Source organism: Pseudomonas lini (genome assembly GCF_030812475.1).
Lineage (GTDB): Bacteria > Pseudomonadota > Gammaproteobacteria > Pseudomonadales > Pseudomonadaceae > Aquipseudomonas > Aquipseudomonas lini_A.
In genome coordinates, this window is the sequence record NZ_JAUSSR010000010.1 from 285,625 (window position 1) to 328,145 (window position 42,521).

Here is a 42,521-nt window from a genome sequence, read left to right on the forward strand (position 1 = left end):
ATAGCCTAGTCAAGCGGCGGAGCCAAACCAGTGGTGCATAGGTGACAATAATTGTCAGAAAGTGCGGATTGTGGGGGTAGGAAAGGGCGCTGCGAGGCTCTTATTTACCCGAGAACAGGGGATGACGTGATTGGCATGGGCTGTGCTGTGGCTAATTCAATCATGAGATTTCGACTCATGCATGGAGCTTGTCTATGAATACTCAAAAAGGTTTTACGCTGATCGAACTGCTGATCGTGGTGGCGATCATCGGGATTCTGGCGACGTTTGCGATTCCGGCTTACTCGAAGTATCAGGCGCGGGCGAAGGTGACGGCGGGCCTGGCGGAGATTTCGGCGCTAAAAGTGAATTATGAGGACAAGGTTAATTCGGGTGTAGCTGCGCCAGCAGTTGCTGACATCACTAGTAAGGCCACCACAACGCATTGCGCAATTTCGGTAGGTACAAGTAGCATTATTTGCGCGCTCCAAGGTGCCCCGGCCCAAGTAAGCACTGCGACTATTACGCTCACTCGTGACGCAGCTTCCGGCTGGTCTTGCAAAACCAGCGCCGACGCAGAATTTGCGCCATCGGGTTGCCCTCATGGCTAGTGGCATCTGATTTTGATGGCTAAGCAAGCCCCGCCTCTCACGAAAGCGGGGTTTTTTTTGCTTCTTGATAATCTGTTCGATGCACTGAATGCGTAAAGACAAAAGCTTCGTAAATTCATGGCCTTAGGCCCACACCCAAAACCCGCAACTTGCATGTAGATAATTTCGAAGTCATGCAATTTGCATGATTCCGGAAATAAGCCGATTTGTTAACTTGCTGTTTTATAAAGGTTTATTGGGTTCCACAAACTTGGCACAGCGTTCGCAATATACCCAGTAACCCTGCTGACAAGACACGCAGCAGACTTTATGAAAAAACAGGAGTTACTCGTATGAAGAAGTTCGCTATCGCTGCCGCTACTGCTACCGCGCTGACCCTGACCCTGGCCAATGCTGCATTTGCCCAGACTCAAGCCACTCAGGCTCCAATGATGCTGGCCGCCGGTGAAGTCACCGAAGCGAAAGAGGATGTTTCCGATACCTGGATCACCACCAAAGTCAAAGCAGACCTGGTCACCGAAAAAGGCATCCCTGGTACTGACATCAAGGTTGAAACCAACAAAGGTGTTGTTTCCCTGTCGTCTACCGTTGCAGTGACTGATTCCCAGAAAGACGTCGCAGTGGCTATCGCCAAGAAAATCAAAGGCGTCAAAGCGGTCTCCGCTGACGGCCTGAAAGCCGAGTAAGGCACGACTTCTCGCCTGAACCGGGAGAAGACGCGGTAGACGAGCCGAGTCATACGTCTGCCGCAACTTGAGAGTTCATGCGAAAGGCCACAAGGATGTGGCCGTTACAGGCCTCGGACATTCGTGTTCGGGGCCTGTTCTATTATGGGTGTCCCAAAACAACTGCAGGAGCAAGCTTGCTCGCGATAGCGGTGTAACAGCCAACGCAAATGTTGAATGTTATGGCCTCATCGCGAGCAAGCTTGCTCCTACAGCGATTTATGTCGTGCCTAGTTACCGCGCTTGCTGGTGATCTGCTTCAACCGATTACCTTCAAACCGCAAGTATTGGTACATCCCGCCGTTTGGCCCGTAGGTCCATTCCTCGACCTGGAACTCTTCCCGTCGGTCGGGACTGCGTTTGTAGCCCAACACATCGCGGCTGACCGGTTCGCCGCATTTGTGCAGCACCTCGCCGGACCTGTCCCCGACGCTGATCAATTGACTGCCGCAGCGCAGGGTATCTGCGGCCGAGGCGTGGCTCGCAGCCAACACCAGGGTCAGGCCTGTCAGCCATGTCCTGAGCATCATTCGGCATCCAGATGCAGTGGCGTAATCACCCGACCGTCACTTTCCGCCTGACCCAGGCTGGCGTCGACGAAGTACACGCGCTCGTCGGCCAACTGCGCCTTGTCGACCAGATAGTCCTTGATGCTGCTGGCGCGATCCTGACCCAGCTGGCGCAACAACACGTCGCTCGAACTCCAGAATTTGATCACGCCCTCACGCATTTTCGCGGTGCGTTCTTCCTTGCCAAGGTCCTTCCATTCGGCGGGGGGCTGAGTCTTCAGGCGGGTGCGATAAATGCCCTCCAGCAGCGGTCCCTTCTCGCTGTCCGGTACTTCCACCAGCGAGGCTTGAGCCGGCACCTTGTCACCACGGCGTTGCAGCATTTTGTAGTAGTTGTACTTGTATTCCCGTTCCAGGCGCTGCTCGGCGATCAGCGGGCCATCACTGCTTTGCGCGGCAGTCCCTTCGATCTCCAGGCGCAGGGCCGGACGTTCCTTGAGCGCCTGGGACAGTTTGATCAACGAACCCTCGGCCTCCTTGCTCAGGTCGCTGGAACCCGGCGCGAACGAGACCGTGCCCAGATCTTGCGAACCGCCGCCACTGACCAGGCCACCAATCATTTTGAATGGCGCGGCCGCAGCCTTGACGATCAGGTTGCGCAGGGTCTGCCAGACAATGGGCATCACGCTGAACTGTGGATTGTTCAGGTCACCGGTCACGGGCAGTTCGATGGATATCTTGCCGTCGACGTCCTTGAGCAACGCGATGGCGAGTTTGAGTGGCAGGCTCACCGCATCCGGACTGTCAACTTTTTCACCCAGTTGCAGCTGTTCGACCACCACCTTGTTTTCGGCCTTGAGCTGGCCTTTGGTGATCAGGTAATGCAGGTCGAGATTGAGCCGGCCCTTGCGGATGCGGTAGCCGGCGAATTTGCCGGAGTAGGGCGTCAGGGTCGTCAGTTCGACCCGTTTGAAACTGGTGGCGATGTCGAGGCTGGCCATCGGGTCGAACGGGTTGACCGAACCCTTGATGGTCACCGGTGCATAGCGATCGACCTTGCCTTTGATGTCGACAGTGGCCGGTTTTGCCTGGCGACTGTCGATGGTGCCGATCTGTCCGTTGAGCTGTTGCACGGCAGTGGCAAAGTTCGGCGTCAGGCTGAAGTCGGCGAAGTTGGCCGAGCCGTCATTGATGGCGATACCGCCAATGTGGATGCCCAGTGGTTTGTCCTTGACGGCGGGTTTGGCGGCGGCGGTCCCGGGACTGGTTTCAGGCGGTTGCGGGATCAGCAGGTCATCGACGTTAGTGGTGCGGTCGTCGTTGATCATGAAGCGCGCATAGGGCTGGAACAGGTTGACCTTGTCGATCGACAGCCTGTCGCCGTGCTGATAGCTCAGGCCTTCGAGCACCAGTTGCTGCCACTTGAGGAAGTCGCGGGTTTTAAGGGTGTCGAGGGTGTGCAACTGATCGACCTGAGCGCGGCCAGTGACGCTGAACGCCAGCGGTTCGGTGCTTTTCAGGTCGACTGCCAGGTCGCTGCCAAGCATGCCGCTGCGCAGTTCGAGGCGAATGAACGGGTTGATATAGGACTGCGCGACCCGCAGGTCGATGTCCTTGGTGTGCACGTTCAGTCTGGCGCTGACCGGGGCCAGGTTGACCTCGCCGTCCGCCATGAGCTTGCCTTGCTTGCCCACGCCCGTATCGAGCTTGAGGTTGAAGGGCGAGCCATTGAGGCTGTCGAAATTCTGCAGGTCCAGGTTCAGCGGGCCGACGTCCAGGGCCACGGGCGGCTGCGCCTTGCGGTCAGCCAGATGCACCTGGTAATCGCGCAGCTGTACATCTTTGAGCAGTACCTGCCAGGGTTTGCTCGCTGGCGCCGGTTCGGGTTTCGGTGAATCGGCGGCCGCCGGAGTGCTGGCCGGCTCGGCGTTGGCCTTTTTGGTCGCCTTGGACGGTTGGCTGGCGAACAGTTTCTGCCAATCCAGTTGCCCATCGGCTTCAAGGGCAGCCCAGGTTTCCAGTTTCTGGCTGCGGATCTTGCCGACCACTACTTGTTGCCTGGCCAGGTCCACGGTGGTTTCGCTGATGTCCAGGCGCGCCAGTTTCGCCAGCGGTCGACCGTCCGGCGCCTTGATGGCGAAGGGCGCGACGCTGACTGCGACATTACTTAGCAGCAGGTCGGTTTGCTTGGACAAGTTGAGCTTATAGTCGGTGCTGAGGTTGAGGACGCCCTCTTCGAGCACCAGTGGCACAGCGTCGCGCACATAGGGCCAGAAGGATTTCATCTTGCCGTCGGTGATCTTCAGCTTACCTTCGGAGGCAAACGGGATCAGGCTGAAGTTGCCGGTCCAGTCGAGCTGTCCACCTGCCGGGCCAACGGCCACCAAGGTCATGTCGGCACTGTCTTCTGGCAGGGTGCTGAGGTTCTTCAGTTCGAAATCGAGCTGGTCGTAGAGGAATTCGATGGGTTCGCTGGGGCGTGCATCCTGGAAGTGCACGTAGCCACCGGCCAGTTTGATGCGCTCGACCCGCAGGGGGAAAGGTTTGGCGTCCGGGTCGGCCGGAGTCGACTCGCTGGCGGGCAGTCTGAACAATCCCAGCAGGTTGAGCTTGCCGTCCTTGCCGAAGAGGATTTCGGTCTTGGGTTTGTCCAGCTCGATATCAGACAGGTGCAGCGCCTTGGTCCAGAGGCTGTCGATCTGCAGATTGGCGTACAGGCGCTCGAAGCCGACCTGTTCCTTGCCCGGTTCGCCAACGATAAGGCCCCAGAGGGTGACTTCAAGGCTGAACGGGTTGAGCTCGATTCGCTGGATCGTGGCGGGCGTCGTGGCGTAGTTGGCCAACTGCTGGTTGGCCACCCGCAACGCGATACCCGGCAAAATCAGAAAGCCCAGCAGGCTGTAGAGGGCCAGCGCAGTCAACAGGGCGCCAATGGCGCGAATCAATCCTTTGGGCATGTGCGGCTTCATTTGTCTGAATCGGAGTGCCTTGGAGTATGGCACGCGAATCTGGTTCCGAAGTCACTGCGCTTTGAGGATTTGTTTTACGTTATTGCTGGATCTCAGAGCTGCAGGATCAGCGTTTTCAGCGGCGGCTGTTGATCCATGGACGGGAAATCTCCGCCCGGCTTCATCACTGTCCACTCACGCACCGGACGCCCGGCTTTCTCTGCACAGCGCAAAACCTGTTCGCGCCAGTCGTCCATGCCGACTTTTGCCAGGTTGTTGCAGCAGATCAGCACACCATCGTCGGCGGTGGCCAGCAACGCCGGTTTCAGCAGGCTCTGGTAGTCGCGCAACAGGTCGACCGTGCCGAAAGCGCTCTTGGCCCAGGCCGGCGGGTCCAGGAGCACCAGATCGTACTGGCGCGGTTCCAGACGTGGATAGCTCGGCAGTTTGTGCCCGCGGCGCTGGCTGACGGGCAGGCCGGCCAACTGGCGGATAGCAGGGAAATAATCGGACTGGATGAACTGCATGCCTGGCAGCTGCGGATTGAGCAGGCCGTTCTCGCGACCGACCGCCAGGTTGCCTTCGGCGAAGTCCAGGTTGCACACCTCACGGGCGCCACCGGCCGCGGCGCTCAAGCCGACGCCGCAGGTATAGGCGAACAGGTTCAGCACCGTTTTGTCCTGGCTGTGCGCCTTGACCCAGCCGCGGGTGTTGCGCAGGTCGAGGAACAGCAGTGGGTCCTGGCCTGCATGGCGCCCGCGAACCCTGTAGTTCAGGCCCCATTCATGGCCGATCAGGTCTTGCAGTGCGGCTTCATCGGCGCGATAGATCCTGTCTTCGCGGTCGATGCGCGAGTTCCCCCCGGAGCGGTCGTTGTACACCAGCAGGGTGTCGAGGCCGAGGTGTTGATTGACGGTGTCGTGCAGTTGCAGCAGGGCGTCGCGCTCCAGGGACTGGTGAAAACTTTGCACCAGCAGTTGCGGGCCGTAGCGGTCGATTGTCAGGCCGCCGGCACCTTCCTGGCTGCCATGGAACAGCCGATAGCAATCGGTGCCTTGCTGGTGCAGCTCGGCGAGGAGGTCCTGGCGACGATCGAGGGCGGCGCGCAGCGCCTGATTCAAGGAAGACATGCTGTGCGCCTTGCAGGGGGAATTTGGCGCGGGAGTTTACCAGCTATAGGGGGAGAAAAATCTGTAGGAGCGAGCTTGCTCCGGGCGGCGTTCCGACGATCGACGTCAACGATAACGCGTGTTGTCTGGATAAGCGCGGCGCGCTCGAGTCCATCGCGAGCAAGCTCGCTCCTACAACCCCATCCGTCGCCTGGCCCGTTGCACCGACCCATTGCGCACCGCCCAGCGCAACATCGGCGCACTGCGATTGACACTGGCGCGGATCAGCTTGCGTTGCAGCGGGCCCTGGTTCACGCCCAGCATGTCGCTGGCCCAGTCCGGCAGCAGGTCAATCCCGGCCTGCATCATCAGTCCGCCGAAAGGCTTGGCCAGGCGGCTGGGGGCAGGGGCGTTCAACAGCAGGCGCAATACTTCCCGACTGCGCTCGTCGCACAGCAGCTGTGGGCGCATATTCTCCAAGTAATCGGCAATGTCCTGTCTTGACCGGGGTACATCACGCGCACCCAGACGCTCTGCGACCAAGGCGATTTCGGCGTAATAGCGATCCTGATCGGCCAAGGACAGCTTGGGATTGCGGTAACGCAGGTGCGCGGCGAGGAAATTGCTGACCTCGGCCACGTGGACCCAAGTCAGCAGTCCGGGGTCGCTGGCAGCATAAGGCCGGCCATCAGGGGCGGTGCCGGTCACCTGCAGATGGATGGTGCGCACTTTCTCGATCAGCCAGTCGGCATCTTTTCGCGAGCCGAACGTGGTGCCGGAAATGAACTGCCCGGTGCGCCGCAAGCGGCCGAGCATGTCCTGGCGAAAATTCGAATGGTCCCAGACGCCGGCCAGGGCCAGTGGGTGCAGGGCTTGCAGCATCAAGGCACTGATGCCGCCGATCAGCATGCTGCTGAAATCGCCATGCACTTGCCAGCTCACCGAATCGGGTCCGAACAGGCCGGGATCGCCCTTGGGTTTTCCAGGTCGAGCTTGCCCAGGGACAGACCGGTCAGGCTCATGATCTGGGTTTCGATGCGGCTGCGGATGAATTCCATGGCGACTCGGTGGTGAAAAAAAGGGGGGCATGACCTTGGCTCGATGCCCCCCCCCTGTAGGAGCAAGCTCGCTCCTACAGGGGGGGGCGCGCGGTATGGCCTCGCACACGGCGATTAGGCGTGGGAGTGATCCCATGGGGCGGAGGGGCCGCGCACACCTTACTGGTTCAGGCGTTTATCGACCAGCTCCTGGACCACACTGGGATCAGCCAGGGTCGAAGTGTCGCCCAACGTATCCAGCTCGTTGCAGGCAATCTTGCGCAGAATCCGCCGCATGATCTTGCCTGAACGGGTTTTCGGCAAGGCCGGGGCCCACTGGATCAAGTCCGGCTTGGCGAAACTGCCGATTTCCTCGCCGACATGCGCCAGCAGTGCTTTCTTCAGTTCGTCGTTGGCCTCGGTGCCGTCCATGGGGGTGACGAAGGCATAGATGCCCTGGCCCTTGACGTCGTGGGGATAACCGACCACCGCCGCTTCGGCGATGCTGTCGTGCAATACCAGGGCGCTTTCCACTTCGGCGGTGCCGATGCGGTGCCCGGATACATTGATCACGTCATCGATACGCCCGGTGATCCAGTAGTCGCCGTCTTCATCGCGCCGCGCGCCATCGCCGGTGAAGTAATAACCGGGGTAAGGCTTGAAGTAAGTGTCGACCATCCGTTGCGGGTCCCCGTAGACACTGCGAATCTGCGCCGGCCAGCTGGACTTGATCGCCAGCACGCCGCTGCCGGCGCCCTTGATCTCCTTGCCCACTTCATCCAGCAGCACGGGCTGCACGCCGAACATCGGTTGCGTGGCGCAGCCGGGTTTGATGCGCTGGGCGCTGACCAGGGGGCTGAGCATGATGCCGCCGGTTTCGGTCTGCCACCAGGTGTCGACGATCGGGCAACGCTGCTCGCCGACGGCATTGAAATACCATTCCCAGGCTTCCGGGTTGATCGGCTCTCCGACACTGCCGAGTAGTCTTAGGCTCGCGCGGGACGTTTGCTTCAAGGGCTCGAGGCCTTCGCGCATCAGCGAGCGCAGGGCGGTCGGTGCGGTGTAGAAGATGTTCACGTGGTGCTTGTCGATGACCTGCCAGAAGCGCGAGCTGCTTGGATAACTGGGCACGCCTTCGAAGATCAGCGTGGTGGCGCCGTTGGCCAGCGGACCGTAGACGATGTAGCTGTGGCCGGTGACCCAGCCGACGTCGGCGGTGCACCAGAACACCTCGTCGTCGCGGTAGTCGAGCACGTACTTGAAGGTCATCGCCGCCTGCAGCAGATAGCCACCCGTGGTGTGCAGCACGCCTTTGGGTTTACCTGTACTGCCGGAGGTGTAGAGGATGAACAGCGGGTCTTCGGCGTCCATCGGCTCAGGCGGGCAATCGTCGCTGACGTCGCGCAGTGCCTGGTGATACCAGAGATCGCGACCTTCGACCCAGTCGACCTCGCCCTGGGTGCGCTCGACCACAATGACCGTGCTGACGTTCGGGCAGCTCTGCAGCGCCTTGTCGACCTTCTGCTTGAGCGGCAGCACTTTGCCGCCGCGCACGCCTTCATCGGCGGTGATCACGGTGCGGCAGTCGGCGTCGAGAATCCGGTCGCGCACGGAGTCCGGGGAAAAACCGCCAAACACCACCGAATGCACGGCACCGATCCGCGTGCAGGCGAGCATGGCATAGGCCGCTTCGGGAATCATCGGCATGTAGATGCACACTCGATCGCCTTTCTTCACGCCACGGCTTTTGAGCACGTTGGCCAGGCGACAGACGTGGTGGTGCAGTTGTTTGTAGGTGATCTGTGTGGATTCCGCGGGCTCGTCACCTTCCCAGATGATGGCGACCTGATCGCCACGCTTTTCCAGGTGGCGGTCGATGCAGTTGTAACTGACGTTCAGCTTCCCGCCGGAGAACCAGCTCGCCTCACCGGTTTTCAGGTTATAGCGCTGGACGGTATCCCATGGGGTACTCCAGTCGAGAAATCGTGTGGCTTGTTCAGCCCAGAAGGTGCTGGGGTGTTCGATGGATTGACGGTAGAGGCGCTGGTAGTCGTCTTGACTCAGGTTTGCAGCCCGGCGGACGGCATCGGCTTGGGGGAACGTGCTGATATCGAACATGACGGTTCCTTATTCTTGTTTTGCGACAAGAGGGGAGCTACACGACCCTCGTAGGAGCTGGCTTGCCAGCGAAAGCGGGGTGTCAGTCAACACAAATGTCGAATGACACACCGCTTTCGCTGGCAAGCCAGCTCCTACAAGGTTAGCTTGCCGGCGAAGGTGGTGTGTCATTCAACACATGTGTCGAGTGATATACCGCTTTCGCTGGCAAGCCAGCTCCTACAAGGAATGGCGTCAAATCAGCCGCGGTGACGCCCGCGGAAATAGTCGATCAGGCCTTGGGTGGAAGCATCGTCAGCCGGGGTTTCTTCGCTGCCGACCAGGCGGTTGTACACGCCTTTGCCCAGCTCCTTGCCCAGCTCCACGCCCCACTGGTCGAAGGCATTGATGCCCCAGACCACGCTTTGCACGAAGACTTTGTGTTCGTACATCGCCACCAGCGCGCCGAGTCGACGCGGGCTGATCCGCTCGACCACCAGGGTGTTGCTCGGACGGTTGCCGGGAATCACCTTGTGCGGTGCTATTTTCTGCACGTCTTCTTCGCTCATGCCCTTGTCGCGCAATTCGGCCTCCGCCTCGGTGCGGTTCTTGCCGAGCATCAATGCCTGGCTTTGCGACAGGCAGTTGGCGTACAGCCACTGGTGGTGGTCGGACACCGGATTGAAGCTGACGATCGGCACGATGAAGTCGGCCGGGATCAGTTGGGTGCCCTGGTGCAGCAACTGGTGATAGGCGTGCTGACCGTTGCAACCCACGCCACCCCAGATCACCGGACCGGTGTCGGTGGACACGGGCGTGCCGTCCTGACGCACGCTCTTGCCGTTGGATTCCATGTCCAGCTGTTGCAGGTGCTTGGTGATGTTGCGCAGGTAGTGGTCGTACGGCAGGATCGCATGGCTCTGCGCGCCCCAGAAGTTGCCGTACCAGACGCCGAGCAACGCCAGCAGCACCGGCATGTTCTGTTCGAATGGCGCGCTCTGGAAGTGCTGGTCCATGGTGTAGGCACCGGACAGCAGCTCCTTGAAGTTCGACATGCCGATGGCCAGGGCAATCGGCAGGCCGATGGCCGACCACAGCGAGTAACGCCCGCCTACCCAGTCCCACATCGGGAAGATGTTTTCTTCACGGATACCGAACGCCACGGCCGCCGCGTTGTTGCTGGAGACGGCGATGAAGTGACGATACAGCTCGGCTTCGGAGCCCCCTTGAGCCAGGTACCAGGCACGCGCGGCCTGGGCATTCTTCAGGGTTTCGAGGGTGTTGAAGGATTTCGACGAGACGATGAACAGCGTGGTTTCGGCACGCAACTTCGTGGTCAGTTCGTGAAACTCGGTGCCGTCGATGTTCGCCAGGTAATGGCAGCGCACGCCTTTCTGCGCGTAGGACAGCAGCGCTTCGGAGACCAGCTCCGGGCCGAGAAAGGAGCCACCGATGCCGATGTTCACCACGTCAGTGATCGGCTTCTCGGTGTAACCGCGCCACAGGCCATCGTGAATACGGCCCACGAGGTCGGTGATCTGGTTCAGTACCTTGTGCACTTCCGGCATCACGTTGACGCCGTTGACCGACAGCTTGTCGCCCACCGGGCGGCGCAGGGCGGTGTGCAAGGCCGGACGACCTTCCGAGGAGTTGACGATTTCGCCATCGAACAGCGCTTTGATCGCGCCCTGGAGGTCGACTTCGTTAGCCAGGCCCACCAGCAGGTCGCGGGTCTCGGCGTTGATCAGGTTCTTCGAGTAGTCGAGAAACAGACCACAGCTGCTGAGGGTGAATTGAGTAAAACGCTGCGGATCGGCATTAAAGGCTTCGCGCATGCTGAAATCCTGCATGGCTTGGCGGTGATCTTTCAACGCTTGCCAGGCGGGCAGAGCGGTCACATCGTGAGGAGTGCGGTAGTACGCCATCGCTGCGGGTTTCCTTTTTACTTGAACGGCCTTTTGAACACTAAAAATCACGGAACGCTGTGGGTGGGCGGTCCGGTCAACTGCGTCGACACGATTTCATGGCGCAGGGCGAATACAGTAACTCCCCGCGAGGGGATCTGTCTTGACTTTGTCTGACCCGTTTCCGGTACTTTTTTGACAGCGAACGGAGGAATAGTCCGACAGACGGAGCGGAGGCAGGACTTAGTTCGATCAATCGGACCGGGCCGGCAAACTGATCGAAGGTATCGAAGGCAGGAATACGGTTTTGAAACTGCCGCAGACCTTTGTAGGAGCTGGCTTGCCAGCGAAAGCGATGTGTCAGTTTATACATGTGTCGACTGACACACTGCCTTCGCTGGCAAGCCAGCTCCTACAAGGAGCGCGCGGTGTGTCAGTTTATACATGTGTCGACTGACACACTGCCTTCGCTGGCAAGCCAGCTCCTACAGGGGGGCGGTGTTGGCGGAGCCCCCCACAGGTAATGGCGGTGCTCAGGCGGTCGCGTCGAGGTTCAGGTGCAGGTTGTCGATCAACCGCGTCGTCCCGAGGAACGCCGCCACCAGAATCACCAGGTCCCGATCCTGCGCAGTCGCCGGACGCAGGGTCTGCCCATGGCGAATTTCCAGGTAGTCGGGGCGCAGGCCAGCCGCTTCAAGCTGCTGGATCTGCGCCGAGATCAATGCAGGGAAATCGCGGTCGCCTTGTTTGATGGCTTCGGCAATCGACGACAGCGTGCGATACACAATCGGCGCCACGGCCCGCTGCTCTTCGCTGAGGAAGCCATTGCGCGATGACAGCGCCAGCCCGTCAGCCGCACGCACGGTCGGTTCGCCAATGATCTGGATCGGCATGTTCAGGTCATGGACCAGGGATTTGATCACTGCCAGTTGCTGGAAGTCTTTCTGACCGAAGATCGCCAGGTCCGGCTGGACCATGTTGAACAATTTGCTGACGACCGTCGCCACCCCTTCGAAATGCCCGGGACGGCTGGCGCCGCACAAGCCTTCGGACAGTTGCGGAACACTGACCCGGGTCTGGCCGGCGGTGCCCTCTGGGTACATTTCTTCGACAGATGGCGCGAACAGCAAATGGCAACCGGCCTGGAGCAATTTTTCCTGGTCGGCGGCGAGGGTGCGCGGGTATTTGTCGAGGTCTTCGCCAGCGCCGAATTGCAGCGGATTGACAAAAATGCTCGCAACGACGAAATCCACCCGTTGGGTGGCCTTGGTAATCAGCGCGACATGGCCGCTGTGCAGGTTGCCCATGGTCGGCACGAAGCCGATGCGCTTGCCTTCGCCGCGGGCACGGGCCACGGCGGCTCGCAGTTCGCGTACGGTTTTGACGGTGTTCATGCAGAGAATCCGTGTTCGATAGCTGGGAAAGAGGCCGCTTTGACTTCAGTGACGTAAGCGCTCAAGGCCGCGTGAATGCTGGTTTGGCCAGTCATGAAGTTCTTCACGAACTTTGGCACGCGCCCGGTGATGGACAGGCCCAGCATGTCGTGCAGAACCAGCACCTGGCCATCGGTGCCGCTGCCGGCGCCGATGCCGATCACCGGGATCTTCACCGCCTGGGTGATTTCTTCGGCCAGTTCACTCGGCACGCATTCGAGCAGCAGCATTGCCGCGCCGGCCTGTTCGAGGGAGATTGCATCGGCGCGCATCTGCCGCGCCTGATTTTCGTTGCGCCCCTGGACTTTGTAACCGCCAAGGATGTTCACCGACTGCGGCGTCAACCCCATGTGCGCGCATACCGGAATGCCGCGCTCGGCCAGCAGGCGGATAGAGTCCGCGAGCCACAAGGCACCTTCGACCTTGACCATGTGCGCCCCGGCCTGCATCAACAGCGCGCTGTTGGTCATGGTCTGGTCGGTGGTGGCGTAGGCCATGAAGGGCAGGTCGGCAAGAATCAACGCGTCGGCGTTGCCGCGTTTGACGGCTGCCACGTGATAAGCCATCTCGGCTGTGGTGACCGGCAGGGTGCTGTCGTGGCCCTGCAAAACCATGCCGAGGGAGTCGCCCACCAGCAGCACTTCGACACCCGCTTCATTGCAAGCGTGAGCGAAAGTGGCGTCATAGCAGGTCAGCATGGTGATTTTTTCACCTTTTTGCTTGAGACCTTGCAGCGTGGTCAGGGTGATGGCTGGCATGAAAAGTTCCTCATTCAGGCGCTGTGGAAACTACTGCGAGTAACGCGCGTGATTCTTCGTTAAATACAGGCGCACGGTCTGTTGTCGTGCTTTGAAAGCCTGGATTGCGCCCTTTAACGCCGTATTGGCGGCAGCGGGACGCCTATAGTCGTGAGGAGAACTCGGGAAGTCAATTGGGTGTGTTACCGGGTTGTTACTTGTGGGGTGTTACCGGGGGGACTGATGCGTTTCAGCAAGCGCAGGTCTTATATTCGACACAAGCCCCCTGTGGGAGCGAGCCTGCTCGCGAATGCGGTGTGTCAGCCAACATGTGTGCTGAATGACACACCGCATTCGCGAGCAGGCTCGCTCCCACAGGGGATTTTTGTCAATTCGGGGGGAGGCGTTCCAGGCCGACGAACGGGCAGGCGGCAAGCAATCCCGTGAGGCTGCGGCCATCGGCCAGGCGCAAGTCCGCTGGCGCCAGTTCGGCCAGGGGATACAGGACGAAAGCCCGTTCCTGCAAATGGTAATGAGGCACCTTGAGCCGAGGTTCGTCGATCAGCCGATCACCGAACAGCACAATATCGAGATCCAGCGTTCGCGGCCCCCAACGCTCGAGACGCTCGCGGCCCTGACCGTTCTCGATCGCCTGCAGCGCATCCAGCAGCTCCAGCGGTGGCAGTGTGCTGTCGAGGGCGGCGACGGCGTTGGTATAGCGCGGTTGCCCGGGCAGCAGCGAATCGCTTTGGTAAAACGCGGAAACCCCGACCAGTTCGCTCTGCGCCAACTGCGCCAGCGCATCGATCGCGCTGCGCAATTGTTCGGCGGGGTCGGCCAGGTTGCTGCCCATGCCGATGTAGATGCGTTCCATGGCTTATTCGCCCGTGGCGCTCGGTGCGCCGGCTGCGCGTTTGCGCTTGGCGCCACCGCTGCGGCGACGTTTGCGTGGCGCACCGGTGCCGTCATCCTTGCCACTGAGGTCGCGGATCATGTCCCGACGTTCGCTGTCGTTTGCGTCCTGATAATCGGTCCACCATTCGCCCAGGCCGTCGGTCTGCTCGCCGGCACTTTCGCGCAGTAGCAGGAAGTCATAACCGGCGCGGAAGCGTGGATTGTCCAGCAACAGGTCGGCCCGTTTGCCACTGCGGCGTGGCAGGCGCTCCTGCATGTCCCAGATCTCGCGGATCGGCATGGTGAAGCGTTTCGGAATCGCGATCCGCTGGCACTGTTCGGCAATCAGCTCGTGGGCCGCTTCCTGCATGGCCGGGATAGGCGGCATGCCACGCTCCTGCAAACGCAGGACCCGAGCCGGCAGGGCCGGCCAGAGCAGGGCAGCGAAGAGGAACGCCGGGGTGACCGGTTTGTTCTGCTTGATCCGCAGGTCAGTGTTGATCAAGGCATCACTGATCAGCGTGTGGGTGTACGTGGGGTTGTATTCCAGCGCTTCGGCGCTGGCCGGGAACAGTGGATCGAACAACTGCAGGTCGACCAGCATTTCGAAGGTGTCCGCGGCATGCCCGGAGAGGAACAGCTTGAGCACTTCCTCGAACAGACGGGCAGACGGGATTTCGCGCAGCATCGGTGCCAGTTCGCGAATGGGTGCGGCGCTGTGTTTTTCGATGCCGAAATTCAACTTCGCGGCAAAACGAACGGCCCGTAACATCCGCACCGGGTCTTCCTGGTAGCGTTGCTTCGGATCGCCGATCAGGCGGATCAAATGATTGCGAATGTCGTGAACGCCATTGGCGTAATCGAGAATGCGTTCGCTGACCGGATCGTAATACAGGGCGTTGATGGTGAAGTCGCGGCGCTGCGCGTCCTCTTCCAGCGTGCCGTAGACGTTATCGCGCAGGATGCGTCCGCTCTCGTTGCGAGAAGACTGGTTGCTGTCTTCTTCTTCATCGTTTTGCGGATGATTGGCACGGAAGGTCGCGACTTCGATGATTTCGCGACCAAAGTGGATGTGTACCAGTTTGAACCGACGCCCGATGATCCGCGCGTTGCGGAATTCGGCCCGGACCTGTTCCGGTGTGGCACTGGTGGCGACGTCGAAGTCTTTCGGCGTGATGCCCAGTAGCATGTCGCGCACACAACCACCGACCAGGTAAGCCTGGTAACCGGCGTTCTGCAGGCGTTCGACGATATTCACCGCATAACGGCTGAACTGCGCCTTTTGCAGCGAATGTTGGCCGCTGTTGAGCACTTCAGGCGTGCTGCGAATGTGTTGCGTATGACGCTTGGGAGAACGGAATGACTGGAACAGCTTCTTCAGCATGGGATGCACTGTTTGAAGGAATGTTCGGCCAAAACGAAGAATGACCGCATGATGGGCGGGGATTCTAGCATTTAGTCGGGGGATGGTGTAGGACACTGTAGGAGCAGCCGGTCGACGCTCGATTGCTCGCGAAGGTCGTGAACGATAACGCGTTAAATCAGATGTCCAGCGGCGCCCTTAAGGTTTTCGCGAGCAAGCTCGCTCCTACGGGGAGCGGGGATGGGGGGCGAATCGCGGAAACTACAAGGGGAGCCTAAGCTCCCCAAGAAAGTAGTTGCATGCTCTATTTTTATTTTTGATTCGGGCTTCTTGTTTTTGTTGAGTGCCCTCGCCATGAAGATTTTCCTTCATGACCCTCCCAATCGGGAGCCAAGAGCAAACGGATTGCTTTGGTCGCTGTGTTGCAGTGATCTTGCGATCCAACCAGTTCAGGCACTGCCTAGGGACAGTTTTTATTATTCTCGGCCTGGTCGTGGGGCATGCCCCAAATACAACGCCTCTCCAAAAGAATCAGTTAGCTGCGCCTCTCGCCGTCTTGTTTTTATTTTGCGTGAGTCGATTCGTCTTATTTTTATTGTCTTGTGCATTGCTTGTTATTGTTCTTGTACCAAACATATAGCAGGGTGCGTGCCAACTTTTGTGACCCCCAGCAAAACAAGGGGTTACGTGGTGCGGGGAGGTTTTTCGAGGTCCAAAAAAACCGGGGCTTCGTTACCGTAAGCCCCGGTTTCTGTTACGTGAGAAAGCTGAGGTAACAGTTTCTTCACGATTCTCGAGTGTTACCCGCACATCAGACAGCTGTGGTTCAGGTCTCGCTGGTCACCCCTGTCTTGCGCCGCGGAATGCCCAGGCGCTGGCGGCGTTCCCACAGGCATTTGCGACTGACTCCGAGCTTGCGGGCCAGCTCGGTCTCGGTCATGTGGTCCTGATGTTCGAGAACGAAGTGCTGGAAGTAATCTTCCAGCGACAGGTCTTCGGTCGGCTCGTGGCTGTTGTTTCCGGCGCCGTTACCCTGTTGTGGCGGCAGGCCGATGAAGTCGTCTTCTTCCAGATCGCTCAGCTCGATGTCGATACCCAGCAGCTCGGCGGAAATTTCCGGGCTCTCGCACAGGATGACCGCGCGCTCGACGGCATTTTCCAGCTCGCGAACGTTACCCGGCCAGGAGTAGTGACGAATTGCCTGCTCGGCGTCCGCGGCGAACCTCAGGTCGGTGCGATTGACGCGCGCGCTCTGCCGCACCAGGAAGGCATTGGCAATTTCGTTGACGTCCGCACCGCGTTCGCGCAGGGCCGGGAGTTTCAACGCGATCACGTGGAGGCGGTAGTACAAGTCTTCCCGGAACTGGCCGATCTTCGCCAGGCTCTTCAGGTCCCGGTGAGTCGCGGCGATCAGGCGGACATCGACCTTCTGCGACTGCACCGAGCCAACCCGGCGAATTTCGCCTTCCTGCAGTACGCGCAGCAGGCGGGCCTGGGCTTCCAGTGGCAGTTCACCGATTTCGTCAAGGAACAGGGTGCCACCATCGGCCGCTTCTACCAGGCCGGCACGCCCGGCGCTGGCACCGGTGAAGGCGCCTTTTTCGTGGCCGAACAGCTCGGACTCGATCAGGCTTTCCGGAATGGCCGCGCAGTTCACCGAAATCATCGGTGCCTTGGCGCGCCTGGACAGATTGTGCAGGGCGCGCGCCACCAGTTCTTTACCTGTACCGGATTCGCCCTGGATCAGGACATTGGAGTCCGTCGGTGCGACTTTGCGGATCTTGCTGTACAGGTCCTGCATCGGCGGGCACGAGCCGATGATGCCGATTTCACCGTTGCTGTTGTCGATACCCGGTTTTGCCGCGCCATTGGTGGCTTTGCCGGCGACAGGTTCACTGCTGGTTTGCGCCGATTGCCGGTCACGCAGGATGCGCGCAACGGCCTGGAGCATTTCGTCGTGATCGAAAGGCTTGGCGATGTAATCCACCGCGCCCATCTTCATCGAGTCGACGGCCGAACGCAGGCTGGCGTAGCTGGTCATGATCAGCACCGGCGTGCCTTGGCCAAGCTTGATCAGCTCGGTGCCCGGTGCGCCCGGCAGGCGCAGGTCGCTGACGATCAGATCGAACGTGGGAATGGTGAAGCGTTCTTGTGCTTCCTGCACTGAACCGGCTTCGCTGACCTGGTACTGGTTGCGTTCCAGCAGGCGGCGCAAGGCGGAGCGGATAATTGTTTCGTCTTCGACGATCAAAATGTGCGGCATTGATTCGATACTCTCGACGGTCTCAGTTCACAGCGGACGTCGCTTCGACATGACGCGGCAATGTCACCCGGATACGGGTGCCGCGCTGGCTTTGTACATCAGCCGGGCTGTCGATGGTGATTTGTCCATAATGCTCTTCAACGATGGAATAGACCAGTGCAAGGCCCAGACCGGTGCCTTCGCCAGGATCCTTGGTGGTGAAGAAAGGTTCGAACAGTCGGTCCATGATGCTCGAGGGAATACCGCTGCCTTCGTCTTCGACGATCAAATCGACCGTGTGTTCGCCGGCTTCGCTCTTGACCCGCACGGCGCTGCCGGGAGGGGAGGCGTCACGGGCGTTCGAGAGCAGGTTGATCAGTACTTGCGCCAGGCGCTGAGGGTCGCCTTCGACCCAGTGGTCGGGGTCGCACAGGTTGTAGAACTGCACTTCGAAATTGCGTCGGTTCAGGGCCAGCAGGCCGATGGCATCCTGGGCCACCTCGGCCAGACAGACGGGCTCGTCGCTGTGCTGATGACTGCCGGCGTGGGCGAAGCTCATCAGGGACTGAACGATACGTGACACGCGTTTGGTCTGTTCGAGGATCTGCCCGCTGATTTCCTTCAGTTCGCTGTCTTCTTCGCGCTCTTCGCGCAGGTTCTGCGCCAGACAGGCGATGCCGGTGATCGGGTTGCCGATTTCATGGGCCACGCCGGCGGCCAGGCGGCCGATGCTGGCCAGTCGCTCGGAGTGCACCAGTTTGTCTTCGAGCATCTGGGTCTCGGTCAGGTCTTCCACCAGCAACACCAGGCCACTGTTACCCGGCGCCAGGGGTTCGTCGATCGCCGCTTTGTGCAGATTCAGCCAGCGGGTCTGGCCATCGAGGGCCAGGTGCTGCTTGTGCAAGTGCTCGTCGGGCAGATCGATGAAGCCTTGCAGCAGCGCTTTCCAGGGGTCGGCGATGGTGCTCAGGCGCGAGCCGACCACACGTTGGGCGGCAATCCCGGTCAATTCCTCCATGGCTTTGTTCCACATGAGGATTTCCTGATCCTTGGCCAGGGAACAGACGCCCATGGGCAATTCCTGCAAGGTCTGGCGATGATAGCGGCGCAGCGCATCGAGTTCGGCGGCAAGGCCGGTGAGGCGCGAATGGTAATCCTCGAGCCGGCTTTCGATGAAGTGGATGTCTTCCGTGACGTAGTTTTCGCCGCCGGCCTTATAGGGCAGGAAGGTTTCGACCATGTCCTGGGCCACGCTCGGCCCCATCAGGCCGGACAGGTTGGCTTCGATGCGGTCACGCAAACGGCGCAGGGCATAAGGCCGGCGCTCGTCGAATGGCAGATAAAGGTCGCGCAAGGCCTGCTCGACTTCTTTCTGTGCAGCCTTGGCGCCCAAGGGTTTGGCCAGCTGCGTGGCGAACTCCTGGGGCGAGGCGGCGTGCAGTTCCCGGCGTTGCGGTCGACGCACGTTGTCCACGGCGCACGCTTCGGCGGCGCTGGCCTCTTCGGCGCTGGCATTGGTGAACAGCGAAATCAGGGTGAACATCAGCACGTTGGCCGCCAGCGAGGCGATGGCCGCCATATGCCAACTGGTGTCGTCCAGCACGTAGATCATGTTCAGCAGCGGAATATAGAAACCCTGCAGATTGCCGACCAGTGGCAGCAGCATGGTGACCAGCCATACCAGTATCCCGGCAAGCAGGCCGGCGATGAAGCCGCGGCGGTTGGCGGTCGGCCAGTACAGGACCGACAGCACGCCCGGAAGGAATTGCAGGGTGGCGACGAAGGCGACGATGCCCAGGTTGGCCAGGTCCTGTTCGGCGCCCAGCATCAGGTAGAAACCGTAGCCGGCCATGATGATCGCGACGATCAGCGCCCGACGGGTCCACTTCAGCCAGCGGTAGATATTGCCTTCGGCCGGCGGCTGGTAGAGCGGCAGCACCAGATGGTTCAGCGCCATCCCGGACAGCGCCAGGGTGGTGACGATGATCAGCCCGCTGGCCGCCGACAAGCCACCGATGTACGCCAGCAGCGCCAGGGCTTTGCTGTTGGCGGCGATACCGATGCCCAGGGTGAAGTATTCCGGGTTGGTGGTGGCGCCGAGTTTCAAGCCGGCCCAGAGAATCAACGGCACGGCCAGGCTCATCAGCAGCAGGAAAAGCGGCAGGCCCCAGCTGGCGCTCACCAGGGAGCGCGGGTTGAGGTTTTCGGTAAAGGTCATGTGATACATGTGCGGCATCACGATCGCCGAAGCGAAGAACACCAGTAGCAGCGTACGCCATGGCCCTTCCTGTAGCGGCGTATGCAGGGCGGCGAGGGCGGTCTGGTTTTGCAGCAGCCAAAGTTCAAGCTGTTGCGGGCCGTCGAACACGCCATACAGCGCATACAGGCCGACACCGCCAATGGCGATCAGCTTGATCACCGATTCGAAGGCAATCGCGAATACCAGACCTTCATGCTTCTCGCGGGTGGCGATATGGCGCGAACCGAAGAAAATCGTGAACAGGGTAATCAGCGCGCAGAAGCTCAAGGCCACGCGATGCTGGACCGGTTCGCGGGTGAGGATGCCGATGGAGTCGGCCACCGCCTGGATCTGCAAGGCCAGCAACGGCAGCACGCCGATCAGCATGAAGATGGTCGTCAGCGCCCCGGCCCAGGTGCTGCGGAAGCGGAACGCAAATAAATCGGCCAAGGAAGACAGCTGATAGGTGCGGGTGATCTTCAGGATTGGATACAGCAACACCGGCGCCAGCAAAAACGCCCCGGAGACCCCGAGGTAACTGGACAGGAAACCATAGCCGTACTGGTAGGCCAGGCCCACCGTGCCGTAAAACGCCCAGGCACTGGCGTAGACGCCCAGCGATAGGGTGTAGGTCAGCGGATGGCGAATGATCGCCCGGGGGATCATGCCCCGTTCGCTGACCCAGGCGACGCCGAACAGCACCGCCAGGTAGGCGGCGCTGATCAGGATCATCTGGGTCAGGCTAAAGCTCATCGGCATCTTTTTGGCTCTGCAGGATGAAGGTCACGACGATCAGGATCAGCCAGAGCAGATAGGGTCGATACCAGGCGCCAGTAGCGTCGATCCACCAATCCATGATGGCCGGGGAGAACAGGTAAATCCCCACTACCAGGAGCAGGACCAAGCGATAGATGTACATCCCGGCCTCTCTTCTTTATGCGCGTGCCCGAAAACGTGCGGCGATGGTAACGGATGGGCGCGCCACTGCAAGCGTGATCACTGTAGTTGCGCTTCGGGCAGGTTGAGTGTGCGCGGGATCTTCAGGGCATCCCAGTGGATGATGCCCCAATCCAGCACTTCCCGTGGTGTGGCGTAAGCCAGTTCGGCGCCCGGGTTTTGTCCGAGCGCGCGCAACGCACGCAGCAGCAGGGGCGTCGCCTGATCTTCGGTCAACGGCGGCGAACGATAGGACTTGCCGAGCTTGTTGCCATCGGGTTGGGTAATCAGCGGGATATGCAGGTAGCGCGGTTGTGGCAGGCAAAGCAGTTCTTGCAGATAGAGCTGGCGCGGGGTGGAGTCCAGCAGGTCGGCGCCCCGGACAATATCGGTGATGCCTTGCCAGGCATCGTCCAGTACCACCGCCAGTTGATAGGCGTAGAGCCCGTCGCGGCGGCGGATCACGAAATCGCCGACTTCCCGGCCCAGGTGCTGGCGGAATTCGCCCTGGACCCGGTCGATGAAGTGATATTCCAGCTCGGGAACACGCAGGCGAATTGCGGCATCTTCGGTGCCGTGACCGGCGTTGCGGCACAGGCCTGGATAGATCCCGTGGTAGCGCTCCAGTTGCTTGCGCGAACAGGTGCAGGCGTAGGCCAGGCCATGATTGAACAGGCGATTGAGCACTTCGGCGTAGGCAGCGTGCCGATCGCTCTGTCGGACCATCTCGCCGTCCCACTCGAAACCGTAGCTTTCCAGTGCCTTGAGGATGGCCGCCTGGGCGCCGGGTTCTTCCCGAGGTGGATCGAGATCTTCCATGCGCATCAGCCAGCGACCACCCACCGAGCGCGCGTCGAGGTACGAAGCCAGCGCGGCGACCAGCGAGCCGAAATGCAGATGGCCGCTGGGCGTGGGGGCGAAGCGTCCGATGTAGGTGGGGGCGATCATAAGGGCGATGCTACTTTTTCAGGCTTGCACCAGGCCCCTGTGGGAGCGAGCCTGCTCGCGAAAGCGGTGTGTCAGTCAACATTGATATTGAAGCTGAGTTCCCCTTCGCGAGCAGGCTCGCTCCCACAGGTGCGCTGTCGGGGGCGAATTGCGGAAACAAAAACGGAGCGTTCGCACGCTCCGTTTTTCATCAAGTCGAGATTACTTGCCGACTTGCTTTTCCTTGATTTCCGCCAGGGTCTTGCAATCGACACACATGTCGGCAGTAGGACGGGCTTCCAGTCGCTTGACGCCGATTTCGACGCCACAGGACTCGCACCAGCCATACTCTTCGTCTTCGATCAATTGCAGGGTCTTGTCGATTTTCTTGATCAGCTTGCGCTCGCGATCACGGGCGCGCAATTCGAGGCTGAATTCTTCTTCCTGGCTGGCACGGTCTGCCGGATCCGGAAAGTTGGCCGCTTCGTCTTTCATGTGATCAACCGTACGGTCGACTTCCTGCATCAAGTCCTGTTTCCACTTGTTCAGGATCTTGGTGAAGTGAGCGCGCATGGGCTTGCCCATGTATTCCTCGCCCTTCACTTCTTTGTAGGGTTCGAAACCGCTGATCGACTGATTTTGCTGCTTTGCTTGGGTGGGCATGAAATGGACCGCCTCTACTCTTGTAATCCATTGCGCAGGATTGCTCCATCACCGACACCTGCCGGCCCTGCGGCTGCAAGCGGGCGAACTTACCAGATCAAATCGGGCCGCGCTACTCCCGGATGTCGAGGTAGTGGCCCTCAGTGCTTGCAAATGTATGCCAAGCCTTGACTGGTGGTGCTGGAGGCCTGATCAAATATTGATTTTAGCCAAACCTGGGACACACGCTTGAGTCGTTTGAGACCAGAGTCATATGGCTCTGACCGCTTTAGGTTCTCGCTCGTTCCTGCGCTTGGGTAGAATCGGTTTTTTTCCCTGTTGAAGGAAGGCCAATGGCTCAGTCCTACAGTGCCCGCAGTCGCGCGATCGAACCTTTCCACGTCATGGCGCTGCTGGCGCGGGCCAATGAATTGCAAGCCGCCGGCCACGACGTGATCCACCTGGAAATCGGCGAGCCGGACTTCACCACCGCCGAGCCGATCATCCAGGCCGGCCAGGCGGCACTGACGGCGGGCAAGACCCGTTACACCGCTGCGCGCGGTATCCCGGAGTTGCGCGAGGCCATTTCGGGCTTCTATCAGCAGCGTTACGGGTTGAATATCGATCCGCAACGCATCCTGATCACGCCCGGCGGCTCTGGCGCGCTGTTGCTGGCCAGCGCCTTGCTGGTGGATCCGGGCAAGCACTGGCTGCTGGCGGACCCGGGATACCCGTGCAACCGGCATTTCCTGCGGCTGGTAGAAGGCGCGGCGCAGCTGGTTCCTGTCGGCCCGGACGTGCGATATCAGCTGACGCCGGACCTGGTGACCCGTCATTGGGATCACGACAGCGTCGGCGCGCTGGTGGCTTCACCGGCCAACCCGACCGGGACCATCCTGACGCGTGACGAGTTGGCGGGCCTGTCTACCGCCATCAAGGTGCGCCACGGTCATCTGGTGGTGGACGAGATCTACCACGGCCTGACCTATGGCACCGACGCGGCCAGCGTGCTGGAAGTGGATGACGACGCCTTTGTCCTGAATAGTTTTTCAAAGTATTTCGGCATGACCGGCTGGCGACTCGGCTGGCTGGTCGCACCCGAAGCCGCGGTCGGTGAGCTGGAGAAACTGGCCCAGAACCTCTACATCAGCGCCCCGAGCATGGCCCAGCACGCCGCACTGGCCTGCTTCGAACCGGCCACCATCAGCATCCTGGAAGAGCGTCGCGCCGAATTTGGCCGGCGCCGGGATTTCCTGCTGCCGGCCTTGCGGGAGCTGGGCTTCGGCATCGCCGTGGAGCCCGAAGGGGCTTTTTACTTGTACGCCGATATCAGCAAGTTCGGCGGTGATGCCTTCGCGTTCTGCCGGCATTTCCTCGAAACCGAGCATGTGGCGATCACCCCGGGACTGGACTTCGGCCGATATCAGGCCGGGCATCACGTGCGGTTTGCCTACACCCAGAGTCTGGTGCGCTTGCAGGAAGCGGTCGAGCGGATTGCTCGCGGTTTGCGGAGCTGGCAAGGCTGATGCGATTTTATCCTCCACTCGAAGAAGGTCGCCTGATCCGTCGTTACAAGCGTTTCCTCGCGGATATCGAGACCGTTGGCGGCGAGTTCCTGACCATTCACTGCCCGAACACCGGTTCCATGCTCAATTGCCAGGTCGAAGGCGGGCAGGTCTGGTTCAGTCGTTCCAATGATCCGAAACGCAAACTACCCGGCACCTGGGAGGTCGGCGAAACCCCGCAGGGGCGACTGTTTTGCGTGAACACTGGCCGTGCCAACGGCTTGATCGAGGAGGCATTGCGGGCCGGCGTCATCACCGAGCTGAACGGCTTTACCGGGCTGAAGCGTGAAGTGGCCTATGGCCAGGAAAGCAGTCGCATCGATTTCCGCCTCGACTACCCAAGTGGGCCGGCCTATGTGGAAGTCAAAAGTGTGACCCTGGGTTACGACGGCTCGTTGGTAGCAGCGTTTCCTGATGCGGTGACGCAGCGCGGGGCGAAGCATTTGCGGGAGCTGGCCCATCTGGCGCGGGACGGGATTCGCGCGGTGCAGTTGTACTGCGTGAACCTCACCGGAATCGATGCGGTGCGTCCTGCCGAAGAAATCGATTCAGCCTACGCCGCCGCACTGCGTGAGGCAGTGGCCTGTGGGGTCGAGGTACTGGCCTACGGCGTTCGGTTGACCCACGAAGAGATGGTGGTTGATCGACGGCTGGAGGTGTTGCTCAACGGTTAAACACCGACCCAGAGCCCTTGCTCGTCCTCGTGGCAGTCGACGCTGACCAGGGATTGCCCGGCGCACGGGCCGGCGACGCATTCGCCGTCTTCAATCAGGAACAGTGCGCCGTGGGTGGCGCACTGGATCAGGCTGTTGCTGGGGTCGAGAAACTGGTTGGGGGTCCATTCCAGTCCGACGCCACGGTGCGGACAGCGATTGATATAGACGTAAGCCCGACCGCCCCGGCGCACGGCAAAGAGTTTCTGGCCATCGATGTCGAAACCGCGGCTGCTGTCATCGGCCAGCTCGACGCCGGTACAAAGAAACTTCATGTCTATCCTCAAGTGCCGCGTCTTATAACCGGATATGTCCGAGCTTGACGTTCAAATGCAAACAATTATCAAATGGCCGCTTCACCCATTGGGCATGCTGCTGCCGGATGCCGAGGATACTTGGCCCGTCATCTCGATGCCGGGAAAACTTTCAAGGAAGCTGTCTATGCGCCTGAGTACCCACGTTGCTGCGCTCTGTGTCGGACTTCTCGCCAGTTGTTACGCCGCAGCGGCCGAATTGCCACAACGCTGGGTCAGTGCCGGAGGCGCGCTGTCGGAGTGGGTCAGTGCGCTGGGCGGCGAGTCGAAACTGGTGGGTGTCGATACCACGAGCCAGCACCCGCAATCCCTGAAGGCCCTGCCCAGCATCGGTTATCAGCGGCAATTGTCGGCGGAAGGTATTTTAAGTTTGCGCCCGCAAATTCTGATCGGCACCGAAGAAATGGGGCCGCCGCCGGTGCTTTCGCAGGTCCGCAGTGCCGGCGTGCAGGTCGAACTGTTCTCCGCCCAACCGGATCTGCCGACTTTGCAGGCTAATCTGCAGCGCTTGGGCAAGTTGCTTGGCGCGCAAGACCGGGCGGCGCAATTGCTTCTAGCGTATCAGCAGCAACTCGAGCAGCAAAAGGTCCGGGTCACCCGGGCGCAGTTGAAGGAAAAGTCGCCGGGCGTCCTCATGCTGCTCGGCCATGCCGGTGGCAAGCCGCTGATCGCCGGCAAGGACACCGCCGCCGACTGGTTGCTGCAAAGGGCCGGTGGGCACAATCTGGCAACACATTCCGGTTACAAACCCTTTTCTGTCGAATCGCTGGTCAGCCTGGATCCTGACGTGCTGGTGTTTGCCGATCGTGCGCTCACTGGCGACGCCGCGCGGGCAGCGCTGTTCAAGGAAAATCCGATCCTGTCCTCGACCCGCGCGGCCAAGGACGAGCGAGTCATCGAGCTCGATCCCACCTTGCTGGTGGGTGGCCTCGGGCCGCGGTTGCCCGATGCGTTGAAATCACTGTCTGACGGCTTCTTCCCCGGTTCTGCCGGTCAATGACGGTCCTGGTTAAACCGCGTGCTTTGTTCATTGGCCTGAGCCTGCTGTGTTTGCTGGCGGTCTGGTTGTCGTTGGCGCTGGGCCCCGTCAGCTTGCCGCTGTTCGATACCTTGCGCGCGGCGTTGCGGCTGATCGGCTTGCCCATTGCGGCCGACGGGCTGGAGCAGGCCGAGCTGATCCTCGGACAGATTCGCCTGCCGCGCACACTGCTGGGTCTGGCAGTGGGGGGCGTTTTGGCACTGTCCGGCGTGGCGATGCAGGGACTGTTTCGCAACCCGCTGGCTGATCCGGGGTTGGTCGGGGTTTCCAGCGGAGCGGCGCTGGGCGCGGCGATCGCGATTGTCGGCGGTTCGCTATTTGGCGGCCTGCCGCAAGCCTTCGGGCCTTATCTGTTATCGCTGTGCGCATTCATAGGCGGGCTCGGCGTCACGGCGCTGGTGTATCGGCTGGGTCGGCGCAACGGGCAGACCCATGTCGCGACCATGCTGTTGGCGGGTATTGCATTGACGGCGCTGGCCGGTTCCGCGGTGGGGCTGTTTACCTACCTGGCCGACGACGCGACCTTGCGGACGCTGACATTCTGGAACCTGGGCAGTCTCAACGGCGCCAGCTATGCGCGACTCTGGCCCCTATTGTTGATCACGGTGGTCGTGGCGCTCTGGCTGCCACGCCGGGCCAAAGCGCTAAATGCGTTGCTGCTGGGCGAGTCGGAGGCCGGGCACCTGGGTATCGATGTCGAAAGGCTCAAGCGTGAGCTGGTGTTCTGTACGGCGCTGGGTGTCGGCGCGGCGGTCGCAGCGGCAGGAATGATCGGCTTTGTCGGGCTGGTGGTGCCGCACCTGGTGCGACTGCTGGCGGGTCCTGACCATCGCGTGCTGTTGCCGGCCTCGGTACTGGCCGGTGGCAGCCTCCTGCTGTTTGCCGATCTGGTCGCACGATTGGCGCTGGCGCCGGCCGAGTTGCCCATCGGGATTGTCACGGCTTTCATCGGTGCGCCGTTCTTTCTGTATTTACTTCTCCGGGGGCGCGCCTGATGTTGCGAACGCAAAATCTGCAGATCAGCCGGGGCTGCAAGATCGTATTGACCAGCATCACGCTGGAGGTCAAGCCGGGGGAAGTCCTCGGCGTGCTGGGGCCGAACGGTGCCGGGAAAAGCACCTTGCTGGGCGCCTTGTGCGGCGAGTTGCAGGCTGATCAGGGCAATGTCTGGCTCGATGAACGCGAGTTGAGCCACTGGACCGGTGCGCTACGAGCCCAGCGCCTGGCCGTGTTGCCGCAGGTATCGACCCTGGACTTCGCCTTTCGCGTCGAAGAAGTGGTCGGCATGGGCCGCTTGCCCCATCAGAGCGGCCGAATCCGCGATGATGAAATCGTCGCCGCCGCGTTGCAGGCCGCCGATGCCGGTCATCTGACTGGCCGCAGCTACCTGGCCTTGTCCGGCGGCGAACGCCAGCGGGTACATCTGGCGCGGGTGTTGGCACAACTCTGGCCAGGTGAGGCGGGGCAGACCCTGTTGCTCGATGAGCCGACCTCGATGCTTGACCCGCTGCATCAGCACACCACCCTGCAAGCGGTGCGCGCGTTCGCCGATCGCGGCGCGGCGGTGTTGGTGATCCTGCATGATCTGAACCTGGCGGCGCGCTATTGTGATCGCCTGCTCCTGCTCGAAGGCGGGCGCCCGGTGGCGCTCGATACGCCGGAGCAGGTGTTGCGTCCGGAACCGCTCAAGGCGGTCTTCGGCCTGGAAGTGCTGGTGCAACAGCATCCGGAGCGTGGGCATCCGCTGATCATCGCCCGCTGAGTGTCTGATAGGGATGAGTCCATGCGTGTAATGTTGATTCTGGCAGTCCTGGTGCTGAGTGCGTGCCAGCACGTTTCGGCACCGCCCCCGGTCGTCGGTGAGATCCGCGACTTGCGCAGCGGCCGGAGCCTGACGCCGCAGGAACTGGTTGCGCAATTGGCCAGGTCTTCGCGGCTGATCGTCGGCGAGCAGCATGACAATCGCGATCACCATGCACTGCAGTTGTGGTTGTTGCAGTCGCTGGGTGAGCGTCGTCAGCAAGGCAGCCTGCTGCTGGAAATGCTCACGCCCGATCAGCAGCCGCGCGTCGACGAGGTTCGCCACCCTTCGACACCTCCGGCGGATTTGCCCGGTGCGTTGGCCTGGCAGGAGGGTTGGGATTGGGATTTGTACGGGCCGATCGTGCGTTTCGCCCTGAGCCAACCCTATCCGCTGCTGTCTGCGAACCTGACCACAGCGCAAGTCCGGGCCATCTATACCACCCCTCCCACCTTGAGCGGCTCACGCTCCACCGCGTCTTCGGTCAAGGACGAACTGCTGCAGCAAGTCAGCGATTCCCACTGCGGACTGCTGCCCAAGGCACAGATGCCGGCGATGCTTGCGGTTCAGCAGCAGCGTGATCGGCGCATGGCCGAGCGCCTGCTCGTCGCACCTGAGCCTTCAATGCTGTTTGCCGGCGCGTTCCATGCACGCAAGGACGTTGGCGTGCCAATTCACCTGCTGGATCTGGGGGCACCCGAGGCGCCAACGGTGCTGATGCTGGCCGAACAGGGCAGTGAGGTCACGGCGGATATGGCTGATTACGTCTGGTACACGCCTGTCATGCCGACGCCGGATTATTGTGAGCAGATGCGTAAGCAGTTTGGTAAGTAGCCTCAGCTGAACAGCCACAACAGCGCATGGGCCGGGGTAAACCTGCGTAATCGCAGGTGCACCCCGGCCCATGTAGGAGCTGGCTTGTCGGATCGCCGCACCGCAGCGAAGGCGGCCTCGAGCCGTGCACCGCCCATGTAGACGCCTTCGCCGGCAAGCCGGCTCCTACAGGATTTGGCGTTTCCCACAGTCCAGCGGCATGCAGTCAATTTGACCGGCAGGCAATGGGCATACAAACCTTTCGCCCAAAAAAAGACCCGGCAAGAGCCGGGTCAAATAACCGTGATTAGCCTGATGAGGAGATATCTGAGAGTCCGAACCAAGGGCTTTTCAAATATCGACCAGTCTCGCGACCAGTTGTGATAATCATAGCGATTCTCATTACCATGTCAACAGCTGATTTTTCGTTTACTTGAAATCGGTCATCAGCCCGGTGTAAAGCCCCATAATCATGGGGCCGGAGCATTCAGCTTTTGTGGCGCGACGAAATCGCTTCCAGCTGTTTGTTCAGGGCTTCCTTGCGTTCGGCAGGAATGTCGTTCCAGTGCACGTCCATCAAGGCGCCTTCGATCGCATACAACAACACCTTGGACGCCCGGAACCCGCGGGTGCGCACGGCCCGGTAAGCGTCCACCGCTCCCAGGCGACGCAAGTCCGACGCGCTGTGGATGCCCACGGCATGCAGCCACTGCGCTGACGTCTTGCCAAGATTCTTCAGGTGCTGCAGTTCATCATTCATCAAGCCTCCTTGCGACGGCCGAACGGTGCGTGGGCGAGCCTCTCAGCAGTGTAGCCATCAGTAGGAAAAGCGTGATTGTTTGCTTGGTTTCGGTGTAAATGCTTCTAAGAGGTGGGCGCCTGGGCCCTGAAGGAATATCTGCGAATGCAAAAGATGAGGTCGACGCAAAACCCTGTGGGAGCGGGCTTGCTCGCGAAAGCGGTTTAAGATTCAACATTCATGTCGACTGACACAACGTATTCGCGAGCAAGCCCGCTCCCACAATGGATTGCGTTGGGTCGGAGAGGTGATGCGGTGTTAGCGGGTGCGGTAACGCAGGCGCGTCCCGAAATTCATCGACATCAGTATTTCATCCGCACTCAGTTCTGGCGGGAAGTAGGCGCCGGAGATCTGCGCGTGGGCCAGGCTTGCGCCTTCCAGGATCGAGTGGCTGAAGTCGATGCCTCGCAAGTCGGCGGAGCGGAAGTAGGCATTGCTGAAGTCGATGCCGTCCGCATTCAGTTCACGCAGGTCAAGCCCGCGGAAATCGCCGCCGACCATATCGATCGGACCGTCCGCAGGGCGTTCATTGTTGAAACCTGTGATGTCGTCTTTGTGCAGCAAGGCGTAAAGCGGCGTGTCGAGAAGTCTGGGCTGGCTCATGTCACATCACCTCTTGGTTTTATGACGCCAGTGTAGTGCCACTGTTTGACGACCGTGAAGCCGCTGAGGGCTTCACGGTTGAAACGCAATCTTACAATCCGGGCAGCCGCTGGCGGATTTGCGCGACGACGGTGTCGAGGGTGCCGCTTTCATTGGTCTGCACACGCTTGCTGCAGAGAATCTCTGCTGGCGTCAATGGCTCGCGACTGGCTTGCTGCGCTTCGATAACGGCCAGGTTGGCGTCGGACGGGTCCTTCTTGTCTGCCTGACGCAGCGCCAGCCAGCTCTCGATCACCGCTTGCGGTGCATTGCAATCCAGGATCAGGAAGGGCGCACCGGTACCCTCGGCAATCTTCGCTGCGCCGTCGCGCAGTTCGCGCTTGAGGTAAGTGGCATCGACCACCACCGGGAAGCCGGCATGCAGGATCACCGCGGCAATTTCATGCAGTCGGTTGTAGGTCGCGACGCTGGCGTCAGCACTATAGATGCCCGCCTGCGGGTCGTTGGCGACCGTTTGTTCGCCGAACAGACGTTTGCGTTCTACGTCCGAGCGCAAGCGGATGGCGCCCAGGGCTTCGACCAGGCGCATGGCTACCTGGCTCTTGCCGACCGCCGACACTCCGTGGGTAATCGCCATGAAGCGCGAAGGGATGGTGCTGTAGCTTTCCGCCAGGTTCGCATAGTTGCGGTATTGGCGCAGGGTGGTGGCGCGAAGCACCGGGTCGGCGTCGGCCGGCATGCTGAACAGGCTGACCTTGGCGCGTACCAGTGCGCGATAGGCTTTATAGAAGTTCAGCAGCTCAAGGCCCTGGTAATCGCCGGTCAGCTCCAGGTATTGGCTGATAAAACGACGTGCCAGGCTTTTCAGGCCGCGGTCTTCGAGGTCCATCGCCAGGAAACCGGTGTCGGCATAGACGTCGGTGAAGCGAAACGGTTCGTTGAACTCGATGCAGTCGAAGATCACGACCTTGCCGTCGATTTCCGTGGCGTTGCCCAGGTGAATGTCACCGTGGCATTCGCGGATGAAGCCGTCCGCCTTGCGCTGGGCGAACAGTGGCTTGAGGCGGTCGAAGCTGCTTTCGGCCCAGGCTTGCAGGGCATCGAGTTGCAGCAGGTCGGCCTTGTCGCTGAGGAACGGACGGATCTGGTCGAAGTTCTGGCGCACCGGTGCCATGACGCTGTCCGGGGTGCCGGCTTCGTGTTCGGCAGGCACTTTCGGCGCGTTGAGGTGGAATTGCGCGATCTGTGCGGCCATCTCGTCGATGTGGGTGGTAGTCAGCTCGCCGTTGGCCTGCAGCGTGCTGAGCAAGCCACTCTGTGGAAATTGACGCATTTTCAGGGCGTAATCGACGACCGGGCCATCGCCACCGAGCTGTGGCGCTTCGGCGCTGCCGGTGATGGGCAACACTTCGAGATACAAATCCTGGGTCAGGCGCTGGTTCAGGCGCAGCTCTTCACCGCAGAAACGCTCGCGAGCATCGAGGCTGGTGAAGTCGAGGAAGCCGAAGTTGACCGGCTTCTTCAGCTTATAAGCAAAGGGGCCTGTGAGAATGACCCAGGAGATATGGGTTTCGATGACCTGGAACCCATCCACGGGATGCGGGTAGAGGGCGGGGTTTTGCAGGGCAGCGATCAGGGACTGGCTCACAGGCATTCCTTCAAAGTCTGGGGAAAATTCACGGCCGCCATTATGGCCGCAAGTCCGCCGGACGCAAACCTCGGAGGGCTTCTATCGAGTATCGATAAAGTGCGTATAATCCGCCGCCATGACTCGTACTCGATCCTCCCGCACCCCCAAAAAACCACCTTCCAGAGGCCTGAGCCCCTGGCTGGGGTGGGCCCTTAAACTCAGTCTGGTCGGCCTCGTGGTGCTCGCCGGATTCGCGGTTTACCTCGACGCCGTGGTCCAGGAGAAGTTTTCCGGCAAACGCTGGACCATCCCGGCCAAGGTGTACGCGCGCCCGCTCGAGCTGTTCGTCGGACAAAAGCTCAGCAAGGCTGACTTCCTGACCGAGCTCGATGCCCTGGGCTATCGTCGCGAAGCCGTGAGCAACGGTCCCGGCGCTGCAGCAGTCAACGGCAACACCGTCGACTTGAATACCCGTGGCTTCCAGTTCTATGAAGGAATGGAAAGCGCCCAGCCCGTGCGAGTGCGTTTCTCCGGCGACTATGTGGCCGAGCTCTCGGGGGCCAAGGGCACGAAGGTTTCCGTGGTACGACTGGAGCCGCTGCTGATCGGCGGGATTTACCCGAAGAATCTCGAAGACCGCATTCTGATCAAGATCGATCAGGTGCCGCCGTATCTGTTGGAAACCCTGGTGGCAGTGGAAGACCGGGACTTTTATAGCCATTGGGGCGTATCGCCCAAGTCGATTGCCCGGGCCGTCTGGGTCAACACCTCTGGCGGCAAAATGACCCAGGGCGGCAGTACCCTGACGCAACAGTTGGTCAAGAATTTCTACCTGACCAGCGAACGCAGCCTGACCCGCAAACTCACCGAAGCCATGATGGCGCTGTTGCTGGAGTTGCATTACGACAAAAGGGAAATTCTTGAGGCTTACCTCAATGAAGTGTTCGTCGGTCAGGATGGACAGCGCGCGGTGCACGGTTTTGGTCTGGCCAGCCAGTTCTTCTTCGGGCAGCCGTTGTCCGAGCTGAAACTGCACCAGGTCGCGATGCTGGTGGCCATGGTCAAGGGGCCTTCCTACTACAACCCGCGCCGCAACCCGGAGCGGGCGCTCGAACGCCGCAATCTGGTGCTCGATGTCCTTGAGCAACAGGGTGTCGCCACCGCCGAGCAAGTCGCGGCGGCAAAGAAAATGCCACTGGGCGTGACCACTCGCGGCAAGTTGGCCGACAGCTCGTTCCCCGGTTTCCTCGATCTGGTCAAGCGTCAGTTGCGCCAGGACTATCGCGACGAAGACTTGACCGAAGAAGGCCTGCGGATTTTCACCAGCTTCGATCCGATCCTGCAGATGAAAGCCGAAGCCTCGGTCAATGACACCTTCAAGCGCCTCGCCGGGCGCAAGGGCTCTGACGAAGTAGAAGCGGCCATGGTCGTGACCAACCCGGAAACCGGCGAAGTCCAGGCCATGATCGGCAGTCGGCAGGCGGGTTTTGCCGGCTTCAACCGGGCACTGGATGCCGTGCGGCCGATCGGTTCGCTGATCAAGCCGGCGGTTTATCTGACAGCGCTCGAGAAACCGAGCCAGTACACCTTGACCAGTTGGCTATCGGACGATTCGTTCTCGGTCAAAGGTGCCGATGGTCAGGTCTGGAAGCCGCAGAACTATGATCGTCGTTCCCATGGCACGGTGTTCCTCTATCAAGGGCTGGCGCATTCCTACAACCTGTCGACCGCACGTCTTGGTCTGGCGGTGGGCGTACCCAATGTTCTCAAGACGCTGGCACGCCTGGGCGTGAGTCGTGAGTTTCCGGCCTTCCCCTCGATGTTGCTGGGGGCCGGTGGTCTGACGCCGATCGAAGTGGCGACCATGTACCAGACCCTGGCCAATGGCGGCTTCAATACGCCGATGCGCGGGATTCGCAGTGTGTTGACGGCCGAAGGCGAGCCGCTCAAGCGTTACCCGTTCCAGATTCAGCAGAGCTTCGATCCGGCGTCCATTTACCTGGTCCAGAATGCAATGCAGCGGGTCATGCGTGAAGGCACCGGCAGCTCGGTCTATAACGTGTTGCCCAAGACCCTGACGCTGGCCGGCAAGACCGGTACCAGTAACGATTCGCGGGACAGCTGGTTCGCCGGTTTCAGCCAGGACTTGCTGGCCGTGGTCTGGCTGGGGCGTGATGACAACGGCAAGACACCCTTCACCGGTGCCACCGGTGCATTGCAGGTCTGGACCAGTTTCATGCGCAAGGCCGACCCATTGCCGCTGGACATGCCGCAGCCGGACAACATCGTACAGGCGTGGGTCGATTCGCGCACGGGACAAGGCTCCGATGCGAACTGCCCAGGCGCGGTGCAGATGCCGTATATTCGCGGCAGTGAGCCACCTCCCGGCGCTCCCTGCGGTGGCGAAAGCCCTGTATCGGGTGAAACGGTGATGGATTGGGTCAAGGGCTGGATGAATTAAGCAAAGAGGGTTTCAAGTGAACAAGTGGTTGATTCCAGCGGTTACCGCCGTGGCTTTGCTCAGCGGTTGCTCCACCGTACAGCGCGGGTCGATTCCGGTGGTGGATTCCGGCAGCGCCGTTTCCAATAGCGAACGGATCCAGGCGAATGGCGGTTACCGCCAATCGACGGTCCAGCGCCCCGCGCCAAACCAGACCCAGGCGATTCCGCAGGGCGACACTGGCGTGGTCGTGATGGTGCCGGGTGGCGGTGCAGTGTCATCGGCGCCGATCAGCACGACGCCCATCACGCCGGGGCCGATTACGCCCGGTCCGGTTAACACGGCGCCGGTCCAGTCCGCACCGATCAACCAGGGCAGCTACAGCATACCCTCGACGCCAAGCGGGATCCCGTCGACCAGCTCTGGCGGCCTGTCCGCCGACGAGCAGCTGGACGGCCCGGTACTGGCGCTGCTGACCACCGCTCAGCAGCAACAGGCAGGCGGCGATCTCAATGGAGCGTCCTCCAGTCTTGAGCGCGCCCAACGTGTCGCGCCGCGCGAGCCCCAGGTGCTTTATCGCCTGGCTCAGGTGCGCATGGCCCAAGGCGATGCAGCGCAAGCCGAGCAATTCGCCCGTCGTGGCCTGACCATGGCCAACGGTCGTCCCGCACTCCAGGCCAGCTTGTGGGAGTTGATCGCCCAGGCGCGGGAGAAACAGGGCGATTCCGCCGGTGCGGCACTGGCCCGTCAAAAGGCCAAGGTTTCGTCGTGATGGATGCACGTTTTCCGAAGATTGCCGAGCAGTTGCTGCTGATCGAGCGTGAGCTGCGGGTACAGGGGTGGTGGGACGATGTCGCGCCTTCCGTTGAAGCACTGTCCAGTGTCGAGCCGTTCTCGGTCGACACCCTGGATTTCGAGCAGTGGCTGCAATGGATCTTCTTGCCGCGGATGAAGACTATCCTCGAACAGGACCTGCCATTGCCCAATGCATCGGGGATTCAGGAGATGGCCGAAATGGTCTTCGCCGCCCGCAATGTCCAGGGCAAGGATCGGCAATTGCAGGTTTTGCTCAAAGAGTTCGATCTGTTGATCACCGCTTCTCGCTGACGCTGAGCCCCTTGTAGGAGCTGGCTTGCCAGCGAAGAGGCCATCAGATTCAACGATGATGTTGACGACAGACCGCCTTCGCTGGCAAGCCAGCTCCTACAAGGGGTAGGTACAGGTGATTATTGGCAGTTCTGCTCAATCTGTTTCTGTGCTTCGGTAATGCGCTCCTGACGTGTCTCATCGGTCAGGCGGCGCATCTCGCCGTCAATCTCTTCCCGTAGCCGTGGATTGTTCTGCAGTTGAGCAAGGTTGGTCCGCGCCTGCTCACAGAACACCTTGAGCTGGGCTTGCTGCTCGGCGACCTGCTTTTTCACTGTCTTGTCGATGGCCTGCTGATCGCCGATCGCATCGCTGCGTGGCAGGGTGGACGGTTTGCCGGCCGGTACGCTGGGGGTGACCACGCTGGTGGCATCCTGACCCTGGGGCGGCTGCGCACCGAAATGGGTTACACCCTGGGCGTCGACCCATTTGTAGATCTGTCCGGCCATGCACAAAGGGCTCGTGCCGAGCAACAGGCCGATGGCCAGGAACAACGTTCGCATGTCATTTCCTTGTCTTGGGTTGCGCAATTGAAGCTAACACAGTTGCTGTTTAGCGGTTTTTTCTTGCTTTCTCATGTACTTGGTTCAATAAAGCACATAGACGACTTGACTTGCAGAGGACGAAACAGAAGAATCCAAAGTCCGCTGTAGAGGGACTGCCAGAAGCAGACCCACTCGGTAGATCATGAGGCGCACATCCGCGCCGACCTGTTACACCCGCAACGCGTTACCTCGCGCTGGGTGGGAAAGCCCCGCAACACTTGGGACGATCCCAATACTTGCTCAGTCAGTGCTGACGTAGTCGGCGACCACCGTCGCTCATGCTCTGCCGAGAAGTAAACCTATTAAGACCCGTCCTCTGTGAGTGGACGGTATTCTGGCGTTTTAGAGGTGAACAACGTGGAGCTTTTATCTGGCGGTGAGATGCTCGTCCGCTTTTTGCGTGACGAAGGCGTCAAGTACATCTACGGGTACCCGGGCGGTGCTCTTCTTCATGTCTACGATGCCCTGTTCAAAGAACCGGAAGTAACCCACATCCTGGTTCGTCATGAGCAGGCTGCGACCCATATGGCTGACGGCTATGCCCGTGCCACCGGTAAAGCCGGCGTGGTACTGGTGACCTCCGGCCCGGGCGCAACCAACGCCATCACCGGTATTGCCACGGCCTACATGGACTCCATCCCAATGGTGGTCATTTCCGGCCAGGTGCCTAGCACCATGGTAGGCACCGACGCGTTCCAGGAAACCGACATGATCGGTATTTCCCGGCCGATCGTGAAGCACAGTTTCATGATCAAGCACGCTTCGGAAATCCCGGAAGTCATGAAGAAGGCGTTCTACCTGGCGCAATCCGGTCGTCCCGGTCCGGTCGTCGTCGATATTCCGAAAGACATGACCAACCCGGCCGAGAAGTTCGAATACATCTTCCCGAAGAAAGCCAAGCTGCGTTCCTACAGCCCGGCCGTTCGCGGTCACTCCGGACAAATCCGCAAGGCGGCCGAAATGCTCCTGGCGGCCAAGCGTCCTGTGATGTACGCAGGCGGCGGCGTGATCCTCGGTGGTGGCTCCGCGCCGCTGACCGAATTGGCGAAGCTGCTCAACCTGCCCGTGACCAATACCCTGATGGGTCTGGGTGCCTACCCTGGCACCGACCGTCAGTTCATTGGCATGCTCGGCATGCATGGCAGCTACACGGCGAACCTGGCCATGCACCATGCCGACGTGATCCTTGCGGTCGGCGCGCGGTTTGACGATCGCGTGATCAATGGCGCGTCCAAGTTCTGCCCGAATGCCAAGATCATTCACATCGACATCGACCCGGCTTCGATTTCCAAGACCATCAAGGCTGACGTACCCATCGTCGGCCCGGTGGAAAGCGTCCTGACCGAAATGGTTGCGATCCTCAAGGAAATCGGCGAGACCCCGAACAAGGAGTCCGTTGCCAGTTGGTGGAAGCAGGTGGATGAATGGCGCGGTGATCGCGGCCTGTTCCCGTACGACAAGGGCGATGGTAGCGTCATCAAGCCACAGACCGTGATCGAAACCCTGTGTGAAGTGACCAAGGGCGATGCCTTTGTTGCTTCCGACGTGGGCCAGCACCAGATGTTCGCGGCGCAGTACTACCGGTTCAACAAGCCGAACCGCTGGATCAACTCCGGTGGCCTGGGCACCATGGGCTTCGGTTTTCCGGCGGCCATGGGCATCAAGTTGAGCTTCCCGGATGCCGACGTGGTCTGCGTGACCGGCGAGGGCAGTATCCAGATGAACATTCAGGAACTGTCCACCTGTCTGCAATATGGTTTGCCGGTGAAAATCGTCATCCTGAACAACGGTGTTCTGGGTATGGTCCGCCAGTGGCAGGATATGAGCTACGGTAGCCGTCACTCGCACTCCTACATGGAATCGCTGCCTGATTTCGTCAAGCTGGCAGAGGCCTATGGTCACGTCGGCGTGCGCATCACCGACTCCAAGGATTTGAAGTCGAAGATGGAAGAGGCATTCGCCATGAAGGATCGTCTGGTGATCATCGACGTTTCGGTCGACACCAGCGAGCACGTCTACCCGATGCAGATCAAAGACGGCTCCATGCGCGATATGTGGCTGAGCAAGACGGAGCGTACTTAATCATGCGGCACATTATTTCCTTGCTTCTGGAAAACGAACCCGGCGCTCTGTCTCGTGTAGTCGGCCTGTTCTCGCAGCGCAACTACAACATCGAAAGCCTGACCGTGGCGCCGACCGAAGACCCGACGTTGTCGCGACTGACGTTGACCACGGTGGGTCACGATGAAGTGATCGAGCAGATCACCAAGAACCTGAACAAGCTGATCGAAGTGGTCAAGCTGGTCGACCTGTCGGAAAGTGCTCACATCGAGCGCGAACTGATGCTGGTCAAGGTCAAGGCCACCGGCGCCCAGCGCGCCGAGATCAAGCGCACCACCGATATTTATCGTGGACAGATCGTCGATGTCAGCGCCAGCGTGTATACCGTTCAACTGACCGGTACCAGCGACAAGCTCGACAGCTTCATTCAGTCCATTGGCACCGCCTCGATCCTGGAAACCGTCCGTAGCGGCGTAACCGGTATTGCCCGCGGCGACAAAGTACTCAGCATCTAAACCAAATTAGCGAATGGCCTGAACGGCCTGGATATATAGGGGAATTTCATGAAAGTTTATTACGAAAAAGACTGCGACCTGTCGATCATCCAGGGCAAGAAAGTTGCCATCATCGGTTACGGTTCCCAGGGCCACGCTCAAGCGTGCAACCTGAAAGACTCCGGCGTTGACGTTACCGTCGGCCTGCGTAAAGGTTCGGCCACCGTTGCCAAAGCCGAAGCTCACGGCCTGAAAGTGACTGACGTTGCTTCCGCTGTCGCCGCTGCCGACCTGGTCATGATCCTGACCCCGGACGAGTTCCAGTCCGCGCTGTACAAGAACGAAATCGAGCCGAACATCAAGCAAGGCGCCACTCTGGCCTTCTCCCACGGCTTCGCGATCCACTACAACCAGGTTGTTCCGCGCGGCGACCTCGACGTGATCATGATCGCGCCAAAAGCGCCGGGTCACACCGTGCGTTCCGAGTTCGTCAAAGGCGGCGGTATCCCTGACCTGATCGCTATCTACCAGGATGCGTCGGGCAACGCCAAAAACGTTGCACTGTCCTACGCCGCCGGCGTTGGTGGCGGTCGTACCGGCATCATCGAAACCACCTTCAAGGACGAGACCGAAACCGACCTGTTCGGCGAACAAGCCGTTCTGTGCGGCGGTACCGTCGAGCTGGTCAAAGCCGGTTTCGAAACCCTGGTTGAAGCTGGCTACGCGCCGGAAATGGCCTACTTCGAATGCCTGCACGAACTGAAGCTGATCGTTGACCTCATGTACGAAGGCGGTATCGCCAACATGAACTACTCGATCTCCAACAACGCCGAGTACGGCGAGTACGTGACTGGCCCGGAAATCATCAACGCCGAGTCCCGTCAGGCCATGCGCAACGCCCTGAAACGCATTCAGGACGGCGAATACGCCAAGATGTTCATCAGCGAAGGTGCTACCGGCTATCCTTCGATGACCGCCAAGCGTCGTAACAACGCCGCTCACGGTATCGAAATCATCGGCGAGCAACTGCGCTCCATGATGCCGTGGATCGGTGCCAACAAGATCGTCGACAAAGCCAAAAACTAAGTCGCGCACTTGTACGGAAAAACGCGGCCCAGGCCGCGTTTTTTCGTTTGGGTGTCCCGGTTCTGGTATAAAGCTGCATCGTCTGCGGCCGAACCCTTGTCCCAGACACCTGTCAAAACTTTCCACACCGTTGCAAGGTAATGTCCATGAGCGAACGTCCCGAAGAGCCAAACCAGGCTTCTGACGCCGAAAGTCTGCTGCCCATCGATGAACATATCGAGGAAGGGCATGACGCTGAAGGCCGTAAAGTCCGGCATCGTGGTATCTATCTTCTGCCGAATCTGTTCACCACTGCGAACCTGTTCGCGGGGTTTTATTCCATCATCAACTCGATGAGCGCCCAGAGCGCCTTGAGTGCCGGTGACACCCTTGGCGCGAGCAAGTATTTTGCCTTTGCCGCGATCGCGATTTTCGTCGCCATGGTGCTCGATGGCCTCGACGGTCGCGTTGCCCGGATGACCAATACCCAGAGCGCCTTCGGTGCCGAGTACGACTCGCTGTCGGACATGGTGGCCTTTGGCGTTGCGCCGGCATTGCTGGCATTCGGCTGGGCCCTGGGTGACATGGGCAAGGTCGGCTGGATGGTTGCGTTCATTTATGTCGCAGGCGCGGCCTTGCGCCTGGCGCGCTTCAACACCCAGGTCGGCACCGCGGACAAACGCTACTTCATCGGTCTTGCCAGTCCGGCAGCCGCGGGCGTGGTCGCGGGCATTGTCTGGGCCTTCAGCGACTACGGCATCCAGGGTTCCAAGATGTCCTTTCTGGTGGCATTGATGGTCGCGGCCGCGGGCATGCTGATGGTCAGCAACATCAAGTACAACAGCTTCAAGGAGCTGGACCTGAAGGGCCGTGTGCCGTTCGTGGCGATACTCGCCGTGGTCCTGGTGTTTGCCGTCGTGTTCAGTGATCCGCCGCGCATTCTGCTGCTGGTTTTCCTCGCCTATGCTGCCTCGGGTCCTGTGCAATACCTGTTAAGACTTCGTCGGCGCAAGAGCGTGTAATTTCCCCCATACTCCGCAGTCTATTGGTACATATGTCCTCCAATGCTGCGGAGTTGTCATGCTGATCAAAGTCCCCAAGGCGTCTGACTGCCATGAGTCGGACGTCACACCTGAACCCTTCTATCTATCTCGACGGCATGTGCTGGGTGCCGCCGTCGCCGGTCTGGCTGTGAGCGGCCTGCCACGGTGGGCGAGCGCCGCCGATGCTGCACGTTATCCAGGCGTGGAGCCTGGCAAGGCGCCTTCCTGGTTTGCCGAAAAGCTTCCCGCTACCCAGTGGGAGGCGGTGAACGTCAAGGATGAGGCCGTCACGCCGTTCAAGGATGCAACCCACTACAACAATTTCTACGAGTTCGGCGCTGATAAAGGTGATCCGGCGGCGAACGCCGGTGCGCTGAAGACCGAACCCTGGAGTGTGGTGGTGGACGGTGAGGTGGGTAAGCCGGGGCGATATGCGCTGGAGGACTTCATGAAACCCTATCAGCTGGAAGAGCGCATTTACCGTCTTCGCTGCGTGGAAGCCTGGTCGATGGTCATCCCGTGGATCGGTTTTCCCCTTTCGGCTTTGCTCAAGGAAATCGAACCGACCTCCAAAGCCCGGTTCATACGTTTCGAAACCCTGCAGGATCCCCAAACCATGCCGGGGCAGCGCTCCGGTTTTGCCTTGATCGACTGGCCTTATGTCGAAGGGTTACGTCTGGATGAGGCAATGAATCCGTTGGCCATTCTTGCAGTGGGCATGTATGGGCGTGAGTTGCCTAGCCAGAACGGCGCGCCGTTGCGTCTGGTGGTGCCGTGGAAGTACGGCTTCAAGAGCATCAAATCCATCGTGCGGATCAGTCTGGTCAGCGAACAGCCTAAAACCACCTGGCAGAGCATTGCCTCGGATGAATATGGCTTCTATGCGAACGTCAATCCCACGGTCGATCACCCGCGTTGGACCCAGGCCCGTGAAAGGCGGTTGCCCAGTGGTCTGTTCAAGCCCAATGTGCGCGACACGCAGATGTTCAACGGCTACTCGGATGAAGTCGCTTCTCTCTATACAGGGCTCGATCTGCGGAAGAACTACTGATGCGATATCCGTACTGGCGAATCGGGGTCTTCATCGCCGCCGCGGTGTGGCCGCTGCTTTGGTTGTATCAGGCCTGGGGGGATTCGCTGGGGCCTGATCCAGGCAAGGTGCTGGTTGACCGCCTGGGCTTGGGGACCTTGATACTGCTGCTGATTACCTTGAGCATGACGCCGCTGCAGAAACTCACCGGTTGGGCGGGGTGGATTGCTGTTCGGCGGCAACTGGGGTTGTGGTGTTTTGCCTACGTGGTGCTGCATCTGAGTGGTTATCTGACGTTCATCCTCGGCTTCGATTGGTCGCAGCTGGGGGTCGAGTTACGCAAGCGGCCGTACATTATTGTCGGAGCGCTGGGCTTTCTCTGTTTGCTGGCATTGGCGGTTACCTCCAATCGATACAGTCAGCGACGCTTGGGCGCGCGTTGGAAGAAACTGCATCGCGTGGTCTATGTGATTCTCGGGCTTGGATTGCTGCATATGTTATGGATCGTGCGCGCCGACCTGAAGGAATGGGTGATCTATGCCTCTATAGGTGCGCTGCTATTGGTACTGCGGTTACCGCCCGTGGCCCGTCGAATTCCACGATTGATCGCTAAAAGAACGCCTTCTGCACGAAAGGCGTAATTAATGGTTGACGGCAAATTCTGAGAGCCTATAATTCGCCCCACTTCCGGCGCAGTCGAAACGGAAAACTCCTTGGTAAACAAAGAGTTACGCAGTTTTCGACAGCGGTTACGCTTCAGTTCATCGAAGCCAGAAGGAGTTGGTCAGGCAGTGTGTTGTCGCCTTATCAACGGTTCGATCTTCTCGGTCGAAAGCGGAGTAAAAGAGGTGTTGACAGCAGCGAGTAACGCTGTAGAATTCGCCTCCCGCTGACGAGAGATCGGAAGCGCAAGTGGTTGAAGTTGCAAAGGAAACTTTGAAATCTTCTGAAAATAACCGCTTGACAGCAGCAGAGGAAAGCGTAGAATGCGCGCCTCGGTTGAGACGAAAGATCTTAACCAACCGCTCTTTAACAACTGAATCAAGCAATTCGTGTGGGTGCTTGTGGAGTCAGACTGATAGTCAACA

At 60.1% G+C, this 42,521-nt stretch carries 37 protein-coding genes and 1 pseudogene; 17 read left to right on the top strand and 21 right to left on the bottom strand.

All coding sequences use genetic code 11. The features are described from left to right. Positions 1-194: 194 nt before the first annotated feature. Both J2W17_RS20655 and J2W17_RS20660 read left to right on the top strand, forming a co-directional pair. Positions 195-590, top strand: coding sequence for a pilin (locus tag J2W17_RS20655; RefSeq protein ID WP_307338432.1), 396 nt, complete (start codon positions 195-197; stop codon positions 588-590). Positions 591-922: 332 nt separating this feature from the next. Beyond that, positions 923-1,276 carry a BON domain-containing protein gene (locus J2W17_RS20660; protein WP_307338435.1) on the top strand — a complete coding sequence of 118 codons (354 nt, stop codon included), beginning with the start codon at positions 923-925 and terminating at the stop codon, positions 1,274-1,276. A 269-nt stretch (positions 1,277-1,545) separates the two neighbouring features. Here J2W17_RS20660 and J2W17_RS20665 read toward each other — a convergent pair whose 3' ends face one another. The 15 genes and pseudogenes from J2W17_RS20665 to dksA all read right to left on the bottom strand — a co-directional run bounded on the left by J2W17_RS20665 (position 1,546) and on the right by dksA (position 22,353). Then, positions 1,546-1,845 (bottom strand): DUF2845 domain-containing protein, encoded by a 300-nt coding sequence (locus tag J2W17_RS20665; RefSeq protein WP_373460004.1) that lies wholly within the window; start codon positions 1,843-1,845, stop codon positions 1,546-1,548. Then, the gene (locus tag J2W17_RS20670; RefSeq protein ID WP_307338438.1) at positions 1,842-4,793 is read right to left on the bottom strand and encodes a DUF748 domain-containing protein; all 2,952 of its coding nucleotides are present in this window, start codon (positions 4,791-4,793) and stop codon (positions 1,842-1,844) included. Before J2W17_RS20670 ends, J2W17_RS20665 begins: the two co-directional genes overlap by 4 nt. A gap of 92 nt (positions 4,794-4,885) precedes the next feature. Next, positions 4,886-5,902, bottom strand: a complete 1,017-nt coding sequence (locus J2W17_RS20675) for a class I SAM-dependent rRNA methyltransferase (protein WP_307338443.1) — start codon at positions 5,900-5,902, stop codon at positions 4,886-4,888. A gap of 171 nt (positions 5,903-6,073) precedes the next feature. Further along, positions 6,074-6,939, bottom strand: a pseudogene (locus J2W17_RS20680) (oxygenase MpaB family protein). Between the two features lie 159 nt (positions 6,940-7,098). Further along, positions 7,099-9,036, bottom strand: coding sequence for an acetate--CoA ligase (acs, locus tag J2W17_RS20685; RefSeq protein WP_307338446.1), 1,938 nt, complete (start codon positions 9,034-9,036; stop codon positions 7,099-7,101). Between the two features lie 239 nt (positions 9,037-9,275). Next, positions 9,276-10,940: a glucose-6-phosphate isomerase gene (gene pgi, locus J2W17_RS20690; protein ID WP_307338448.1), complete on the bottom strand. Its 1,665-nt coding sequence runs from the start codon at positions 10,938-10,940 to the stop codon at positions 9,276-9,278. 512 nt (positions 10,941-11,452) lie between these two features. Beyond that, a complete protein-coding gene (gene panC, locus J2W17_RS20695) occupies positions 11,453-12,313 on the bottom strand; it encodes a pantoate--beta-alanine ligase (RefSeq protein ID WP_307338450.1) in 861 nt (286 codons plus the stop codon). Continuing rightward, complete coding sequence (gene panB / locus J2W17_RS20700; RefSeq protein ID WP_307338452.1) at positions 12,310-13,110, bottom strand: 3-methyl-2-oxobutanoate hydroxymethyltransferase; 801 nt, start codon at positions 13,108-13,110, stop codon at positions 12,310-12,312. Before panB ends, panC begins: the two co-directional genes overlap by 4 nt. Positions 13,111-13,477: 367 nt before the next feature. After that, complete coding sequence (folK, locus tag J2W17_RS20705) at positions 13,478-13,963, bottom strand: 2-amino-4-hydroxy-6-hydroxymethyldihydropteridine diphosphokinase (protein ID WP_307338455.1); 486 nt, start codon at positions 13,961-13,963, stop codon at positions 13,478-13,480. A 3-nt stretch (positions 13,964-13,966) separates the two neighbouring features. Then, on the bottom strand, positions 13,967-15,367 hold the full coding sequence (locus tag J2W17_RS20710; protein WP_307338458.1) for a polynucleotide adenylyltransferase PcnB: 1,401 nt from the start codon (positions 15,365-15,367) through the stop codon (positions 13,967-13,969). Positions 15,368-16,172: 805 nt separating this feature from the next. Beyond that, the gene (locus tag J2W17_RS20715) at positions 16,173-17,609 is read right to left on the bottom strand and encodes a sigma-54-dependent transcriptional regulator (RefSeq protein WP_307338460.1); all 1,437 of its coding nucleotides are present in this window, start codon (positions 17,607-17,609) and stop codon (positions 16,173-16,175) included. 22 nt (positions 17,610-17,631) lie between these two features. After that, positions 17,632-20,586: a sensor histidine kinase gene (locus tag J2W17_RS20720; protein ID WP_307338463.1), complete on the bottom strand. Its 2,955-nt coding sequence runs from the start codon at positions 20,584-20,586 to the stop codon at positions 17,632-17,634. After that, entirely contained in the window at positions 20,570-20,746 is a 177-nt protein-coding gene (locus J2W17_RS20725) for a hypothetical protein (RefSeq protein WP_003176118.1), read from the bottom strand. Before J2W17_RS20725 ends, J2W17_RS20720 begins: the two co-directional genes overlap by 17 nt. Before the next feature lie 77 nt (positions 20,747-20,823). Next, positions 20,824-21,711 carry a tRNA glutamyl-Q(34) synthetase GluQRS gene (gluQRS, locus tag J2W17_RS20730; RefSeq protein ID WP_373460005.1) on the bottom strand — a complete coding sequence of 296 codons (888 nt, stop codon included), beginning with the start codon at positions 21,709-21,711 and terminating at the stop codon, positions 20,824-20,826. Positions 21,712-21,912: 201 nt separating this feature from the next. Next, a complete protein-coding gene (gene dksA, locus J2W17_RS20735) occupies positions 21,913-22,353 on the bottom strand; it encodes an RNA polymerase-binding protein DksA (protein WP_007902025.1) in 441 nt (146 codons plus the stop codon). A 332-nt stretch (positions 22,354-22,685) separates the two neighbouring features. Here dksA and J2W17_RS20740 point away from each other — a divergent pair, with 332 nt between their 5' ends. Together J2W17_RS20740 and sfsA are read left to right on the top strand one after the other, a co-directional pair. Next, positions 22,686-23,858 (top strand): pyridoxal phosphate-dependent aminotransferase, encoded by a 1,173-nt coding sequence (locus tag J2W17_RS20740; protein WP_307338467.1) that lies wholly within the window; start codon positions 22,686-22,688, stop codon positions 23,856-23,858. Further along, entirely contained in the window at positions 23,858-24,571 is a 714-nt protein-coding gene (sfsA, locus tag J2W17_RS20745) for a DNA/RNA nuclease SfsA (RefSeq protein ID WP_307338469.1), read from the top strand. Before J2W17_RS20740 ends, sfsA begins: the two co-directional genes overlap by 1 nt. On the opposite strand, the gene J2W17_RS20750 is transcribed toward sfsA, so the two are convergent. Then, positions 24,568-24,885 carry a Rieske (2Fe-2S) protein gene (locus J2W17_RS20750; RefSeq protein ID WP_307338471.1) on the bottom strand — a complete coding sequence of 106 codons (318 nt, stop codon included), beginning with the start codon at positions 24,883-24,885 and terminating at the stop codon, positions 24,568-24,570. The two genes, sfsA and J2W17_RS20750, sit on opposite strands and share 4 nt — an antisense overlap. Before the next feature lie 166 nt (positions 24,886-25,051). On the opposite strand from J2W17_RS20750, the gene J2W17_RS20755 reads away from it, so the two are divergent. Genes J2W17_RS20755 through J2W17_RS20770 form a run of 4 tightly spaced genes read left to right on the top strand, consistent with a single transcriptional unit; the run spans position 25,052 to position 28,598 of the window. Further along, positions 25,052-25,924: a heme/hemin ABC transporter substrate-binding protein gene (locus J2W17_RS20755; protein WP_307338473.1), complete on the top strand. Its 873-nt coding sequence runs from the start codon at positions 25,052-25,054 to the stop codon at positions 25,922-25,924. A 50-nt stretch (positions 25,925-25,974) separates the two neighbouring features. Then, positions 25,975-26,958 (top strand): FecCD family ABC transporter permease, encoded by a 984-nt coding sequence (locus J2W17_RS20760; protein WP_307338549.1) that lies wholly within the window; start codon positions 25,975-25,977, stop codon positions 26,956-26,958. Then, positions 26,958-27,725 carry a heme ABC transporter ATP-binding protein gene (locus J2W17_RS20765; protein ID WP_307338478.1) on the top strand — a complete coding sequence of 256 codons (768 nt, stop codon included), beginning with the start codon at positions 26,958-26,960 and terminating at the stop codon, positions 27,723-27,725. The genes J2W17_RS20760 and J2W17_RS20765 overlap by 1 nt, the downstream gene beginning before the upstream one ends. A 21-nt stretch (positions 27,726-27,746) precedes the next feature. Then, a complete protein-coding gene (locus J2W17_RS20770) occupies positions 27,747-28,598 on the top strand; it encodes a ChaN family lipoprotein (protein WP_307338481.1) in 852 nt (283 codons plus the stop codon). 466 nt (positions 28,599-29,064) lie between these two features. Here the strand turns inward: J2W17_RS20770 and J2W17_RS20775 are convergent, their stop codons facing one another. From J2W17_RS20775 to J2W17_RS20785, 3 genes are all read right to left on the bottom strand, one after another. After that, positions 29,065-29,337, bottom strand: a complete 273-nt coding sequence (locus J2W17_RS20775; protein WP_056855614.1) for a TfoX/Sxy family protein — start codon at positions 29,335-29,337, stop codon at positions 29,065-29,067. A 297-nt stretch (positions 29,338-29,634) separates the two neighbouring features. Continuing rightward, positions 29,635-29,979, bottom strand: a complete 345-nt coding sequence (locus tag J2W17_RS20780) for a pentapeptide repeat-containing protein (protein ID WP_307338486.1) — start codon at positions 29,977-29,979, stop codon at positions 29,635-29,637. Between the two features lie 91 nt (positions 29,980-30,070). After that, positions 30,071-31,627 carry a bifunctional aminoglycoside phosphotransferase/ATP-binding protein gene (locus J2W17_RS20785; RefSeq protein WP_307338489.1) on the bottom strand — a complete coding sequence of 519 codons (1,557 nt, stop codon included), beginning with the start codon at positions 31,625-31,627 and terminating at the stop codon, positions 30,071-30,073. Positions 31,628-31,745: 118 nt separating this feature from the next. On the opposite strand from J2W17_RS20785, the gene mrcB reads away from it, so the two are divergent. The 3 genes from mrcB to J2W17_RS20800 are packed head-to-tail and all read left to right on the top strand — an operon-like array spanning position 31,746 to position 35,156. Then, positions 31,746-34,070: a penicillin-binding protein 1B gene (gene mrcB, locus J2W17_RS20790; RefSeq protein WP_307338493.1), complete on the top strand. Its 2,325-nt coding sequence runs from the start codon at positions 31,746-31,748 to the stop codon at positions 34,068-34,070. A gap of 16 nt (positions 34,071-34,086) precedes the next feature. Beyond that, positions 34,087-34,821, top strand: a complete 735-nt coding sequence (locus tag J2W17_RS20795) for a tetratricopeptide repeat protein (RefSeq protein ID WP_307338497.1) — start codon at positions 34,087-34,089, stop codon at positions 34,819-34,821. Continuing rightward, positions 34,821-35,156, top strand: coding sequence for a YqcC family protein (locus J2W17_RS20800; RefSeq protein WP_307338500.1), 336 nt, complete (start codon positions 34,821-34,823; stop codon positions 35,154-35,156). The genes J2W17_RS20795 and J2W17_RS20800 overlap by 1 nt, the downstream gene beginning before the upstream one ends. Positions 35,157-35,275: 119 nt before the next feature. On the opposite strand, the gene J2W17_RS20805 is transcribed toward J2W17_RS20800, so the two are convergent. Continuing rightward, the gene (locus J2W17_RS20805; protein WP_307338503.1) at positions 35,276-35,698 is read right to left on the bottom strand and encodes a DUF4124 domain-containing protein; all 423 of its coding nucleotides are present in this window, start codon (positions 35,696-35,698) and stop codon (positions 35,276-35,278) included. 399 nt (positions 35,699-36,097) lie between these two features. On the opposite strand from J2W17_RS20805, the gene J2W17_RS20810 reads away from it, so the two are divergent. The 6 genes from J2W17_RS20810 (at position 36,098) to msrQ (ending at position 42,074) form a co-directional block, all read left to right on the top strand. Next, the gene (locus tag J2W17_RS20810) at positions 36,098-37,822 is read left to right on the top strand and encodes an acetolactate synthase 3 large subunit (protein WP_307338506.1); all 1,725 of its coding nucleotides are present in this window, start codon (positions 36,098-36,100) and stop codon (positions 37,820-37,822) included. Positions 37,823-37,824: 2 nt separating this feature from the next. Next, a complete protein-coding gene (ilvN, locus tag J2W17_RS20815) occupies positions 37,825-38,316 on the top strand; it encodes an acetolactate synthase small subunit (RefSeq protein WP_003176102.1) in 492 nt (163 codons plus the stop codon). Between the two features lie 48 nt (positions 38,317-38,364). Continuing rightward, entirely contained in the window at positions 38,365-39,381 is a 1,017-nt protein-coding gene (gene ilvC / locus J2W17_RS20820) for a ketol-acid reductoisomerase (protein ID WP_307338512.1), read from the top strand. A 146-nt stretch (positions 39,382-39,527) separates the two neighbouring features. After that, complete coding sequence (gene pssA / locus J2W17_RS20825; RefSeq protein WP_307338515.1) at positions 39,528-40,382, top strand: CDP-diacylglycerol--serine O-phosphatidyltransferase; 855 nt, start codon at positions 39,528-39,530, stop codon at positions 40,380-40,382. A 58-nt stretch (positions 40,383-40,440) separates the two neighbouring features. Beyond that, complete coding sequence (gene msrP, locus J2W17_RS20830) at positions 40,441-41,454, top strand: protein-methionine-sulfoxide reductase catalytic subunit MsrP (RefSeq protein ID WP_307338518.1); 1,014 nt, start codon at positions 40,441-40,443, stop codon at positions 41,452-41,454. After that, positions 41,454-42,074, top strand: coding sequence for a protein-methionine-sulfoxide reductase heme-binding subunit MsrQ (gene msrQ / locus J2W17_RS20835; protein WP_307338522.1), 621 nt, complete (start codon positions 41,454-41,456; stop codon positions 42,072-42,074). The genes msrP and msrQ overlap by 1 nt, the downstream gene beginning before the upstream one ends. Before the next feature lie 143 nt (positions 42,075-42,217). Here msrQ and J2W17_RS20840 read toward each other — a convergent pair. Continuing rightward, positions 42,218-42,521 (bottom strand): hypothetical protein (locus tag J2W17_RS20840; RefSeq protein ID WP_307338524.1); only part of this gene is annotated, 304 nt, incomplete at its 5' end.

Excerpts from the sequence above, each read along its gene's own strand:
- sfsA (WP_307338469.1), top strand. The coding sequence starts at position 23,858 with ATGCGATTTTATCCTCCACTCGAAGAAGGTCGCCTGATCCGTCGTTAC.
- pssA (WP_307338515.1), top strand. The coding sequence starts at position 39,528 with ATGAGCGAACGTCCCGAAGAGCCAAACCAGGCTTCTGACGCCGAAAGT.
- panC (WP_307338450.1), bottom strand. The coding sequence starts at position 12,313 with ATGAACACCGTCAAAACCGTACGCGAACTGCGAGCCGCCGTGGCCCGT.
- pgi (WP_307338448.1), bottom strand. The coding sequence starts at position 10,940 with ATGGCGTACTACCGCACTCCTCACGATGTGACCGCTCTGCCCGCCTGG.
- J2W17_RS20710 (WP_307338458.1), bottom strand. The coding sequence starts at position 15,367 with ATGCTGAAGAAGCTGTTCCAGTCATTCCGTTCTCCCAAGCGTCATACG.
- msrP (WP_307338518.1), top strand. The coding sequence starts at position 40,441 with ATGCTGATCAAAGTCCCCAAGGCGTCTGACTGCCATGAGTCGGACGTC.
- J2W17_RS20755 (WP_307338473.1), top strand. The coding sequence starts at position 25,052 with ATGCGCCTGAGTACCCACGTTGCTGCGCTCTGTGTCGGACTTCTCGCC.
- panB (WP_307338452.1), bottom strand. The coding sequence starts at position 13,110 with ATGCCAGCCATCACCCTGACCACGCTGCAAGGTCTCAAGCAAAAAGGT.
- J2W17_RS20670 (WP_307338438.1), bottom strand. The coding sequence starts at position 4,793 with ATGAAGCCGCACATGCCCAAAGGATTGATTCGCGCCATTGGCGCCCTG.
- J2W17_RS20665 (WP_373460004.1), bottom strand. The coding sequence starts at position 1,845 with ATGATGCTCAGGACATGGCTGACAGGCCTGACCCTGGTGTTGGCTGCG.
- J2W17_RS20805 (WP_307338503.1), bottom strand. The coding sequence starts at position 35,698 with ATGCGAACGTTGTTCCTGGCCATCGGCCTGTTGCTCGGCACGAGCCCT.
- J2W17_RS20800 (WP_307338500.1), top strand. The coding sequence starts at position 34,821 with ATGGATGCACGTTTTCCGAAGATTGCCGAGCAGTTGCTGCTGATCGAG.
- acs (WP_307338446.1), bottom strand. The coding sequence starts at position 9,036 with ATGTTCGATATCAGCACGTTCCCCCAAGCCGATGCCGTCCGCCGGGCT.
- J2W17_RS20660 (WP_307338435.1), top strand. The coding sequence starts at position 923 with ATGAAGAAGTTCGCTATCGCTGCCGCTACTGCTACCGCGCTGACCCTG.
- J2W17_RS20720 (WP_307338463.1), bottom strand. The coding sequence starts at position 20,586 with ATGCCGATGAGCTTTAGCCTGACCCAGATGATCCTGATCAGCGCCGCC.
- J2W17_RS20775 (WP_056855614.1), bottom strand. The coding sequence starts at position 29,337 with ATGAATGATGAACTGCAGCACCTGAAGAATCTTGGCAAGACGTCAGCG.
- J2W17_RS20740 (WP_307338467.1), top strand. The coding sequence starts at position 22,686 with ATGGCTCAGTCCTACAGTGCCCGCAGTCGCGCGATCGAACCTTTCCAC.
- J2W17_RS20765 (WP_307338478.1), top strand. The coding sequence starts at position 26,958 with ATGTTGCGAACGCAAAATCTGCAGATCAGCCGGGGCTGCAAGATCGTA.
- ilvN (WP_003176102.1), top strand. The coding sequence starts at position 37,825 with ATGCGGCACATTATTTCCTTGCTTCTGGAAAACGAACCCGGCGCTCTG.
- J2W17_RS20725 (WP_003176118.1), bottom strand. The coding sequence starts at position 20,746 with ATGTACATCTATCGCTTGGTCCTGCTCCTGGTAGTGGGGATTTACCTG.
- ilvC (WP_307338512.1), top strand. The coding sequence starts at position 38,365 with ATGAAAGTTTATTACGAAAAAGACTGCGACCTGTCGATCATCCAGGGC.
- folK (WP_307338455.1), bottom strand. The coding sequence starts at position 13,963 with ATGGAACGCATCTACATCGGCATGGGCAGCAACCTGGCCGACCCCGCC.
- J2W17_RS20750 (WP_307338471.1), bottom strand. The coding sequence starts at position 24,885 with ATGAAGTTTCTTTGTACCGGCGTCGAGCTGGCCGATGACAGCAGCCGC.
- dksA (WP_007902025.1), bottom strand. The coding sequence starts at position 22,353 with ATGCCCACCCAAGCAAAGCAGCAAAATCAGTCGATCAGCGGTTTCGAA.
- J2W17_RS20770 (WP_307338481.1), top strand. The coding sequence starts at position 27,747 with ATGCGTGTAATGTTGATTCTGGCAGTCCTGGTGCTGAGTGCGTGCCAG.
- J2W17_RS20715 (WP_307338460.1), bottom strand. The coding sequence starts at position 17,609 with ATGCCGCACATTTTGATCGTCGAAGACGAAACAATTATCCGCTCCGCC.
- gluQRS (WP_373460005.1), bottom strand. The coding sequence starts at position 21,711 with ATGATCGCCCCCACCTACATCGGACGCTTCGCCCCCACGCCCAGCGGC.
- mrcB (WP_307338493.1), top strand. The coding sequence starts at position 31,746 with ATGACTCGTACTCGATCCTCCCGCACCCCCAAAAAACCACCTTCCAGA.
- J2W17_RS20780 (WP_307338486.1), bottom strand. The coding sequence starts at position 29,979 with ATGAGCCAGCCCAGACTTCTCGACACGCCGCTTTACGCCTTGCTGCAC.
- J2W17_RS20655 (WP_307338432.1), top strand. The coding sequence starts at position 195 with ATGAATACTCAAAAAGGTTTTACGCTGATCGAACTGCTGATCGTGGTG.
- J2W17_RS20675 (WP_307338443.1), bottom strand. The coding sequence starts at position 5,902 with ATGTCTTCCTTGAATCAGGCGCTGCGCGCCGCCCTCGATCGTCGCCAG.
- msrQ (WP_307338522.1), top strand. The coding sequence starts at position 41,454 with ATGCGATATCCGTACTGGCGAATCGGGGTCTTCATCGCCGCCGCGGTG.